56 protein-coding genes (2 of these 56 cut by a window edge) are annotated in these 57671 nt (G+C 45.6%); 24 read left to right on the top strand and 32 right to left on the bottom strand.

Annotated elements, in window-relative coordinates:
• The 6 genes in view from NKE59_RS00940 to zapD are tightly spaced (at most 34 nt apart) and all read left to right on the top strand, a layout consistent with a single transcriptional unit that may run on beyond the window.
• On the top strand, positions 1-852 hold the 3' portion of the coding sequence (locus NKE59_RS00940; protein ID WP_353439004.1) for an HlyC/CorC family transporter. Its footprint begins 438 nt before the window's first position; 852 of the gene's 1290 nt are visible here — the last part of the coding sequence; its start codon lies off the left edge, out of view; it ends in the stop codon at positions 850-852.
• A gap of 8 nt (positions 853-860) precedes the next feature.
• Positions 861-1967, top strand: coding sequence for a GspE/PulE family protein (locus NKE59_RS00935; RefSeq protein ID WP_353439002.1), 1107 nt, complete (start codon positions 861-863; stop codon positions 1965-1967).
• On the top strand, positions 1964-3019 hold the full coding sequence (locus NKE59_RS00930; protein ID WP_353439001.1) for a type II secretion system F family protein: 1056 nt from the start codon (positions 1964-1966) through the stop codon (positions 3017-3019). Before NKE59_RS00935 ends, NKE59_RS00930 begins: the two co-directional genes overlap by 4 nt.
• Complete coding sequence (locus tag NKE59_RS00925; protein ID WP_353439000.1) at positions 3019-3498, top strand: A24 family peptidase; 480 nt, start codon at positions 3019-3021, stop codon at positions 3496-3498. Before NKE59_RS00930 ends, NKE59_RS00925 begins: the two co-directional genes overlap by 1 nt.
• Positions 3465-4106, top strand: coding sequence for a dephospho-CoA kinase (gene coaE, locus NKE59_RS00920; RefSeq protein ID WP_353438999.1), 642 nt, complete (start codon positions 3465-3467; stop codon positions 4104-4106). The genes NKE59_RS00925 and coaE overlap by 34 nt, the downstream gene beginning before the upstream one ends.
• Positions 4107-4140: 34 nt before the next feature.
• Positions 4141-4893 carry a cell division protein ZapD gene (gene zapD, locus NKE59_RS00915; protein WP_353438998.1) on the top strand — a complete coding sequence of 251 codons (753 nt, stop codon included), beginning with the start codon at positions 4141-4143 and terminating at the stop codon, positions 4891-4893.
• A 10-nt stretch (positions 4894-4903) separates the two neighbouring features.
• Here the strand turns inward: zapD and mutT are convergent, their stop codons facing one another.
• The 4 genes from mutT to secA are packed head-to-tail and all read right to left on the bottom strand — an operon-like array spanning position 4904 to position 10259.
• Positions 4904-5329, bottom strand: coding sequence for an 8-oxo-dGTP diphosphatase MutT (gene mutT, locus NKE59_RS00910; protein WP_353438997.1), 426 nt, complete (start codon positions 5327-5329; stop codon positions 4904-4906).
• A 3-nt stretch (positions 5330-5332) separates the two neighbouring features.
• On the bottom strand, positions 5333-6205 hold the full coding sequence (locus NKE59_RS00905) for an ATP-binding protein (RefSeq protein WP_353438996.1): 873 nt from the start codon (positions 6203-6205) through the stop codon (positions 5333-5335).
• A gap of 40 nt (positions 6206-6245) precedes the next feature.
• The gene (argJ, locus tag NKE59_RS00900; RefSeq protein WP_353438995.1) at positions 6246-7472 is read right to left on the bottom strand and encodes a bifunctional glutamate N-acetyltransferase/amino-acid acetyltransferase ArgJ; all 1227 of its coding nucleotides are present in this window, start codon (positions 7470-7472) and stop codon (positions 6246-6248) included.
• Positions 7473-7499: 27 nt separating this feature from the next.
• The gene (gene secA, locus NKE59_RS00895) at positions 7500-10259 is read right to left on the bottom strand and encodes a preprotein translocase subunit SecA (RefSeq protein ID WP_353438994.1); all 2760 of its coding nucleotides are present in this window, start codon (positions 10257-10259) and stop codon (positions 7500-7502) included.
• Positions 10260-10314: 55 nt separating this feature from the next.
• Here secA and NKE59_RS00890 point away from each other — a divergent pair, with 55 nt between their 5' ends.
• Entirely contained in the window at positions 10315-10794 is a 480-nt protein-coding gene (locus NKE59_RS00890; RefSeq protein WP_353438993.1) for a hypothetical protein, read from the top strand.
• Here the strand turns inward: NKE59_RS00890 and lpxC are convergent.
• From lpxC to bioB, 19 genes are all read right to left on the bottom strand, one after another.
• Positions 10784-11698, bottom strand: a complete 915-nt coding sequence (lpxC, locus tag NKE59_RS00885; RefSeq protein WP_353438992.1) for a UDP-3-O-acyl-N-acetylglucosamine deacetylase — start codon at positions 11696-11698, stop codon at positions 10784-10786. The genes NKE59_RS00890 and lpxC overlap by 11 nt on opposite strands.
• A 23-nt stretch (positions 11699-11721) precedes the next feature.
• Entirely contained in the window at positions 11722-12222 is a 501-nt protein-coding gene (locus NKE59_RS00880; protein WP_353438991.1) for a peroxiredoxin, read from the bottom strand.
• 112 nt (positions 12223-12334) lie between these two features.
• A complete protein-coding gene (gene ftsZ / locus NKE59_RS00875) occupies positions 12335-13636 on the bottom strand; it encodes a cell division protein FtsZ (RefSeq protein ID WP_353438989.1) in 1302 nt (433 codons plus the stop codon).
• Positions 13637-13702: 66 nt separating this feature from the next.
• Complete coding sequence (gene ftsA / locus NKE59_RS00870) at positions 13703-14932, bottom strand: cell division protein FtsA (RefSeq protein WP_353438988.1); 1230 nt, start codon at positions 14930-14932, stop codon at positions 13703-13705.
• Positions 14929-15834 (bottom strand): cell division protein FtsQ/DivIB, encoded by a 906-nt coding sequence (locus tag NKE59_RS00865; RefSeq protein WP_353438987.1) that lies wholly within the window; start codon positions 15832-15834, stop codon positions 14929-14931. Before NKE59_RS00865 ends, ftsA begins: the two co-directional genes overlap by 4 nt.
• A complete protein-coding gene (locus NKE59_RS00860; protein ID WP_353439873.1) occupies positions 15831-16811 on the bottom strand; it encodes a D-alanine--D-alanine ligase in 981 nt (326 codons plus the stop codon). Before NKE59_RS00860 ends, NKE59_RS00865 begins: the two co-directional genes overlap by 4 nt.
• A gap of 31 nt (positions 16812-16842) precedes the next feature.
• Positions 16843-18249: a UDP-N-acetylmuramate--L-alanine ligase gene (gene murC / locus NKE59_RS00855; protein ID WP_353438985.1), complete on the bottom strand. Its 1407-nt coding sequence runs from the start codon at positions 18247-18249 to the stop codon at positions 16843-16845.
• The gene (gene murG, locus NKE59_RS00850) at positions 18246-19316 is read right to left on the bottom strand and encodes an undecaprenyldiphospho-muramoylpentapeptide beta-N-acetylglucosaminyltransferase (RefSeq protein ID WP_353438983.1); all 1071 of its coding nucleotides are present in this window, start codon (positions 19314-19316) and stop codon (positions 18246-18248) included. Before murG ends, murC begins: the two co-directional genes overlap by 4 nt.
• Positions 19313-20554: a putative lipid II flippase FtsW gene (gene ftsW, locus NKE59_RS00845; protein WP_353438982.1), complete on the bottom strand. Its 1242-nt coding sequence runs from the start codon at positions 20552-20554 to the stop codon at positions 19313-19315. The genes murG and ftsW overlap by 4 nt, the downstream gene beginning before the upstream one ends.
• On the bottom strand, positions 20551-22245 hold the full coding sequence (gene murD, locus NKE59_RS00840; RefSeq protein WP_353438981.1) for a UDP-N-acetylmuramoyl-L-alanine--D-glutamate ligase: 1695 nt from the start codon (positions 22243-22245) through the stop codon (positions 20551-20553). Before murD ends, ftsW begins: the two co-directional genes overlap by 4 nt.
• Before the next feature lie 17 nt (positions 22246-22262).
• On the bottom strand, positions 22263-23432 hold the full coding sequence (gene mraY / locus NKE59_RS00835) for a phospho-N-acetylmuramoyl-pentapeptide-transferase (RefSeq protein ID WP_353438980.1): 1170 nt from the start codon (positions 23430-23432) through the stop codon (positions 22263-22265).
• Entirely contained in the window at positions 23423-24871 is a 1449-nt protein-coding gene (gene murF / locus NKE59_RS00830; RefSeq protein ID WP_353438979.1) for a UDP-N-acetylmuramoyl-tripeptide--D-alanyl-D-alanine ligase, read from the bottom strand. The genes mraY and murF overlap by 10 nt, the downstream gene beginning before the upstream one ends.
• Positions 24871-26418, bottom strand: coding sequence for a UDP-N-acetylmuramoyl-L-alanyl-D-glutamate--2,6-diaminopimelate ligase (locus NKE59_RS00825; RefSeq protein ID WP_353438978.1), 1548 nt, complete (start codon positions 26416-26418; stop codon positions 24871-24873). The genes murF and NKE59_RS00825 overlap by 1 nt, the downstream gene beginning before the upstream one ends.
• Before the next feature lie 14 nt (positions 26419-26432).
• Positions 26433-28193: a penicillin-binding protein 2 gene (locus tag NKE59_RS00820; protein WP_353438977.1), complete on the bottom strand. Its 1761-nt coding sequence runs from the start codon at positions 28191-28193 to the stop codon at positions 26433-26435.
• On the bottom strand, positions 28190-28456 hold the full coding sequence (ftsL, locus tag NKE59_RS00815; protein WP_353438976.1) for a cell division protein FtsL: 267 nt from the start codon (positions 28454-28456) through the stop codon (positions 28190-28192). Before ftsL ends, NKE59_RS00820 begins: the two co-directional genes overlap by 4 nt.
• On the bottom strand, positions 28453-29388 hold the full coding sequence (gene rsmH / locus NKE59_RS00810) for a 16S rRNA (cytosine(1402)-N(4))-methyltransferase RsmH (RefSeq protein ID WP_353438975.1): 936 nt from the start codon (positions 29386-29388) through the stop codon (positions 28453-28455). The genes ftsL and rsmH overlap by 4 nt, the downstream gene beginning before the upstream one ends.
• A 12-nt stretch (positions 29389-29400) precedes the next feature.
• A complete protein-coding gene (gene mraZ / locus NKE59_RS00805; protein ID WP_353438974.1) occupies positions 29401-29829 on the bottom strand; it encodes a division/cell wall cluster transcriptional repressor MraZ in 429 nt (142 codons plus the stop codon).
• 238 nt (positions 29830-30067) lie between these two features.
• Positions 30068-30718, bottom strand: coding sequence for a 2-polyprenyl-3-methyl-6-methoxy-1,4-benzoquinone monooxygenase (coq7, locus tag NKE59_RS00800; RefSeq protein ID WP_353439872.1), 651 nt, complete (start codon positions 30716-30718; stop codon positions 30068-30070).
• A gap of 32 nt (positions 30719-30750) precedes the next feature.
• Positions 30751-31770, bottom strand: coding sequence for a biotin synthase BioB (bioB, locus tag NKE59_RS00795; RefSeq protein WP_353439871.1), 1020 nt, complete (start codon positions 31768-31770; stop codon positions 30751-30753).
• An 81-nt stretch (positions 31771-31851) separates the two neighbouring features.
• On the opposite strand from bioB, the gene bioA reads away from it, so the two are divergent.
• The 3 genes from bioA to bioD are packed head-to-tail and all read left to right on the top strand — an operon-like array spanning position 31852 to position 35159.
• On the top strand, positions 31852-33201 hold the full coding sequence (gene bioA / locus NKE59_RS00790) for an adenosylmethionine--8-amino-7-oxononanoate transaminase (protein WP_353438972.1): 1350 nt from the start codon (positions 31852-31854) through the stop codon (positions 33199-33201).
• A 21-nt stretch (positions 33202-33222) separates the two neighbouring features.
• Positions 33223-34437, top strand: a complete 1215-nt coding sequence (locus tag NKE59_RS00785) for an 8-amino-7-oxononanoate synthase (protein WP_353438970.1) — start codon at positions 33223-33225, stop codon at positions 34435-34437.
• Positions 34434-35159 (top strand): dethiobiotin synthase, encoded by a 726-nt coding sequence (bioD, locus tag NKE59_RS00780; RefSeq protein WP_353438969.1) that lies wholly within the window; start codon positions 34434-34436, stop codon positions 35157-35159. Before NKE59_RS00785 ends, bioD begins: the two co-directional genes overlap by 4 nt.
• Here bioD and NKE59_RS00775 read toward each other — a convergent pair.
• Positions 35156-36859 carry an AMP-binding protein gene (locus NKE59_RS00775; protein ID WP_353438967.1) on the bottom strand — a complete coding sequence of 568 codons (1704 nt, stop codon included), beginning with the start codon at positions 36857-36859 and terminating at the stop codon, positions 35156-35158. The genes bioD and NKE59_RS00775 overlap by 4 nt on opposite strands.
• A gap of 73 nt (positions 36860-36932) precedes the next feature.
• Between NKE59_RS00775 and NKE59_RS00770 the strand changes: the two genes are divergently transcribed.
• On the top strand, positions 36933-38123 hold the full coding sequence (locus tag NKE59_RS00770; RefSeq protein ID WP_353438966.1) for a M20 aminoacylase family protein: 1191 nt from the start codon (positions 36933-36935) through the stop codon (positions 38121-38123).
• Positions 38124-38137: 14 nt separating this feature from the next.
• On the opposite strand, the gene NKE59_RS00765 is transcribed toward NKE59_RS00770, so the two are convergent.
• On the bottom strand, positions 38138-38914 hold the full coding sequence (locus NKE59_RS00765; RefSeq protein WP_353438965.1) for an enoyl-CoA hydratase: 777 nt from the start codon (positions 38912-38914) through the stop codon (positions 38138-38140).
• 2 nt (positions 38915-38916) lie between these two features.
• Positions 38917-39894 carry an MltA domain-containing protein gene (locus NKE59_RS00760; RefSeq protein WP_353438964.1) on the bottom strand — a complete coding sequence of 326 codons (978 nt, stop codon included), beginning with the start codon at positions 39892-39894 and terminating at the stop codon, positions 38917-38919.
• Between NKE59_RS00760 and NKE59_RS00755 the strand changes: the two genes are divergently transcribed.
• A complete protein-coding gene (locus tag NKE59_RS00755) occupies positions 39869-40219 on the top strand; it encodes a hypothetical protein (protein ID WP_353439960.1) in 351 nt (116 codons plus the stop codon). The genes NKE59_RS00760 and NKE59_RS00755 overlap by 26 nt on opposite strands.
• A 3-nt stretch (positions 40220-40222) precedes the next feature.
• Here NKE59_RS00755 and NKE59_RS00750 read toward each other — a convergent pair whose 3' ends face one another.
• The 5 genes from NKE59_RS00750 to apaG form a co-directional block, all read right to left on the bottom strand.
• Complete coding sequence (locus tag NKE59_RS00750) at positions 40223-40957, bottom strand: amino acid ABC transporter ATP-binding protein (RefSeq protein WP_353438963.1); 735 nt, start codon at positions 40955-40957, stop codon at positions 40223-40225.
• Positions 40958-40976: 19 nt separating this feature from the next.
• Positions 40977-41642 carry an amino acid ABC transporter permease gene (locus NKE59_RS00745; RefSeq protein ID WP_353438961.1) on the bottom strand — a complete coding sequence of 222 codons (666 nt, stop codon included), beginning with the start codon at positions 41640-41642 and terminating at the stop codon, positions 40977-40979.
• A gap of 20 nt (positions 41643-41662) precedes the next feature.
• Positions 41663-42448 carry an amino acid ABC transporter permease gene (locus NKE59_RS00740; RefSeq protein ID WP_353438960.1) on the bottom strand — a complete coding sequence of 262 codons (786 nt, stop codon included), beginning with the start codon at positions 42446-42448 and terminating at the stop codon, positions 41663-41665.
• A 26-nt stretch (positions 42449-42474) separates the two neighbouring features.
• Complete coding sequence (locus tag NKE59_RS00735; RefSeq protein ID WP_353438958.1) at positions 42475-43386, bottom strand: amino acid ABC transporter substrate-binding protein; 912 nt, start codon at positions 43384-43386, stop codon at positions 42475-42477.
• A gap of 129 nt (positions 43387-43515) precedes the next feature.
• Positions 43516-43890 carry a Co2+/Mg2+ efflux protein ApaG gene (apaG, locus tag NKE59_RS00730; protein ID WP_353438957.1) on the bottom strand — a complete coding sequence of 125 codons (375 nt, stop codon included), beginning with the start codon at positions 43888-43890 and terminating at the stop codon, positions 43516-43518.
• A gap of 84 nt (positions 43891-43974) precedes the next feature.
• On the opposite strand from apaG, the gene rpe reads away from it, so the two are divergent.
• From rpe to trpC, 5 genes are read left to right on the top strand one after another with little or no spacing between them, the layout of a single operon-like run.
• Positions 43975-44670 (top strand): ribulose-phosphate 3-epimerase, encoded by a 696-nt coding sequence (gene rpe / locus NKE59_RS00725; protein WP_353438956.1) that lies wholly within the window; start codon positions 43975-43977, stop codon positions 44668-44670.
• Between the two features lie 26 nt (positions 44671-44696).
• Complete coding sequence (gene trpE / locus NKE59_RS00720; protein ID WP_353438955.1) at positions 44697-46208, top strand: anthranilate synthase component I; 1512 nt, start codon at positions 44697-44699, stop codon at positions 46206-46208.
• Positions 46209-46210: 2 nt separating this feature from the next.
• Positions 46211-46777, top strand: a complete 567-nt coding sequence (locus NKE59_RS00715; protein WP_353438954.1) for an aminodeoxychorismate/anthranilate synthase component II — start codon at positions 46211-46213, stop codon at positions 46775-46777.
• Between the two features lie 10 nt (positions 46778-46787).
• Complete coding sequence (gene trpD / locus NKE59_RS00710; RefSeq protein WP_353438953.1) at positions 46788-47819, top strand: anthranilate phosphoribosyltransferase; 1032 nt, start codon at positions 46788-46790, stop codon at positions 47817-47819.
• Between the two features lie 7 nt (positions 47820-47826).
• Positions 47827-48630 carry an indole-3-glycerol phosphate synthase TrpC gene (gene trpC / locus NKE59_RS00705; RefSeq protein WP_353438952.1) on the top strand — a complete coding sequence of 268 codons (804 nt, stop codon included), beginning with the start codon at positions 47827-47829 and terminating at the stop codon, positions 48628-48630.
• A 4-nt stretch (positions 48631-48634) separates the two neighbouring features.
• Here trpC and ychF read toward each other — a convergent pair whose 3' ends face one another.
• Complete coding sequence (gene ychF / locus NKE59_RS00700; protein ID WP_353438950.1) at positions 48635-49729, bottom strand: redox-regulated ATPase YchF; 1095 nt, start codon at positions 49727-49729, stop codon at positions 48635-48637.
• Positions 49730-49769: 40 nt separating this feature from the next.
• Between ychF and NKE59_RS00695 the strand changes: the two genes are divergently transcribed.
• The 7 genes from NKE59_RS00695 to prmC form a co-directional block, all read left to right on the top strand.
• A complete protein-coding gene (locus NKE59_RS00695; RefSeq protein WP_353438948.1) occupies positions 49770-51029 on the top strand; it encodes an FAD-dependent monooxygenase in 1260 nt (419 codons plus the stop codon).
• A gap of 3 nt (positions 51030-51032) precedes the next feature.
• A complete protein-coding gene (locus NKE59_RS00690) occupies positions 51033-51749 on the top strand; it encodes a DsbC family protein (protein WP_353438947.1) in 717 nt (238 codons plus the stop codon).
• 8 nt (positions 51750-51757) lie between these two features.
• Positions 51758-53572, top strand: a complete 1815-nt coding sequence (locus NKE59_RS00685; protein WP_353438946.1) for a PDZ domain-containing protein — start codon at positions 51758-51760, stop codon at positions 53570-53572.
• Positions 53573-53584: 12 nt separating this feature from the next.
• Positions 53585-54349 carry a uracil-DNA glycosylase gene (locus NKE59_RS00680; protein WP_353438944.1) on the top strand — a complete coding sequence of 255 codons (765 nt, stop codon included), beginning with the start codon at positions 53585-53587 and terminating at the stop codon, positions 54347-54349.
• A gap of 307 nt (positions 54350-54656) precedes the next feature.
• A complete protein-coding gene (gene hemA, locus NKE59_RS00675) occupies positions 54657-55991 on the top strand; it encodes a glutamyl-tRNA reductase (RefSeq protein ID WP_353438942.1) in 1335 nt (444 codons plus the stop codon).
• Positions 55992-57071, top strand: coding sequence for a peptide chain release factor 1 (gene prfA, locus NKE59_RS00670; RefSeq protein ID WP_353438941.1), 1080 nt, complete (start codon positions 55992-55994; stop codon positions 57069-57071).
• 14 nt (positions 57072-57085) lie between these two features.
• Positions 57086-57671 carry the 5' portion of a peptide chain release factor N(5)-glutamine methyltransferase gene (prmC, locus tag NKE59_RS00665; protein WP_353438940.1) on the top strand. It continues 323 nt past the right edge of the window, so only the first 586 of its 909 coding nucleotides appear in the window; it begins with the start codon at positions 57086-57088; its stop codon lies off the right edge, out of view.

Genomic DNA, 57671 nt, shown 5'->3' with positions numbered 1-57671 from the left:
CCCCTGTTGTGGCTGGTGAACTCCTTTGTTTCTGGATTAATGGGTCTTATGGGGCTGAATCAAAAGGAAGCAAACTTACAGACCATGAGCGCTGAGGAGCTAAGGAGCGTGGTCCTTGAGTCTAGTCACTTTATCTCCAAACAGCATCGCAATATTCTGCTTAATCTTTTTAATCTTGAGCATATTCTTGTAAGCGATGTTATGACCCCAAGAGCCAAGATGGAAATCTTGGATCTATCTCGTCCAATTGAGGAAGTGATTGGACAGCTGGAAACCTGCTATCACAATAAATTGCCTGTATGCGATGGTGATCCAGAGAAAATCATTGGCATTCTCTCGGTTAAAAAAGCTTTGTCACTTTTGGGTAACGAAGAACTTACCCATGCTGATTTTAGAGAGTTGCTGAATGATCCGTATTTTATTCCTGAGGGCACACCGGTCATGCAACAAATGCAATTTTTTCAGGAAAACCGTCAACGCTTGAGCTTAGTTGTAAATGAATATGGTAGCGTCCAAGGCTTACTTACGTTTGAAGATATTGTGGAAGAGCTGATTGGTGAGTTCACAACCTCTTTTCCAGGCCTCATCCATCGTGAGCAATGGGCTAAGGATGGTACTTATTTAGCAAATGGTAGCGCCAATCTTCGAGAGCTTAATCGCCTTCTTGGACTTAATCTTCCAGTAGATGGACCGCGAACATTAAATGGTCTCATCCTAGAGGAACTGCAAGAAATCCCGGATCATGATCTTAGCGTAAAGGTCGGCGGGGTTGTAATGGAAATTATTCATTTTGATGATCAGGGCATCAAGACAGTCAAACTCTTAAAGCCATTGCCTGAAGAAGCTGAGTAGTAATTCTCTTGCTTCCATTCAATTACGTATCTTCCCTCAAATCCCACAAGCCATATGAAGAAAACGATCAACATATCATTTATCTGTGGCAGGAGATCTGTACTGCTGCAATAAATGCTCGGGCCAGCGACATTCATATAGAGGCGCTTGAAGAGAGTTGTTGTATCAGATTACGCATCGATGGTGATCTCACACTTTTCCAGAGCTATCACAAAGAGGAGTATGTTCGACTGATTGCTCGGATCAAAATTTTAGCGAAGCTTGATATTGCAGAACATCGTCTGCCCCAAGATGGTCGGCTTCAGATCTACTCAGATCGAACATCGACCGAAATTGATTGTCGTGTTTCAACGCTTCCAACTCTCTATGGAGAAAAAGTTGTCATCCGACTCCTAAATACCTCGGCCCATGAATTAAAGCTTGATCATATTGGCTTTAGCGATCTTCAAAGTCAAATAGTACGTCGAGCCCTAGGTCAAAGCCATGGATTAATTTTAGTATGCGGCCCAACGGGAAGCGGTAAAACACGTACTCTGTACAGCTTTCTCAACCATCTTAACCACGAGTACCGCAATCTTTGTACTATTGAGGATCCAATTGAAATCCGCTTACGAGGCGTTAATCAAGTAGCCTATCACCCTAAAGCTGGACTTGATTTTGGTGTGATTATTCGGGCGCTATTACGTCAAGATCCTGATGTCATTATGATCGGGGAGATCCGCGATCGCGACACTGCTGCATTAGCAATGTCAGCGGCACAAACTGGTCATTTAGTACTTAGTACGATTCATACCCGTAGCGCACTTTCCTGCATCGACCGACTGGAAAATCTTGGGCTTGATCGACATGCCATTACTAATAGTCTTCTTTTCATCAGCTCACAGCGCTTAATTAAACGAATTGATAACAATGCGACCTGTGGTCGGATTGCAATTCATGAAGTATTAGAGTTTACAAATACCCTCTGTGCAGGCATTCAACAAAATATCCCCCTTTGCGAAATAAAAAAAATAGCTCAATTGGAGGGCTTCTCTACCATGTCTGAAAATGCTAAAGATCTTGCACAAAGGGGCATTATTGAGAATGCTTTATGCATTCAAGAAATGTTTATATGATGCTTGCAAGCTTCTCAATTCGGGATCAAATGTTTTTCATGCGACAGCTTGCGAGTCTCCTAACGGCTGGTCTATCCCTATTAGAAGCACTTCATTTGATTATGAAGTGCTGCCCGAAGAATTGGAGATCCGTTCTTAGATCTATCATTGTTGATCTAAATCATGGTGAGAGTCTTTCTGGTAGCTTATCTAAATACCGAGATCGCTTTAGCCCTATTTGTATTAGCTTGATTGCAATTAGTGAAAAAACTGGGCTATTAGCTCAATCGCTGATTCTGATTAGTAAACAATTAGAAGCTCAAGAGTCGCTTGGCCGCCAAATGAAACAGGCCCTTACCTACCCCTGCATTACCCTTGGCTCTGCCTTTCTGATAATTTTGGCCATGATGATTTGGGTGATTCCCAGTTTTGAAGATATTTTTTTAAACTTTAAAGCTGAGCTTCCTATGTCCACCCAACTATTAATTTCCATTGCGCGCTTCTTAGAAACGAATATTGAGTTTATTTTATTGTTCGGGGTCACTCTAGTAGTCGTATTTGCTTTTGTATGGACTAAATCTCTATATATTCAAAAATGGTGTGATTACCATCTCTTTGCCTTACCATTTTTTGGTAAGTTACTTCGCTTATCTGCTCAGATGACATGGTGTCGTAATCTAGCCTATCTTCTCGATTCAGGGCTAGGAGCCCTCGATGCCATTCGTATAACCGCCCAATCCTCTAATCACTGGCTTAGCCACGACCTAAGTGCTAATTTATTTAAACAATTATCTCAGGGGTGGGATTTAGGAGAAGCTCTTGATCGATGTGATCCGCGGGGTCAGTTCTTTGATCCAGAAACTAAGCACTTGCTTGGCATTGGGGCAAAAACAGGCACCCTCGCAGAAATGCTGCATAGCCGTCATCAGACTCTAGAATGTGATTTAAGTCATCGGCTAGGAATCCTCAATCAGAGTTTAGAGCCTATTCTGATTCTTGCCTTGGGTTTAATGATTGGAGGATTATTGATGACTCTATATTTGCCGATCTTCTCTCTCGGTAAAATTATTTAATGTTGATCGATACTCTATTGCGCTCTGGGTTAATACTGGTCTTAATTTACTTGGCTTGGGTTGATTTGCGTACCTTTTTATTACCCAATAAAGTGACCTATCCTCTAATCGCCCTAGGTCTCTTCTTTAACACCTTTACTCCTTATGCGTTTTGTGATCCCCAAGTGGCTTGGTTAGGCGCATTGATTGGTTACTTCACTTTATATCTCATCAATCGTATCTATCGCCATTTTCGCTGCCAAGATGGGCTTGGTATGGGTGATGCTAAATTACTGGCGGCCTTAGGTTCTTGGCTTGGCATTGGATCTTTACCATTAATGCTATTAGTAGCATCCTTACTTGGCATCATTGGAGGGCTGCTTTGGCTTCGTCACCATAAATTATCGAGTGGCCATGTCTTTCCTTTTGGCCCCTTCTTGGCAATTGCTGGCATCATTGAAATAGTATGGTCAAGTCGATTAATCAACTCTTCGATTTAAAAGGTAAGGTTCCGTTCTTGGGCCTCACTGGCGGAATTGGTTCCGGTAAGTCTAGTGTTGCTAATTTTCTTGCCAAGCAGGGTGCGGTGGTTATTGATACCGATCAAATCGCCCACCAAATAACTGCCCCTAATGGGCCTGCTATCGAAGCCATTTTGAAAGAATTTGGGCCTGATTACCTTAATGGGGATGGATCTTTAAACCGCCCCAAAATGCGTCAGCAGGTTTTTACAGATCCTAATTCCAAACAAATTCTAGAAGCCATTACCCATCCCTTAATTCGTCAAGAAACCATCGACCGGGCACAACAGGCCATTCACAAGCAAGCGCCCTATATTATCTTTGTGGTACCCCTTCTTTTGGAGTCTGGAGCGTGGATAGAGCACTTAGATCATATTGCGGTAATAGATTGTCCCGATGAGCTCCGCATCCAAAGGGTTATGGAGCGCAGCCAACTGGATCGGGCATCCATATTACAGATTATGGCAAGCCAGGCTAGTCGGGACGAGCGGCTTGCCATTGCCAATACTATCCTGACTAACGAGGGGGATCTCAGCGCCTTAGAGGCTCAAGCGTCCCTGCTCCACCAAAAAATGCTGGATTTGTAGTTTTTTGGCTCGGGTGGGCATAAAATAATAGCCTGTGATCATTTACGAATACCCCTTTAACGAACTGGTGCGAAGCATGCTTCGCCTTGAGTATTTATTCGATCGCTTTAATCACTTTGCCAGGTCTGATGATGCGGAGCTGCATCACAATGCGCTCATCACTTTGTTTGAGCTTGGGGATATTAGTGCGCGGGGCGATATTAAAGCTCTTTTATTAAAAGAATTCGAACGCCAAAAATTTAGCTTAAATGGTCTCAAATCATCTAAAGAGGTAGATCAAGATAAGCTATTAGCAACCCTTGGTGAGCTTGAGCATGCTGCTACACAAGTTAATAGCTCGGTTATCAAGCCTAATGCAATCATTGCCGACAATGAGTGGCTTAATGCAATTCGTACGCGCTTACACACTCCAGGGGGCACAAGCCCGATTGATCTACCCGGATTTTATGCATGGCGCCACAGTCCAGTGACATCCCGTCGCGAGCTGCTTCAGAAATTTATTTATCCAATGCTGCCTTGGCAAGAATCTTGTCACTTATTTTTACGTCTGCTGCGTGAGTCTGGAGAAAGTAGAGAGGTTCTTGCGCACAAAGGATCTTTTCAACAAGCGCCTTCTGGCAAGGTCTATCAGTTAATGCGTATTACCTTAGAGGATCCTTCGCTCTTTGCAGAAATCAGTGCCAACAAATACTTATTATCGATTCGTCTTCTCAAGTGCGACCGTGATCAAAAGCCCACGCTGATCAATGAAGATATTCCGTTTAAGTTAACACTCTGCCATTTCTAAATTATTTCGTTTATAAATAATTCTGCAAATACTCAATAATCGGCCATGCGGCTGGAAGGACTGGGTCAACAGTCAATTTTGAGTGGAATACGGACTGCCAAGATAGCGCCTGATTCTCTAAGCCAGCAGGCTCACCTTGCCATTGCTGCACTAAACATACGTGTAACCGTACGTATGCGTGTGGATAATCATGCTCTAGAGTGATCAACTCAGAAAAGTGGGAAGGATTGAGGGAGATTGCTATCCCCAGCTCCTCCTTAAGCTCACGATGCAGCGCCAATGCAACAGACTCGCCAGCCTCTAATTTGCCACCTGGAAACTCCCAATACCCAGCATAGGGTTTCCCTTCTGGGCGCTTTCCCATCAAGACCTCTTTGCCCTCTTTCAGCAGAATCCCGACGGCGACCTCAACAATAGGTCGTGACTGAACTGTCATTTGTTAGTCTTGTTTACCTGAGGAGTGTGACCCAGCCCAGTGTTTTGCAAATTGCCAAGCAACGCGTCCTGAGCGAGACCCGCGCTCAAGAGCCCACACCAAAGCTTCTGAACGAGCAGCCTCAATTTCTTTAGAGGTGAGTCCAAAATGAGACAGCCAATGGGAGACAATCGCTAAATACTCTTCTTGGCGGGGAGGGTAAAACGATAGCCATAAACCAAATCGTTCTGATAGAGATATTTTCTCCTCAACAACCTCGCCCGGATGGATCTCGCCATCATCGGTATGAACATAAGACTCGTTATCCCTCATATATTCTGGTAACAAATGGCGTCGATTCGAGGTAGCATAAATTAAGACGTTATCCACTTGAGCTGAGATTGAGCCATCCAAAGCGGACTTCATCGCTTTGTAGCCTGATTCACCATCCTCAAAAGAGAGATCATCACAAAATACGATAAATCGTTCGGGACGTACTGCCAGTAATTCAGTGATGTCTGGGAGGTCTGCCAAATAATCTTTATCAACCTCAAGAAGCCGCAAACCTTGATTGGCGAACTGATTTAAGCAGGCCTTAATCAAAGAGGATTTACCAGTACCTCGAGCACCGGTCAGAAGAATATTATTGGCAGGCTTTTTATCAACAAAATGCTGAGTATTTTCAATAATCGCATCTCGCTGGCGATCAATGTGCTTAAGATCATCAAACGATATATCCGATAGATGCTTAACGGGTTTTAAAAAACCAATACTGCCAAAAATACTATCTCGTCTATGCCATCGAAACGCCTTCGAATTTTTCCAATCCTGATCAGTCAGTGGTTTTGGTAAAAATGTTTCGAGGTGATCGAGGAGGCGATTTAATTTATCATTCACCGTAAATAGCCTTATTATTCAGTAATAAATATTTTGATGGTTATGATCGATAGTCTGCATTGATTGAAACGTACTCATGCGAAAGGTCGCAGGTCCAAACCGTCTCCTCGACATTTCCACGACCTAAATCAACTGTAACGCTAATCTCCGACTGTTTCATTACAGCCTGACCATCCGCCTCCTTGTAATCTGGATTGCGCCCCCCGTCTTTTGCAACCCAGACATCCCCTAGCCAAAGTTGAACCTTGGAACTATCTAAGTCGCCCACACCCGCATAACCAATGGCTGCTAAGATTCGGCCCAAGTTTGGATCGCTTGCAAAAAAAGCGGTTTTTACTAGTGGTGAGTGCGCAATTGATTTAGCAATGCGCTTGCACTCCACACTATCTTTGCCACCCTTAACTCGGATAGTTATAAATTTTGTAGCGCCCTCTCCATCGCGAACAATCATCTGAGCCAATTGACGAGAGAGGGTAATTAAACCCTCCCTAAATGCGGCATATGCTGGGTCTGATTTACTCTGAATACTCACTGTCGATTGTCCAGTTGCCATCACAATGAAGGAGTCATTGGTTGAGGTATCACCGTCGATCGTAATCGCATTAAACGATAAATCGGCTGCCTCGCGAGTAAGATCCTGAAGTAAATCTGAATTGATATTTACATCGGTACCAATGAAGCCGAGCATCGTTGCCATATTAGGCTGAATCATGCCGGCGCCTTTAGATATTCCGGTCATGACGATCGGTCCAGCGGAAGTTTGAATAGTGAGTGATGCGGCTTTGGGCTGAGTATCGGTGGTCATGATGGCTTCAGCCGCTGAATACCAATCATCCTCTTTGAGTGCAGAGATTGCCTTAGGTATTGCGATAATAATTTTCTCTACGGGTAAGGGCTCAAGAATGACCCCCGTTGAAAAGGGCAAGATTTGCTCAGGGCTAACGTCTAAGGCATTAGCTAACGCATCGCAAGTTTGTTGTGCTCGACGCAAGCCCTCTTCGCCCGTGCCTGCATTGGCATTGCCCGTATTAATAATCAAGGCCTCAATAGGGTTACGCTCTAATAAGTGAGCCCTACAAAGCTGAACTGGGGCAGCACAGAAACGGTTTTGAGTAAATACTCCAGAAACACTCGACCCAGGTACTAAACGGATTACTAATATATCTTTGCGGTTTGCTCGCTTAATACCCGCTTCGGCAATACCAAGCTTCAAACCAGCAATTGGCTTGAGCTCATCCTTGTTGGGGAGTGGAAGGTTAACTGCCATAGGTAAATTAGAATGGCAAACTAGAAATTAAGCAATTTTTCCGTGGCAATGCTTGTATTTCTTACCGCTTCCACAATGACATGGATCATTACGGCCTGTCTTGGGCCCTTCCCGAAGTGGGGCTACAGTAATTTCATGCTCTACTTGCTCGACTGGAATGGTCTCACCGCTCTCTATATGATGGTGCTTAAATTGCAGATCTTTTACTTGACCCAAGTCTTCGGTAATGGTTTCAGTGGCCTGATCTAGCTCAGTAGCATTTTTGATCTGAACTGTAAATACGGTTTTAATGACATCATTCTTAATGACATCCAATAACTCAGCATAGAGCTCAAAGGCCTCGCGGCGGTACTCTTGTTTAGGGTCTTTCTGAGCGTATCCACGCAAATGAATCCCTTGGCGTAGACGATCTAATGCTGCAAGATGCTCGCGCCAGTGACTATCAAGACTATAGAGCATTACGGAACGTTCAAAACTAGCGAAAGACTCACGGCCGGTTAGATCTTCTTTTGCCTGGTAATTTTTCTTGGCGGCCTCAATTACCTTAGCTAGGATCTCTTCATCCTCAACTGAATCAGCTTCGGTGATCCACTTTTGTAAATCAAGTTGAATACCCCATTCGTTTACAAGCAGATTTTCTAAACCGGGAATATCCCACTGCTCTTCCATTGACTCAACAGGGGCATAATTACGAACGATCGTTGTAAAGACATCTTCGCATAAATTAGCAATCAAATCGCCAATATCTTTGCTCTCCAGGACTTCATTACGGAGGCGATAGGTCTCCTTGCGCTGATCATTCGCAACGTCGTCATACTCTAACAACTGCTTACGAATATCAAAGTTACGACCTTCTACTTTGCGTTGTGCAGACTCAATTGAACGAGTTACCATGCCCGCCTCAATTGGCTCACCCTCTGGCATCTTGAGGCGATCCATCACAGCCCGCAACCGATCACCCGCAAATATGCGTAGCAGCGGATCATCTAAAGAAAGATAGAAGCGGGATGAGCCCGGATCGCCCTGGCGTCCAGCGCGTCCACGGAGCTGATTATCAATGCGCCGACTTTCATGACGCTCTGTACCAATAATATGTAAACCGCCTGCATTAACAACTGTTTCATGCAGACCCTGCCATTCATCTTTAAGTTTCTGAATCCGTTTGGCTTTGTCTGCAGCCTCAACAGAATCATCTGCTTCAATCAAGATCGATTGACGCTCTACATTTCCACCCAAAACAATATCGGTACCACGACCAGCCATATTGGTTGCAATCGTGATCATCTTGGGCCTGCCTGCTTGGGCAATAATTTCAGCTTCACGAGCATGTTGCTTAGCATTTAAGACCTGATGTGAAAGCTTTTCTTTATCCAATAACTTTGAAATAAGTTCAGAGTTTTCAATCGAGGTGGTGCCAACCAATACAGGCTGACCTCTTTCACTACATTCTTTAATGTCCTTAATCACTGCGCCATAGCGCTCGGGGGAGGTCTTGTATATTTGGTCTTGGCGATCCAGGCGCTGGCTGGGTCGGTTTGGCGGAATCACAACTGTCTCTAAGCCATAGATCTCTTTAAACTCATAGGCTTCTGTGTCTGCCGTACCAGTCATCCCTGCAAGCTTTTGATACATTCGGAAGTAGTTCTGAAATGTAATCGTCGCTAAGGTCTGATTTTCATTCTGGATGCCAACTTTTTCTTTGGCCTCTACCGCTTGATGCAAACCATCTGACCAACGACGTCCTTGCATTAGGCGACCCGTGAACTCGTCCACGATAATGACCTCTCCGCCCTGAACTACATAGTGCTGATCGCGGTGATACAAGCAATGTGCACGCAAAGCAGCATAGAGGTGATGCATCAAATTAATATTTTGAGGAGCGTATAAAGAATCACCCTCTTTGAGCAAACTCATCTGAGTAAGAACCTGCTCCGCTTTTTCATGGCCACGCTCGGTTAGATAAACCTGTTGTGACTTCTCATCCACCCAGTAATCGCCTGGTTTTATTACCCCAGAGCCATCTGATTTCTCTTCCCCAACCTGAGGATCAAGATAGCTCGGTAAAGCATTGATCTTTACATAAAGTTCAGTATGGTCTTCTGCTTGTCCAGAGATAATTAATGGGGTCCGCGCCTCATCAATTAAGATGGAATCGACTTCATCCACAATAGCGTAAGACAAGCTTCGCTGAACTCTTTGGTCAATATCCTGCACCATGTTATCGCGCAAGTAGTCAAAGCCAAACTCATTGTTAGTGCCGTAGGTAATATCAGATGCGTAAGCCTTTTGTTTCGCCTCATGATCCATCTGCGATAAATTAGTGCCAACGCTCAGTCCTAAAAAGTTATAAAGCTTAGCCATCCACTCTGCATCGCGCTCTGCTAAATAGTCGTTTACGGTCACCACATGAACGCCCTTACCGGATAGGGCATTTAGATACACTGCCAGGGTAGCAGTTAGTGTTTTACCCTCACCCGTTCCCATCTCGGCTATCTTGCCCTGATGGAGAGCTAATGCGCCCATGATCTGGACATCAAAGTGACGCATTTTCATAACGCGCACACTCGCTTCACGAACGGCCGCAAATGCCTCAGGAGCTAAATCATCAAGTGATTCTCCTACAGCAACCCGGTCCTTAAATTCCGTCGTTTTGGCTTGCAAGGCGAGGTCATCTAAGGCCTGAAAGCTAGCCTCTAAGGAATTCACCTTAGTAACTACCTTTCGGTATTGTTTTAAGAGGCGGTCATTGCTGCTGCCGACCAGTGTTTTAATAAGACCAAGTACCATAAGGAATATGAAAAAATTTTAGCCTCTGAGTTTATCACCCGCGAGCCCCCATTTGATGAATAAGCCCATACTTAAGTCTGCCCGCCCTTTGTTAGACTGCCTCCAGGAAGAGCAGGGCTTACAAAAGCTAATGGAACAGGCTAAAAGGCATGAAAACCGGACTTCTCAAGTTCAAAATGCCCTAAAAAAGCTTGGATTTGGGCAATTGGCTCCCCAAATCATGGTGGAATGTAAATTGGAGAACCCAGAGGAGCTTTTTTTACTTGTCTCAAGCCCAGCGATTAGTGCCCGCTTACAACAAATAATGCCCAGCCTGATTAAAGAGCTCAGCCAAGACAGGTGGGTCCTTAGGAGTATCAAAGTAAAAGTTCGGCCTAGACAATCCTTGCCGCAAACCGAGGAAGGGATCGATCCTCCACCCTTTAGTGGTGCCGCAACCCTTGCATGGCAATCCCTCTATGATCGTTTATCGCCCAACTCCAGTATTCGGGAAGCGGTCGCACAACTCCTAAACGGTCGCAAAACTAGACTATAGCCGGATCGGCAGTTTGTAAATAGGCGGCAGGCGCCTTACGATCGCTAAAGGTCTCAATGGAATAAGCACTGACATCTTCTAAGAGCTTTCGCAAGAGACTGTTGTTCAAAGCATGTCCTGACTTATCAGCCGTGTAGGCGCCAACAATGGGATACCCTGCTAAATAAAGATCGCCAATTGCATCTAATATTTTGTGGCGCACAAACTCATCGTCATAGCGCAACTCTTCATTATTTAAAATACGATGCTCATCAAGCACAATCGCATTATCGAGACTACCACCGCGAGCTAAACCAATTTCACGCAACGCCTCTACTTCATGTGCAAAACCAAAGGTGCGGGCTCGTCCAATTTCACTCCGATAAGCATGTTCAGCAAAGTCAACCATACAGTGCTGTCCTGTTTTATCGACCGCAGGGTGCTTAAAGTCAATCGTAAAGTCTAACTTAAAGCCAAAGAATGGTTCCAAGCGTGCTAATTTATTGCCTTCACGTACCTCAACCGTTTTCTGAATGACCATAAACTTACGAGGCGCATCTTGTTCCACAATTCCAGCAGACTCAATCAAAAACAAGAATGAAGCAGCGCTTCCATCCATGATCGGCACTTCCTCAGCATCGACCTCAATCAGTAAATTATCTAGACCAAGCCCAGAGCAGGCTGATAATAAATGTTCCACCGTTGAAACCTTAACCCCATCTTTTTGAATGACGGAAGCAAGTCGCGTATCGCAAACAGCCAAAGCATGAGCGGGGATATGAACCGTCTGAGGTAAATCAACCCGAACAAACTGAATTCCAAAGTTGACTGGTGCGGGATTGATCGTCAGGGTTGATTTACGTCCAGAGTGCAAGCCAATACCAACGGTCTTAATTGGTTTTGCTAAGGTTTTTTGCTTAAGCATATTGGCCTGACTCTCTTCAATACTTAGAGATGCTTTAGGGCGCTCGCTGCGTCACTGACTTCAAACTTACCAGGGCCCTCTACAGCAAGATGCTTGACGATGCCATCGTCAATGATCATTACATAACGCTGTGAGCGCACGCCAAAACCACGAGCGGTCAGATCAAATTCCATACCTAATTTTTTAGTGAACTCTGCACTACCATCACCAAACATACGTACTTTTTTACCAACCTTCAGATCGCGTCCCCAAGCACCCATCACAAATGGATCATTCACAGAGATACACCAAATCTCATCGACTCCCTTGGCCTTAATATCATCAAAATGCTCAACATAACCAGGAACATGCTTTGCTGAACAGGTCGGCGTAAATGCGCCTGGCAGTGCAAATACGACGATCTTCTTACCAGCTGTTAACTTTTCAACTTCAAACGAATTAGGTCCCAAGGAACAGCCATCGCGCTCTTCATCAAAAAACTCATTGAGGGTGGCGTTGGGTAATTTTTGTCCGACTGCAATCATGTGATCTCCATATCAATAGTGGTTTTGGGCTGCTAATACAGGCGCTGGATTCGTCGTCCGGAGGGGCGACTATATTAGCAATCCTCGAACTCACTATTGTATGGTCAATTCATTAGTCTGCTTGCTTCCTTAAAAAGGCAGGTATTTCATAGTAATCCGCCCCCTTTTCTAACATGGCTTTGGCCTGTGGGGAGCTATCCGCACCTAAGCTGGGGGGCACTGCATCCCGCGAGTTTCTGAAAACTTTTGGAATATCAAATTGTCCATAATCAACTGCTGGATTTACTGGTGCAGGCTGTCCTGTAACCATAGTCGTGGGCGCGCTAGTGACTGAGTGGCTCATCGCAGCAGCTGGGCTCATCGGTGCAAAATCACCCAATGTGGTCATAGTGGGGCTTGCATCATTAGTACCGGTTGCTTGACGCCAAATGAGCTGAGGCTGATCCTTTTGCGTTGTTTGAGAACCATTTAAACCGGTTGCAACTACAGTAACGCGGAGCGCATCACCTAAGCTATCGTCATAAACAGTTCCAAAAATAACTGTTGCATCCTCTGCAGCATATCCACGAATCGCAGCCATTACTTCACGGGTCTCTGACAACTTCAAGGAACGACTTGCTGTAATGTTTACCAATACTCCACGTGCACCCGAAAGATCGACCCCTTCTAATAGCGGCGATGCAACTGCAGCCTCGGCTGCTAAACGAGCACGATCCATTCCCGATACTGTTGCAGTTCCCATCATGGCCTTACCCTGCTCGCTCATTACAGTCTTCACATCTTCAAAGTCTACGTTGATTAAACCTTGCTCATTAATGATTTCTGCAATGCCTGATACTGCGTTATGCAATACATCGTCTGCGCAAGCAAACGCTTTATCAAATTCGGCATCTTCTCCCATTACCTCAAATAACTTTTCATTGAGAACCACAATGAGTGAGTCAACATGCTTTTCAAGCTCATGCGAGCCAAGCTCCGCTACTTTCAAACGCTTGGCACCTTCAAAGTCAAATGGCTTACTAATCACGCCAACGGTCAAGATACCCATCTCTTTAGCAACTTGGGCAACGATGGGCGCAGCGCCGGTTCCAGTACCGCCGCCCATCCCAGCCGTGATAAAGACCATATGAGCCCCTTGCAATACATCGGCAATGCGGGCACGCGCTTGTTCAGCCGCTGCCGCACCAACTTCTGGCTTGGCTCCCGCCCCTAAGCCAGTCTCCCCCAATTGCAGATTTACTTTAGCTTGTGAGCGTTGCAAAGCTCCAGCATCGGTGTTCATACAAATGAAGTCCACTCCATTAACGCTTCGACGGATCATATGCTGAACAGCATTGCCCCCAGCCCCTCCGACCCCAACCACTTTAATAATGGTCTTGCCGGCTATTTCTTGTTCTACCATTTCAAATTCCATAACACCCTCCTTGTATAAATCAGCTTTCCCCTATGGATTGCCGATTGACGACGACGAAAAAAACCTCTAAAAATTACCTGTAAACCACTCTTTCATGCGGGATACAACCCCCTGAAAATTTCCTCCTTGAAGCGAACGACGCCCACGCATCAGCTGCGCCTGGCCTTCCATTAACAAACCCAAACCGGTTGAGTAGCGCGGGCTACGCAATACCTCGTGAAGGTGTCCTCGATACTCTGGACTACCGATGCGTGCGTGCTTCAAAAAAACCTGTTCTGCTAGCTCTACCATTCCGGGCATCATGGATGTACCCCCCGTCAAGACAATTCCGGACGAAACCATATCTTCATAACCAGATTCGCGCACAATATTTCGGACCAATGTGAAGAGCTCTTCCACGCGCGGCTCAATCACGGCTGCTAGGGCTTGTTTTGACATTGGACGCGGCTCACGATCGCCTACTCCTGGAACATCAATCATGGCTGTAACGTCTGCTAACTCTTGCTTTGCAACCCCATGATGAATCTTCAAATCCTCTGCTTCAATGGTTGGAGTACGCAAAGCCATTGCAATGTCATTGGTAATTTGGTCGCCTGCAATTGGAATTACGGCAGTATGTCGAATCGATCCTTGGCTATAAATTGCAATATCGGTAGTTCCACCACCAATATCAATCAGAACAACCCCAAGCTCTTTCTCATCATCTGTTAATACTGCCAAACTAGAAGCAAGCGGTTGCAAAATGAGGTCATTTACTTCTAAGCCACAACGTCTTACGCATTTCACAATATTTTGCGCTGCACTAACTGCGCCGGTCACAATATGAACCTTAACCTCTAGACGGAGACCGCTCATACCAATAGGCTCACGTACATCCTCTTGACCATCAATAATGAACTCTTGAATAAGGATATGAAGGATCTGTTGATCGGTCGGTATATTGATCGCCTTAGCCGTTTCTAAAACACGCTCTACGTCTCCAGCTCCCACTTCCTTATCCCGGATTGCAACCATACCGCTTGAGTTAAAGCTCACGATATGATTACCTGCAATACCAGTAAAAACCTGAATGATGCGGCGATCCGACATCAACTCTGCTTCTTCCAATGCTTTCTGAATCGACTGAACCGTTGCCTCGATATTTACAACGACACCCTTCTTTAAGCCTTTCGAGGATGTTTGACCCAAACCCAATACATTGAATTGACCCTCTGGGCTCAACTCAGCAACCAAGGCCACCACCTTGGATGTACCAATATCTAAACCAACCAATAAGTCTCGGTTGTCTTTGCTCATTTCAATTCCTCACTGCGTTGATCATCGTGATTTACAAAAGCAATTAATTGCTCTGTACGGTTTTCTACCTTGATACTGGGCGGAATAGTCTTAACAGGTGCGCCAACAATGCGTACTGCAAATCCATTCGGATATCGCAAATCAACCGCATCGACCCGACTTGGCCACTTTTGCTGTACCTGCGGCCAATATTGAATTAACTGAGCAACCCGCTGCTCCAATACTCCTTTGGCCTGCTCTTCCTCGCGACCAAACTCAATTCGAACGCCGTTACTCAACTTGATATGCCAGGCATAACGATCCGAGAGAGCTAACGATTTCACTTCTGCATCCCAAGGCTTAAACCATGCGCTTGACTTTTGGTAAAGCCGTAAGACCTCTTTACTGGAGCCATCTGGTCCACTGAGCTCAACCAAAGAAGTGTTCTCATCAAGCTCGGTGATCGATCCAGCAAATACCTCACCGTACACATTCATTAATTTTTGTTGCTCTGCTTTACCCCAAACCGCTAATGGCTTTTGCTCCTCAATACTGACCACTAAACCATTGGGCCAAGCGCGACGTACACTGGCTTGTCTGACCCATGGCAAAGCTTCAAAGGCTTTCTTAACATCCTGCAAATGCACACTAAAAAAGTTTCCTTGTACCTTATCCAATACTTGGCTGCGAACCATTGCTAATTGGACATGCTGTAAATCTTTATCGCCTGCAGACTCAATCTGTACATGACGTAAGGTAAATACTGGCTGCTGACTAATCCACAGCAAGACCGATACCAGAACAACCAGAACAAAGAAGCGCATTAGCCAACGACTAATTTCAGCCATCCGCTCTGGGTAGTTCCAAACAGGCCCTGCTGCCATTACGCATAACTCAGAGAGCCGATTCATCAAGGTACTCATAAGCTCGCTCCTTTAATCTTTTCAGGAACACTCTTTAGAGTCTGGATCAAAATCCAAAGTACTAAATCGGCATAGGAAACTCCTGCCGCCATTGCGGACATCGGTACCAAGGAGTGCGATGTCATACCTGGAGAAGTATTCATTTCTATGAGATAGGGCTCCAGTTGATGTGCTTCATCCAGCATCACATCAGCCCTACCCCAAGTACGACAACCTAAAGCACGGTAGGATGCCACGGCTAATTCTTGAACCCGCGCCTCAATCCTGGGATCTAAGTCGGTTGGACATAAATATTTTGTTTCATCGGAGAAATATTTATGATGAAAGTCATATCCTGCTGGTGGCGGCATGATCCGAATAACCGGTAGGGCCTGAGCGGTATCGCCCTCGCCTACAATTGGACAAGTTAACTCAGGCCCAATAATGCATTGCTCTGCGAGTACGCATCTATCTAAACGAGCTGCTAATGCATAGGCCTTAGGCAAATCGTCAACATGCGCTACTTTACTGAGTCCCAATGAAGAACCCTCATGGGCCGGCTTGACGATGATTGGTAATCCAAGTTTATGAACAACTTGCGACCAATTACTTTGTTCTGTTAATACCTCAAAGCGAGGATTTTGTAATTGATTGCTAATCCAAATGCGTTTAGTAGCAACCTTATCGATAGCGAGCGCTGATGCCAATACACCGCTACCGGTATAAGGAATACCAAATAGCTCTAAAAGCCCCTGAATAGTGCCATCTTCACCATAACGACCATGCAAGGTAATGAACGCTCGATCAAAATTCTCTGCTGCAATTTCTGCAGGATGCCGCAAGCCTGGATCAAATGAGTGCGCATCGATACCCTTCTCTAGTAAAGCCTTTAAGACCCCATTGCCGGATAGAAGTGATATCTCGCGCTCTGCTGAGCGTCCTCCCATGAGAACCGCAACACGTCCTAATTGTTTGGGATCTATAGCAGCCAGATCCATGGCTACTTGTTGGCTCCAGCGTGATTGAGATCTAGACATACTTCATCTCCACAATCGCATGGGGTAACTGAGAAATCGAGCCGGCGCCCATCGTAATTAATACGTCGCCATCTTGTAAAAGAGCACTTAAGGCCGCGGGCATTTCTTTCACTTCCTCAACCAATTGGGTCGGCACTTTGTTTCCAAGGGCCTTAATGAGTGCCTTACTATCAGCCCCCGTGATACGGGCTTCACCGGCAGGATAGACATTGGTGAGAACCACTGCATCAAATTGACGTAATACCTGCACAAAATCTCCAAAACAATCTCGTGTACGAGTAAAACGATGTGGCTGAAATGCCAAGACCAAACGACGCTTAGGATATGCTCCGCGGGCTGCTGCAAGAGTTGCATTCATCTCTACCGGGTGATGGCCATAATCATCAATTAGAGTAAATTGGCGTCCACCCTCTAATTTGATATCGCCGTGATGCTGAAAACGTCTCCCCACGCCACTAAATTGTGCCAAGGCTTTCATAATCGCCTCGTCACTAACACCCAGTTCTGTTGCAATCCCTATTGCAGCAAGCGCATTTAGAACGTTGTGCTTACCGGGCAAGTTAAGCCGTATCTTAAGTGGGCCAGGCTGTGTACCATGACGCCGAACTGTCCTGCGATGAACAGTAAATTGCATTTGTGTACCAATTGCCTCAATGTCGCTCGCGCGGATATCGGCATCATCAGAAAAGCCATACCGCAAGATGGGCTGTGAGACAAAGGGGACAATATCTCTCACGTTAGCGTCATCAATACATAAAACAGCAATCCCATAAAAAGGCATACGCTGGGTAAATTGCACAAATGCCTGCTTAAGACGAGCCATATCGTGCTGATAGGTATCCATGTGATCCGCATCAATATTTGTGATCACCTCCATGGCTGGAAATAATTGCAAGAATGATGCATCGGACTCATCCGCTTCGACCACAATAAAGTCACCCTGTCCTAAGCGCGCATTGACCCCTGCTGAATTGAGCTTCCCGCCAATCACAAAAGTGGGATCTAGCCCGCCTTGCGCTAAAACAGATGCGACCAAGCTGGTTGTAGTTGTCTTGCCATGCGTACCTGCAATTGCAATCCCCTGCTTTAAACGCATTAACTCACCTAGCATGACCGCCCGCTGAATTACAGGAATATGAGCTGCTCTTGCTGCTAACACTTCAGGATTATTTCCAGCAACGGCGCTTGAGATCACCACAGCTTCAGCACTACCAATATGCTTTGCATCATGCCCAATCTGAATGCTTGCGCCGAGCTCAACCAAACGCTTTGTAGTTGCTGATGCAGATAGATCAGATCCAGAGACGCGATAACCTAAATTAAGGAGAACCTCAGCAATACCGCTCATGCCGGCACCACCAATGCCCACAAAATGAATGTGCTGAACAATGTGCTTCATTTGGCACACTCCGCACAAATTCTTGCAACCCGCTCCGTAGCATGGTGCTTAGCACGCTCTTGTGCTTTTTGTGCCATCGCAGATAACTCATCCCGATTGATGTTCTGCAATAACTTGGCTAAAGACTGCGCAGATAGCTGATCCTGTGGTAACAAAATGGCTGCTTCTGCATCTGATAAGAATCGTGCGTTTGCAGTTTGATGATCATCAATCGCATGCGGGAATGGTACAAAACAAGCGGCTACTCCTGCGCTTGAGATTTCGGATACAGTCATGGCACCGGCTCGACAAATTACTAGATCAGCATTTGCATAAGCAGATGCCATATCCTCAATAAATGGTTTTACTTCGGCGCTTACATGCAAATCACGATAGTGCTCCACCAGTTCATTCGCATGCTTCTCGCCCGCCTGATGGATCACCATAGGACGTTGCTCGATTGGTATATGAGCTAAAGCCTCCGGAATGATCGTATTTAAGACCGCTGCCCCAAGACTACCCCCAACAACCAATAAGCGAAGAGGTCCTTGCCGTGCTGCATAACGTTCATCGCAAGCGGTAAGGGTCTCAAAACTTTCTCGAATAGGATTACCAACCCATTCTGCATTAGGCATCGTTTTCGGAAATCCTGTCAAAACACGAGCGGCGACTTTTGCTAAAAACCGATTAGCGCTTCCTGCCACGGAGTTAGCCTCATGCAAAACAAGAGGGCGACCCAAAAGATAACTTACAAGACCACCTGGGAAGGTAATGTATCCGCCCATTCCCAACACAACACTGGGCTTTAGTCTCCGAATAATTTGCCAACTTTGTGCCATGGCGCGTAGCAAATTAAATGGCAACATCACTTTAGTCAGGAGGCCTTTTCCTCTTAGTCCACCAAACTGAACGCTTTCAAACTGAAAACCCCTGGCTGGCACTAAGCGATACTCCATTCCACTGGCATTGCCTAACCAAGAAACTTCCCAGCCCTGACCACGAAGATTTTCGGCAACGGCTAAGCCAGGGAAGATATGCCCTCCCGTTCCGCCAGCCATGACCAAGATCGAGCGCGGGTTTGAACTCATAACTTACCCCCCCGCATCAATATCCGATTTTCGAAATCAATCTTGAGTAACACTGCGAATGCAACTGCATTCATCAAAATGGCAGATCCGCCATAACTTACTAGCGGCAAGGTTAGGCCTTTTGTTGGCAACAAACCTAAATTAACGCCCATATTGATAAAGGCTTGCCAACCAATCCAGATTGCAATTCCTTTGGCACATAAACCAGCGAAGCTACGATCTAACTGCAAGGCTGTTCGACCAATCAAGAATGCTCGACGTACTATCCAATAAAAGAGCAAGATCACAACACAGACGCCCAAAAATCCAAGCTCTTCACCAATGACGGCCAAGATAAAATCAGTATGAGCCTCAGGCAAGTAATGCAGTTTTTCAACGCTGCCACCCAAACCAACTCCAAACCACTCACCCCGCCCAAAGGCCATTAAGGAATGAACTAGCTGATATCCCTTGCGTGCTGCATGCTCAGCCTGCCAGGGATCCAGGAAGGCAAAGATACGTTGCCGTCGAAACTCCGATAAAGTAATCACGGCTGCCACAATCAAAATTCCTACGAGCGTCAAGCCACCGAATAACTTAGCGTTAATGCCGCCTAAGAACAAAATACCCATGGCGATTATTCCAATAACCATAAGGGCGCCCATATCAGGCTCTAACATTAATAACAGGCCGACTAATGCAACTGCTAAGCCCATCGGCACAAAACCCTTAACAAAAGACTGCAAATGCTCTTGTCTTTGAACGGTATAACTTGCGGCAAAAATAATGACCGCGAATTTCATTAGCTCAGAAGGCTGAAAATTCATAAGCCCCAAGGGGATCCAACGACGGGCTCCATTCACACCTTTACCGATTCCAGGTATCAGAACAGCAATTAATAACAGAATGGTGAAAGCGAATAAGTAAGGAGCCAACTTATCCCACGCCTTGACTGGAATCTTAAAAACCCAAAATCCAACAAATGTTGCAATCCCTAAAGAAATTAAGTGCCGTACTAAAAAATGATTACTACTGTAATTGGCGTATTTAGGGCCATCGGCTAAAGTAATCGAGGCTGAATACACCATTACCAAGCCAATTAAGGCTAAGGACAAAATAGCCCAGACTAATAACTGGTCATACTCCATCATGCGGGAACGTGTTTGCTCAACGCCTGATACAGCATCTCGTAGACCACTACGAAAGCCATCGAAACCTTCTCGCGAGATATTCCAAAAACGGTTTGGGCGAGTGTTCATACTGACGCCCTCACTGGATCATTCAAGCTTGATGAAATTTGATGCGCTAACTCATGAACCGCCTGCTCAAAAACATCAGCCCGATGCTTATAGTCTTTAAACATATCAAAACTTGCACATGCTGGCGACAATAAAACAATATCCCCGGCTTTTGCTTGGAGAAAGGTTTGCTCGACGGCAGACTCTAAACTATTTGCGCGTATTAGTTGCAACGCATGATCTTCTATGGCCTGAGCACACACTGCTTCGATAGCAGGACCGTCGCGCCCAATTAATACAACACCTTTTGCGAATCGTGTAATTGGTTCAACTAAGGGTGAAAAGTCTTGTCCCTTGCCATCACCTCCAGCAATTAACCAAATATTTTTACTTCCTGTAGCTGATCCTAGCCCATGTAAAGCAGCAACTGTAGCTCCCACATTGGTACCCTTGCTATCGTCGATGTACTCAACATCTGCGATCACAGCTACTGTCTGAACGCGATGGGGTTCACCTTGATACTCGCGTAGGCCATGCAATAGAAGGCTAATTCCTAAGCCTGTAGCGCGCGCCAAGGACAGTGCGGCGAGCGCATTGAGTGCATTGTGACGCCCTCGAATACGCAATGCATCAGCTGGGATTAAACGTTTGATCCGAAGTTCATCGGACTTTTCATAGACGTCTGATTTCTTACGACGTTTGCGTTTAATAAAGCCTTCTTGTGCCTCTTCATGCTCGCTTGCTAAAGTGGCCTCATCTGGCTCTGCCCAAACAAGCCAATCGATCCCACCCGCTCTAGGATCTCTCTCAATACCAAAAGAATCTACATCTGCAGGACCATCGCTACCAAATTGGATAACCTTCCGACTTTCTTTCTCATCGGCAAATAATGCTGTCACAACTTCATCATCTCGGTTAAGTACCAATACAGAATTCTTTCCCAAAATTCGAGCCTTGGCTGCTGCATAGGCTTGCATATCTCCATGCCAATCGAGATGATCTTGCGATAAATTGAGAACCGTAGCTGCGGTTGGATCCAAGGTATGTGTAAATTGCAATTGGAAGCTAGATAACTCAAGCACCCAGATCTCTGGCAGCTCTGAATAGCTATTAGCCTCAGCAAGTACGCTGAGCAATTTCTCAAGTGCGGCGGGACTAATATTTCCTGCAAGAGCAACGCGCTTACCTGCACGCTGACAGATCTGGGCGGTCAGTGCGCAAGTCGTTGTCTTACCATTCGTGCCAGTAATCGCAAGAATACTTGGCTTGTATATATCTTCGGCAGGTATGGACATAGTTTGCAAAGCAAGGATTGCTCTTGCAAAGAACTCGATCTCACTCCACACTGAAATATTACGTTCTTGACATAGATGCAAAAGCTCTGCTGTTGGCTCTTGGATCGGGGACAAACCAGGGCTAATACCGACTGTATCCACCCCATCTAATAAAGTATTCCAATCACTTGATTCAAAGCATGCGTCTTGTAATCCTAATTTTTGTAAATCAGCCAACCACTCCAGTTGTTGCGAACGCAGGTCAGAATGAGCACGGGTATCTACTAAACGAACAAATGCCCCTTGAACCAAACACCACTTTGCCATGGCATAGCCCGATTCTCCCAAACCCACAATCAAGAAACGTTGGGGTGCAGATCGCTGGGATGCATCAGCACCGGCTTGTCCTAAAAAGGGATTCTGTAATACCTGTTTCATTATTTATTAATAAATACCTAACGTAATTTCAAACTTGATAAGCCAACTAATACCAACAGAATGGTGATAATCCAAAACCGCACAACCACTTGGGTCTCACGCCAACCGCCTAGTTCAAAATGATGATGAAGTGGTGCCATCCGAAATATCCGTCGCCCTTGTCCATAATATTTTTTTGTGAACTTGAACCAAAGAACCTGCATCATGACCGAGACGGTCTCGGCAACGAAGATGCCTCCCATCACAAAGAGCACAATTTCTTGTCGAACAATCACGGCAATCGTTCCCAGCGCGCCCCCTAGGGCCAATGCACCAACATCTCCCATAAATACTTGAGCGGGATGCGCGTTGTACCAAAGGAATGCAAGACCTGCGCCACCCATTGCGCCACAGAAAATTAATAACTCGCCAGCCCCCGGGATATATGGGAAAAGTAGGTATTTGGCATAAATGGAGTTACCCATGACATAAGCGAATGCGCCAAGCGCAGCACCTACCAAGATCACTGGCATGATGACAAGGCCATCAAGACCATCGGTTAAGTTGACCGCATTACTGCTACCTACTATTACGAGATAGCTCAGGATGATGAAACCCATCAATCCCAATGGATAGCTCACTTCTTTCATGAAGGGGACATACAAATTTGACTTTGCAGGCAAATCCAACGAGAAGCCACTCTCGACCCAACTCATAAACAGTTGTAAGACTTTATAGTTGTTGACCTCAGATACAGAAAAGGCTAAGTAAATCGCAGCAAATAAACCTATAAGGGTTTGCCAAAGGAACTTTTCTCGAGATGCCATACCCTTTGGGTTTTTGTGGACGACCTTTCGGTAATCATCAACCCAACCAATGGCACCAAACCCAAAGGTCACAATCATCACAATCCAAACAAAGCGATTACTGAGGTCGGCCCATAAAACACATGAGATGAATATTCCGATCAAAATCAAGACGCCGCCCATCGTTGGCGTCCCGACTTTTGCTAAATGTGTTTGAGGGCCATCCGTTCGTATTGCTTGGTCTGCTTTTAAGGCGGTAAGTTTTCGAATCACCCAAGGACCAAAAACAAGACCAATCAATAGGGCTGTTAAGGTTGCCATTACCGCTCGAAATGTAATGTAGGAGAAGACCCGAAAAAATCCGTAGTCGTCCTGTAACCATTGTGCCAAGATTAAGAGCATGCTTTGATCTCCTGCTGGAGTGCCTCTACAACTCGCTCCATGCGCATAAAGCGTGAACCTTTTACTAACACAGTAATTACTCTGGTATGTTCAAGGCTCTCTCGACTAATCTGACTTTGTAAATCTTGATTTAATTGGCCTAGCTCAGAGTAATGCTTGGCCTGGCCATTTGGCTTTGCTTTTAAATAAGCTGCGGTTGCAATTTGACTTAAGTCACCGAGCGTTAATAGATGCTCAATGCCACATTTTGCGGCATAGCGCCCGAGCTCCTCATGGAACTCTGGCCCTTGGATACCTACCTCACCCATATCCCCTAAAACTAAATAGCGCTCACCCGTATGCTGCGCCAAAGCATTAATGGCAGCCACTACCGAATCTGGATTTGCGTTATACGTGTCATTAATTAAACGTGTGTGAGCTGATAACCGCTGTACTTGCATTCTGCCTGAGACTGGCATAAATTTTTCTAAGCCAAGCCGAATCGTGTCTAACGAAATTCCGGCAGCAAGAGCTACCGCACAGGCTGCTAATGCGTTCGTACAATTATGTTCACCCAAAGTCTGAAGCTGGACTTGGATTGCCCCAGCAGGCGATTCAATCTGTATCGCGTCATTGGATAAAGCATAGCCACGGACTACCGCGTTGCTCTTTTTTGTCTTACTACTCTGCCAAGCAAAATCAATCTGTTTACGCGAACCAGCAGCCTCTCTCCAAAGCGCTGTGTAAGGGGTCTCCGCTGGAAACACTGCTATACCATCGTGCGGTAGGGCTAGGATTACCGCAGCATGTTCATTGGCGACTGCATCAATACTTTGCATAAACTCCTGATGCTCGCGTTGTGCATTGTTAATAAGAGCAATATTTCCTTTGGCAATTGCAGCTAATTCTGCAGTTTCTCCAGGATGATTCATACCTAACTCAATCACCGCCAAACGATGCTCTGATCTCAATTGCAAGAGGGTGAGAGGTAAGCCAATCTCATTGTTAAGATTCCCATGAGTCATTAAGGTTTGAGTTGAGCCAACTGCTTCCTTAAATATAGAAGCAATCATTTCTTTAACAGTGGTTTTACCGTTACTACCAGTAACCACTGCGAGGGGAATCTCATATTGTTTACGCCAAGCGTGAGCTAGCTCAGCTAAGCTTTTACGAGTATCGGTGACATAAACTGCTGGCATCGATTGTGGGCATGCGGCATCATCACTAATAATTACGGCGGCGGCGCCTTGCTTCTGAACGTCATCCAGAAAGTGATGAGCGTCAAATCGCTCACCCTGAAGCGCTATAAATAGCTCACCAGCTATTAACTTACGACTATCCGTACCAATTTTTGTAATACTAAGTCCCTTGGCCTGTTCTTTCGCAATATTGATGAAATGGCTGTTGGGCAGCATCGCCTGTATCTGCGCTAAATTGGTCATCGGATTCATTGCATGCATTACACCGCCCCTCCACTGGCTAAACGTAGATGGGCTTGATCAGAAAAATCAAATCGTTTTCCATTCACCTCTTGAGTGGTCTCATGTCCCTTACCAGCAACTAAAACAATGTCTTGTGGGCTGGCTTGTCGCACTGCACTCATAATGGCGGCGGCACGATCTGCAATCATCTCGACCGTTTTAGAATCTTCTTTTCTATTTGTTACTTGCCTGACACCAGCAAAGATCATCTGCATAATTTGCAAAGGATCCTCCGAGCGCGGATTGTCGCTGGTTATAACCAAGTGATCAGAGCCCTCTCGAGCAATTTGTCCCATCATCGGACGCTTTTCACGATCGCGATCTCCACCACAACCAAAGACACAATAAATCTGTCCCTGCCGAATTGCGGCAATTGGCCTAAGTGTTTCAAGAACTTTTTGGAGTGCATCGGGTGTATGCGCATAGTCCACAACCATCATTGGGGCGTCTGCCTTTGCCCCTTTTATGATTTCCATGCGCCCCCTTACGGGCCTCAAACACTCGACTTGCCGTAACGCTTCAGGAATGGCAATACCTTCTGCGATTAAGGTAGCAATAACCGCTAAAGCATTTTGTAGATTGAACTCACCCAATACAGGAATCGTGCATGGATACACTTTTCCGTCAATCACAATCTTGCATTGATAGGCATTTTCTATAAAATAAAACTCTTGCAAATAAACTGGCTTAAAACGATCTTGAAGTTTTTCTAAATTATGGAATGCTGCTGGATTCAATGCATAAAGCCAAATCATCTTGTCATCACGATTCATAAGATCCATGAACAAGCTTCGTCCAAATGAATCGTCGATATTGATCACGATTCTTTTAGCATCAAATTCTTTAAACAATTTTGCTTTTGTGGCTCCATACTCAGCCATCGTGCCGTGATAATCTAAATGATCCCGACTTAAATTAGTAAACACTGCGCAATCAAAATGGGTTCCATTCACGCGCCCTTGGTCTAAAGCGTGTGATGACACCTCTAGAGCCACATATTGAGCGCCTAGCTGCTTCAACTTAAATAACTCTGTTTGTAAGCGCGGCGCATCGGGTGTGGTATAGCCCACATCGTGTAATTGATCGCTAAAGCCAATTCCTAATGTGCCAATCACTGCTGCATGCTTGGATAAAGTCTGAGCAAGCCATTGTGTAACACTGGTTTTTCCATTCGTACCGGTTACCCCAATTAGCTTAAGTGTTTGGCTGGGACTGCCATACCATTCTGCAGCGATCCAGCCAGCATCATCTGCAAGATTTTCAACACAAATACAACGCTCATCATCTAGATCTGATTCCCAGCTTGGACTTTCTGAACGATCATGGTTTGCTTGATATAAAACACAGGCCACCCCAAGCTCAAGCGCTTTAGAAATATAGGGTCGCCCATCTCGCAAGGCTTTACTATGCCCAACTGCATAGGCCATAAAGATATCGCCTACTTTTATTTGTCGACTGTCAGCAGATATCCTTGCAGTCGGCTCCACTACTTGTTGTAAATGCAATAGAGCTTCATGGCGGTTCATTTTTATAGTAGCCATCATTGTTTGAGCACCACTTTTTGTGCCTGCACGCCGGTTGGAATTGGCTCAAAATTTTGAACTAAGGTACGATCGGTAAGATCTGGTGAAATATTTAGGCTACGTAGCGTTTCACTCACGATGGTTGAAAAAACTGGGGCGGCGACCTCGCCGCCATAATGCCCTCCAGCTGAAGGCTCGTCGACCATAACTGCAACAACAATACGTGGTGCGCTGATGGGTGCAAGGCCCACAAAAAATGCACGGTATTTATTTGCGACATATCCCTTGCTTTCAACTTTATGCGCTGTGCCTGTTTTTCCTCCAACCCTAAATCCATCTGCACGTGCGCGTATTGCTGTACCCCCCTGCTCGGTAACTCTTTCCAGCATATTGCGCATCTCGATTGCTGTCTTTGCGGACATAACTCGTGTCCCTGGTTTGTATTCTGGGTTACGAAGGATCGTGGTTGGTACCAACTCACCATCGCGTGCAAAGATGGTGTAAGCGCGTGCCAACTGGAATAAAGATGTCGAGATTCCATAACCAAAAGACATACGGGCCTGATCACTTTGACCCCATTTTTGATGTGGATGTAAGCGTCCCGCAACTGCGCCTGGAAAACCAATGTTGGGTGCCTGTCCAAAACCTACTGCTGCAAATAGATCCCACATCTCTCTCGGTTCGAGTTGTAAGGCTAATTTTGCTGTACCAATATTGCTAGATTTCTGAATAACCTGTGAGACCGTTAACATCCCATGAGGATGGGTATCCGTAATTGGCTTAGGTCCAATTAGTAACTTTTGACCAATTGTCATATTAGTATCTGGCTGAACTTTGCCCTGCTCCATTACCAAAGCCACTGGAAATGGTTTGATGGTTGAGCCAGGCTCAAACGTATCCGTAAGTACTCGATTACGTAATTGCTCACCCGTTAGTGATTTACGAGAGTTTGGGTTATAGCTTGGCCAATTTGCTAATGCCAGAATTTCACCAGAACGAACGTCTAAAACAACTGCGCCACCTGCTTTTGCTTTATGTTTTTCTACCGCACTCTTTAAAGCGTTATAGGCAATATATTGAACTTTGCTATCGATGGAGAGCTGAAGATCTTGGCCGTTTTGTGGAAACTGTAATATGGCAATATCATTCACAATACGGCCTAATCGATCTACCACTACACGACGTTTTCCAGCTTGGGCTGCAAGGTCCTTATCACGCGCAAGCTCAATTCCTTCTTGCCCACGATCCTCCACATTTGTAAATCCAATGACGTGCGCCATCGCCTCACCCTCTGGATAGTGACGACGGTATTCATTATTTAATCCAATGCCCGGTATTTCAAGGCGCCTAACCTGCTGAGCGATTTCTGGGTCAACTTGTCTTTTTAAAAAAACTTGATTGCGTTCATCCTTAAATTTTTTCTTGATTTCAGTCTCGCTCATCTCTAATAATTTGGCGAGTTGGGTAATCTTTTCTGGTGCAAGGTCCGCAGGGATGTTATCGGTATAGGCAATTACTGCTTTTGCCTCTAAGCTGGTAGCAATTAATTGCCCATTACGATCCAAGATCTTGCCACGAGTTGCGGGCATGTCAATCTCACGCTGCACCCCTTTAATAGCTTTAGCTTCATAAAATCCATTACCGGGTCCCTGTATCCAAAAAGCACGGATGCCCAATGCAGCAAATGCTACAAACAGTAAGAAGAGCATGAGTCTTGAGCGCCACATCGGTAAGCGTAAGACAACATTAGGTGAGGTCGAAAACCTGACTGGCTTCATAGACCTTCCTTAAAGTAGAGAGTTCGATCAGGAGTAATGGGGCTCATGCGCAATTGATTACGTGCCACATCCCGAATTCGTGATGACTTGGATAAATTTCTTTGCTCAAACTCAAGTCGTAACCACTCTTGATTTAATTTACGTTCTTGTGCTTGTGCGCGCTCTAAAGCGACAAATGTTTTTCTAGCCCGCTGTTGTGAAGCAACCAATGACAGGGCGCAGATTAAGAGAAGTGCAAGCAATGTAAGGGTTGCGCGATTCATGTCGCCATCCCTCTTTTTTCAGCAATTCGCATGACTGCTGAGCGTGCGCGTGGATTTTCCTCAATCTCTGACACACTAGGTTTGATTCTGGCAATAAGCTCAAGATCGCCCTGGGGCAAATCTTTGGCGCGAATAGGCAACTCGCGAGGTACTGTGATTTGCGAATGCGATTGCATAAACTGCTTCACAATGCGGTCTTCTAAAGAATGAAAGCTGATAACCACCAAGCGACCGCCTATTTTTAAAACATCGAGGGCAGCTTCCAGCCCTCTCTCTAGATCAGCTAATTCTTGATTAATATAAATACGAATTGCTTGAAAGGTACGTGTGGCTGGATCTTGACCTGGCTCTCGGGTACGTACCGTTTTGGCAATTAAATTTGATAACTCTAGTGTCGTTTCGACCGCTTTGCCTTCTTCGCGCTGCTTTACGATTGCGCGAGCAATCGCGAATGCAAAACGCTCCTCGCTAAATGTTTTAATCACTTGCGTAATCTCCTCGACCGGGGCGCTTGCAAGCCACTGTGCTGCAGATACCCCACAGCTGGTATCCATTCGCATGTCGAGCGGCCCATCGAAGCGAAATGAAAATCCTCGCTCCGGCGTGTCGATTTGTGGCGAACTGATTCCTAGATCGAGTAATACGGCATCCACAGTTTGTGATTTGACATACTGATCCATCATTGCAAAACTGCTGTGAATTATTTGTAAACGTGGATCTATTATTTTTTGGGCTGTGCTTATTGCCTCTAAATCCTTGTCGAAGGCAATGAGTTTGCAATTGGATCCCATTTGCTCTAACAAGGCTTTGCTGTGTCCCCCTCGACCAAAGGTTCCGTCGACGATAAGAGCGTTTTCCTTCTGAAATGATGAACTGCTGATCATGGCGGTGACTGCCTCGGCCAGTAATACTGGGCGATGGGTATTGTTCATGTCGCCCAATCATTAAAAGGTAAATTGCTTGAGTGCATCAGGCATGCCCTGGGCAATGGCTGCCTGCTCTTTGCTGGCGTATGTATTTGCATCCCAGATTTCTAGATGGGATCCCATGCCTAACAACATGATTTCGCGATCAAGGCCTGCCGCACTGCGCAACTCTGGGCTTACTAAAATTCTGCCGGCGCTATCCAGATCAATCTCTGCGGCATTACCTAAAAATATTCTGCGCCACCAATGTGCATCCATCGGCAATTGAGCAATACGGGTACGAAAAGCCTCCCACTCGGGTCGTGGAAATAACAATAAACATCCATCAGGATGTTTTGTTAAGGTGACGCGGCCCTCTCCTTGCACCATAAGGGCGTCACGATGCCTTGTCGGCACCGACATACGTCCTTTCGCATCGAGATTAAGAGCTGACGCACCTTGAAACAAAATTTACCCCACTTTTTCACACTTCCTCCCACTTTAGAGGAAGCTTCTGATAGGGTCAAGTATTATTGGGTAAATTTTTAGGAAATTCCTTAGTGATTACAATCACTTAGAGAATCTTTGCAAGAAAAGGTTTAAGTAAAATTATGCTGTAAAACAATGACTTGTAACTTATACCTAAGATACGTCTTTAGGTGTATAGCGATTACTCACTGAAAAGACTGTATAAACGAACAGTAGATTAGATTTTATAGGCAGTTGATGTCATTATTTTTGAAATACCTGCCATGGCTGTCTTAATTGGGACTGGTAATTCTTGTCCGCCAGCACTCAGTGCGGTAGCACCATGCTCTATTTCATCCTCACGCATCTGCCTGACGATCGCACGCGAACGATGGTCGGTGATGGGTAATTTTTCTAGATGATGATCTAAGTGGCGCTCTACTTGCTTTTCTGTTTCAGCCACAAATCCTAAACTCCAACGGTCTCCTGCAAGCCCTGCCAAAAACCCCATTCCAAAGGATCCAAGATACCAAATGGGGTTTAATAAACTGGGCCTCGAATCAAGCTCTTTCAAACGCTCTTCACACCAGGCCATATGGTCCATTTCTTCAAGCGCCGCTTGATCCAAAAGAGCTCGTGTTTTGGGGTCTTTTGCTAGCAACCTTTGCGACTGATATAGGGCTTGGGCGCAAACCTCGCCAACATGATTAACCCGCATTAAACCAGCAGAATGAGCACGCTCATCAGGGCCCATATCACTATCAGAAGTAAGTACTTGCTTATTATTTAGATTATTTTCTAATTGGGTTTTAGGAATGGGTCTTCGGTAATGGGCACCCCCTGCAATCGAACGTAAAGCAGTATCAAACTCCGAAATGAGTTGATCGATGGGACTTCTATTTTTACCTGGAAAACTGCTTGTCATACCCGCACTTCAGTCTTACAACTTTCTTTGGTTTTGAGACCCAGTTCGGTAAGTAATTGACGATCTGCTTCGGCCTCTGGATTACCAGTTGTTAGTAACTGATCGCCATAAAAAATAGAATTTGCGCCCGCCTGAAAACACATGGCTTGAATCGCCTTGCCGAGTTCCTGACGTCCTGCTGATAAACGAACCCTTGCTCTTGGCATCGTGATTCGGGCTACCGCGATAGTGCGAACAAATTCAAGGGGGTCTAACTTGGCTTGGGATTCAAGGGGAGTGCCAGCCACAGGCACTAAATGATTAATGGGAACCGATTCTGGGTAGGGCTCAAGATTAGCTAAGCGAGCTATAAATGAAACCCGTTGCTCCCGACTTTCGCCCATACCGACAATCCCCCCACAACAGACAGACATTCCTACATCGCGCACATGCTGAAGAGTATCTAGTCGATCTTGATAGTTTCTGGTTTGAATGACATTGGGGTAAAAATCTTCACTGGTATCTAAGTTATGGTTATAAAAATCAAGGCCTGCATCTTTCAGAGACTTAGCCTGAGAGGGCTCGAGCATTCCCAACGTGGCACAGGTTTCTAGGCCAAGAGCTTTTACGCCCTTAATCATCTCAACCACCTTTTCCACATCACGGTCCTTGGGTTCGCGCCAAGCAGCCCCCATACAAAAACGATTGGAGCCCGCTGCCTTAGCTGCCTTTGCAGCCTCCAACACTTCCTCTAAATCCAATAACTTAGTGGCTTTTACGTCTGTATGGTAGCGAGCCGCTTGAGGGCAATAGCCACAGTCCTCGGGACAGCCCCCGGTCTTGATTGATAAAAGCGTAGCCAGCTCGACATCACCCTCTGGAAAATACTGACGGTGGGTCTCTTGAGCCTGGAACATGAGTTCGTTAAATGGAAGATCGTATAAAGCCGCCACCTGCTCGAGGGTCCATGCCACTCTGACGGCGGGAGCTCTTGGTTTTACCTGAACGAGGGGGGCTGTGGTTTGGTGGGCTGACATCATTTTCTATGACTTAATCTCTAAAACCAATAACATAACAGATATAAGACTAAATCCCTCAATGAGTGTTCCAATAAGCCTATGAATAGCCCCTCCAATTCTGTGGATTGGGTTGCACGAAGCCTTGCTTCGGTATGGCACCCCTGTACCCAAATGAAACATCACGAAGCTTATCCCTTAGTGGCGATTCATCATGGGGAGGGTCCGTGGTTGATTGATGCCGCAGGCAATCGTTTTCTCGATTGCATTAGTTCTTGGTGGACCAATTTATTTGGTCATGCTAATCCAAAAATTAATCAAGCCATCATTGAACAACTTAATACCATTGAGCACGTTATGTTAGCGGGCTTCACACATCAACCCGTCATTGAACTATCTGAACGTTTGAGTCAATTAAGCCAGGGGCATTTAGGCCATGCCTTTTATGCCAGCGATGGTGCGTCTGCTGTTGAAATCGCTTTAAAAATGAGTCATCACTTCTGGAAAATTCAGGGCAAGTCTGCAAAAAAGAAATTTATTTGTTTACAAAATAGTTATCACGGTGAGACCTTGGGTGCATTAGCAGTAACGGATGTCGCCTTATTTAAACAAGCCTATGGCTCTCTCTTACAAGATGTTTATGTCGTCATGTCTCCCGATGCTCGGCAAGCGCAGTCCAAAGAAAGTGCTGAGGATATCGCTAAACGAGCTATTGCGGACCTTGAGCTGTGTTTACAAAAAAATCACACTGAGATTGCAGCTCTGATTATTGAGCCATTAGTCCAATGCGCTGGGCAAATGGCCATGCACTCGGCCAACTTCGTCCAGAAAGCGGCGGCACTTTGCCAACAATATGGCGTCCATCTCATTGCCGATGAGATCGCAGTGGGGTGCGGGCGTACGGGAACATTCTTTGCCTGTGAACAGGCTGGTATTTGGCCAGACTTCTTAACCTTATCAAAAGGCATTAGTGCTGGATATCTACCCTTATCCGTTTGTTTAACCCGCGACTCTATTTATGCAGCCTTTTATGCCGATGATTTAAATCAAGCATTTCTGCATTCGCATTCTTATACCGGCAACCCCCTTGCTTGTCGAGCAGCCTTAGCAGGATTAGATATCTTCAAAAATGAACAAATACTTTTGAAAAATAAAGAAAGTACAAAAAAGATTTGGGAAGCATTTGCGTGGACGCTCGCTGATGAACGAATTAAGCATGTTCGTCAGAAGGGTATGATCTTTGCATTTGATATTCATGAGCACTCAATTAAAAACCCAGAAACCCTCTCAAAAGAGTTATTTCAAAGGGGGATGCAAGAAGGTGTTTTGATAAGACCAATTGGGCAAACGGTCTATGTCATGCCACCTTATATTCTGAGTGACACAGAAATAGAATTAATGAGTAAGGGTATTTGCCAAGCCCTTAATAAAACCCTAAATACCTCTAAATAGTCCTAAAGATATCTAGCAGATATGTTCTTTGTAAAAAACCAAATTACTCAGGGACTAGCAGAACTAGATGCTCAGTTACTCAGGCGCAAGATCCGAACCGTTGAATCCCCATGTGGCACACGAATACACATTGCAGGACGAGAACTACAAGCCTTTTGCAGCAATGACTACCTCGGCTTTGCCAACCACCCTGAACTAATTAATGCACTTGCAGAGGGAGCGCGGCGATTTGGGGTTGGCAGCGGCGCCTCACATTTAATTAGCGGGCATCAAACGATTCATGATTTGCTAGAAACAAAACTGGCTCAGACCCAAGCTCAATCAATACCTAAGGCTAACGCCCTGTTTTTTTCTACCGGCTATCTAGCCAATATTAGTGCGATTACTGCACTCAGCAATCTCAAGAGTAGTGCTTCCAGAATCTATTCAGCTCGCCTAAATCATGCCTCTCTAATTGATGGCGTCCGGCTCGCCAAAGGGCAAAGTAATGCCGATGTGTTTATCTTTGATCATCGCGATCTGGGTCCGCTCGGGGATGAACTCAAACGAGATTCTTCTGAGCACATACTCATCGTCATTGATGGTGTCTTCAGTATGGATGGCGATTTAGCACCAATAGGCGAACTACTTCAACTAGCTGAGCAGCATGATGCCTTACTTTTAATCGATGATGCCCATGGCTTTGGTGTTTTAGGAAATCAGGGTCACGGCATTTTGGAAGATAGTGGTCTTTGCTCCGAACGTCTTATTTATATTGGCACTCTTGGCAAAGCAGCAGGCCTCAGTGGAGCGTTCGTTTGTGCTCATGAGCTCCTGATTGAGTGGTTAATTCAAAAGGCTCGCCCCTATATTTACAGTACCGCAAGTTCTCCTGCTGTAGCCTTTGCCTTAATACAAAGTCTTGATCTGATAAAAGGTCGAGTTGGTCAGGAAGCCCGTACCAAACTGCGAAGCAATATCACGCATTGGCAAAATCTCGCACAATTTAAGACCTGGCAAATATTAAAGTCAGATACTGCAATTCAGCCCATTGTCGTCGGAAGCAATGAAACTGCACTTCAACTAGCCAAAGATTTAGACCTTGCCGGATATTGGATTCCGGCGATTCGTCCGCCTACCGTGCCACAAGGAATGTCTCGTTTGCGAATGACTCTGTCTGCCACCCACACCCACGCTGAGATTTCTGTATTAGCAAAAACTCTTTTCGATCTTGAATCGAAGGGATGGTCATCATGACACATTCTTACTTTATTACTGGTACCGATACAGAGGTTGGCAAAACTTTAGTAACGGCTGCTATCGTCTATAAATTAAATCAATCTAAGCATGGCTCTGCTTCAGCCTTTAAACCTCTAGTTGCAGGCACTTACATTGACCAAGTCGGTCAATTACGTAACGAAGATATTGAGACCTATGTAATTGCTGGTGGTAATAAAATTCCAAGGGAGTTCCTCTGCCCATATGTCCTTGAATTTCCAGCCGCGCCCCATTTGGTAGCAAAAGAAAAAGGTGTCAAATTAGATCCGCAAGAAATGCTCAAGGGTTTTCAAGGAATTCAACATACTGTGGATCATGTGATTGTGGAGGGAGCTGGCGGCTTCTTGACCCCAATCAATGAGACGCAGGATCTCTCTGATTTTTGCAAACTAATCGATCTTCCCCTTATTTTGTCTGTAGGTATTCGTTTGGGTTGCTTAAATCACACTTTATTAACGGTGGAAGCCATTGAAAAAAGAGGTTTGAAGTTAGCCGGCTGGGTCGCTAACTGTATTAGCCATGAAATGCCATACCGCGATGAAAACATCAACGCACTTCGTGACCTTATTACTACACCCTTACTGGGCGTGATTGAGCACTTACCAAAATCCCTGCAAAAAGCAGTTAATGCGCCTTATTCTTTAGAGGCAATCAAGTTTGCTGCCGATTCTATAGTGCTACCAAACGAAGAATTTGACTAAGCATTACTCTCATCGCGCAGAACACGGCGCAAGATTTTGCCCACATTATTCTTGGGAAGGCTTTCTCTAAACTCAATTTGTGTTGGCCGTTTGTAGTGCGTAAGCTCTCGATTACAAACGTCCATGATGAGACTCTCGGTGACATTTAAATCTTCACGCACTACAAATAACTTAACTGCCTCTCCAGACGATGTCTGTCGCACACCAACAACAGCGCACTCAACCACGCCCGGAATCGAAGCGACGATATCTTCCACTTCATTCGGATAAACATTAAAACCAGCCACTAAGATCATGTCTTTTTTTCGATCAACAATTTTAAAATAACCGGCCTCATCCATTAAACCAATATCACCCGTTCTAAAGTAGCCATCCGATCCCAAGACATTGGAGGTTTCGCTCTCTTGTTGCCAATAGCCTGACATCACTTGTGGTCCGCGAATATAAATTTCACCAACCTGACCTGCTACTAAATCTCGCCCATCCTCATCACGGATACACATCTCGGTATCGGGTAGCGGTAAGCCAATCGAGCCCGTAAATTCTTGAGCAAGTGGCGTGTTACAAGATGCCACTGGTGAGGTTTCCGACAAACCATACCCCTCAGTAATAACCGTTCCTGTTAATGCCTGCCAACGCTCCGCCACAGATCGTTGTACCGCCATACCCCCGCCAATAGTTAGGGCCCAGCGCGAGAAATCTAAATCGGTAAACTTAGAGTTATTGAGCAGCGCCTGAAACAAGGTGTTAACGCCTGGGAATACATTTATTTCTGGAAATTCTTTCAAAATTCCAATCAAGTTCGGCAGGTCGCGGGCGTTAGGAACCAAAAGAATCCGTGCTCCAAGACGCATACCTAATAAACCACAGCCCGTTAATGCAAAGATGTGATACATCGGCAAAGCACATAAAAAATGCCAGGCTTCTATAGTCTTGCGTTGCTGAATGGGTTTTAGCCATGCCTCAATTTGCATGACATTTGCAATTAAATTTCGATGGGTCAGGATCGCACCCTTCGATATACCCGTCGTACCGCCTGTGTACTGCAGTAGAGCTATATCGCTCTGCGATATAGCTGGTTTTTGATAGCTTAGCTGCGCTCCACGCTCAAGCGCTTGACTAAATTGAATACTCTGTAAGTGATTGGGTAATACGTATGGAACTACCTTGCGCTTAAATGTACGAATAAAGCGATCTAACCAAGGGCCCTTCCAACCCAACATCTCGGCGATGCTAGTGATCACCACATGCTTAAGTGCAATCGCTTGCCCTTCTATTGCAAATGCATCCTCAAGAGTTTTACCAAAATGCTCCAGCAATAAGATAGTCTCTGCACCACAATCACTTAATTGTGCAGATAACTCTCGGGGCGTATACAAAGGATTAATACTGACAACAATATATCCAGCTCGCAATACCGCATATAAAGCAATTGGATATTGTGGAATATTGGGCAGCATGATAGCTACCCGCGCACCTTTCTTTAAACCTAAGCTTTGTAGATATGTAGCCAGCTTTTTAGAGGCATGATCAATGACTTGATATGAAAAATGCTTCCCCATACACCAATACGCTGGCTGATTAGCATACTTAGTAAATGACTCATCCAAAAGATCTAATAAAGAGCCATATGCTCCGTAATCGAGCTCATGCGGCACGCCAGCAGGGTAGGACGAACGCCATGGTTTATGGGTAATCATCAGTATTTATTGCACTTTTTTTCAGTTAAATCGCCTTAATGCTTAGTGTATCGCTTTGGGCTAATATTGTTCTATGAGAATCCTTCCTGAAATCCTTGAATCTGCCCAATCGATTGCACAAATCCGCCGCAATATTCATGCTCATCCGGAGTTGCGTTTTGAGGAAAAACGGACCGCTGAGTTAGTGGCAGAGGCACTTTCTAGCTGGGGAATCCCAGTATTTAAAGGTTTGGGTAAAACTGGGGTGGTCGGACGGATTGATGGCGAGCTTGGTCCCGGAAAAATGATTGGTCTGCGAGCCGATATGGATGCCCTGCCCTTACAAGAAAAAAATACCTTTCCCCACGCCTCTACCCATGCTGGAAAAATGCATGCCTGTGGTCATGATGGCCATACTGCGATGCTGCTAGGTGCGGCGCAATACTTATCCAATCATCGTGAGTTTAAGGGTAGCGTTGTCTTTATCTTTCAACCTGCTGAAGAAGGTGGTGCGGGTGCACAAGAAATGATTAATGATGGTCTCTTTGAGCAATTTCCTTGCGATGCTGTCTTTGGCATGCATAACTGGCCCGGATTGGGTGAGGGGCACTTTGGTGTAATAAGCGGCCCTATGATGGCCTCGAGCAATGAGTTCAGTATTGAAATTCAGGGGAAAGGTGGCCATGCAGCACTTCCTCACAATAGTGCCGATCCTGTAATGGCTGGTGTTCAGATTGCCCAAGCCCTACAAAGCATCATTACCCGTAATAAGCGCCCTGTTGATGCAGCAGTGATCTCCATTACGCAGTTTCATGCGGGCGAGACCAGTAACGTTATCCCGGATACCGCCATCTTAGGCGGAACGGTTCGGACCTTTACTCTTGAAGTATTAGACTTAATCGAGCGCCGCCTTAATGAGATTAGCAATCAAGTTGCGGGGGCATTTGACTGCAAAGCCAGTATTGCATTCAAGCGTAATTATCCGCCCCTCATTAATCATGAAAAAGAAACAGAGTTTGCAAGCAAGGTCATGAAAGAACTGGTTGGAGCAGAACGCGTTAATTTGCGCATTGATCCCACTATGGGAGCAGAAGACTTTGCCTTCATGCTTCTTAAAAAGCCAGGATGCTATGTATTTTTAGGGAACGGTGATGGCGATCACCGAATTGCTGGTCATGGAATGGGGCCATGCCATTTGCATAACCCCTCATACGATTTTAATGACGCACTAATTCCTGTGGGCGTTAATTACTGGGTTCGGCTAGCACAAACCTACTTAGCCTAAAAAGGCTAAGAAAACTAGCGATTCTTAAACTGGGCAGGTCGCTTTTCTAAAAACGCAGCCATACCCTCCTTTTGATCTTCAGTTCCAAAACAAGCATGAAAGAGTCTTCGCTCAAAACGAATTCCTTCGCTCAAGCTCATCTCAAAGGCCACATTTACACTTTCTTTCACCATCATTAGAGTAAGAAGTGGCATCGCTGCAATGGTTTGTGCGATTGCTTTAGTTTCGACCATCAATTGAGCGGCTGGATAAATGCGCGCCACCAAACCACTGCGCTCGGCTTCTGTAGCATCCATCATTCGTCCAGTTAGACATAGATCCATTGCTTTGGACTTCGAGACTGCGCGTGTCAATCGTTGCGTACCACCCGACCCCGGAACAATGCCGAGCTTTACTTCAGGTTGAGCAAATTTAGCGGTGTCAGCCGCAATAATCATGTCGCACATCATGGCAAGTTCACAGCCACCGCCTAGAGCGTAGCCAGACACTGCGGCAATCACTGGTTTACGAACCTTAGTGAGTGTTTCCCAATTACGGCTAATGAAGTTATTGCGATAGGTCTCCTGAAAATCAAGCTCTGCCATCTTGCCAATATCTGCACCAGCAGCAAATGCTTTCTCGCTTCCGGTAATAATCATGCAAGCAATCGAGTCATCCGCATCAAACTTTAATAAGGCAGTGCCGAGCTCGTTCATTAACTCATCATTTAGTGCATTGAGGACCTGAGGTCGATTTAAGGTAATGATGGCAACCTTGCCTTCGATCTCCGTTAAGATGGTGTTGTATGACATTTTTAATCCCTTCGCGGTAGCAATAACCAAACACGACCATTTTGCTTCATTCTGCCTGCTAATTCACCAGCCTCATCACCAGTTCCCCAGAAATAATCAACCCGCGCTGGCCCCACGATCGCCTTACCGGTATCTTGGGCCATGACTAAGCGTCGTATAGGCTGGTTACTTAAGGGTTGTGTAGTTTCTAGAAAAACCGGCGCTCCTAGCGGAATAGCACGGGGATCAATAGCAATGCTGCGTCCTGGACTTAATGGCACACCCAAGGCGCCGATCGGTCCTAAATCCTGATTCGCGGATGGCGGCAGTTCTTTGAAGAATACAAAGCGCGGATTAGCATTGAGCATCTCTTGAACCTTATTCGGATTACGCTTTCCCCACTCCGAAATTCCTTGCATCGTCGCTTCTGCACGTGTAATTTCTTTACGATCCAAGAGCCACTGTGCACTGGATTTAAAGGGTTGGTCATTAGTTCCAGCAAAGCCAAAGCGCACGATCTGTCCACCATCAAGGCGAATCTTTCCTGACCCCTGTATCTGCATAGACGCAGCTGCAATAGGGTCTTCTACCCAAGCAATTTCAGAACCCTTTAGCAAACCAGAACTTACCAACTCTGCACGTGTTGGTGCTGGATTAGGCTTTGCTCTCGCCCACGTTTTAGGATAAGCATATAAGGGAACGGAATAGCGCTCTGTTCGAACCCGGGAGCCGTTCATAATAGGCTCGTAATAGCCAGTGACCAGCCCCTCGGACTTTCCAGTTACCTGATTGCGAACCGAGTAGGCCCGAAAGTGATTCTCAAAAAACGCTTTGGCGTCTCTAGGCTTTTGAGCATTGGCGCGATCACAAACCGAAATCCAGTTGACCGGGCCGGTCTTACGCTTTCGTAAGGCATTGCAACTTTGTAGCCATGCCTGCCAAGCATCGGCAAGCGCATCTTCATTCCATCCTGGGATGTCACTGAAGTTTACTGGGGACAAACTAGCTGATGAGGCAGCATCTTCAGTTACGACCGTCTCAATGACTTTGGGAGTGCGCGGTAAAGATGAAGACGCCGATGGTCCGGAGCTGGATTTTGTAGGGGGTGTTGCGCAAGAAATCAAGAGCAAACTTGCCATTGCAGCGATTATGGGAACAACGAAGGCTGATTTGCGATTTACAATTACACGCAGGAAAGAGAATAAGTCCATGCTCGCTCAATTATTTGATGAATACCCAATGCTCTTGTTTGTTCTAGAGGGACTACTTGCCCTAGTGATTCTATTGACTATTGTATTTTGGACGGGCAAAGGCAGAAAAGACTAAGGCTTAGTCGGCCAAAATCTTAGAAAGGAAGTCTTTTGCCCGCGGGGAACGGGCATCTGGATTACCAAAAAACTCATCTCGTGAGCAATCCTCCACAATGATTCCTTTATCCATGAATATAACTCGGTGACTCACTTTTTTGGCAAATCCCATCTCGTGAGTAACCACACACATGGTCATGCCCTCTTGCGCAAGCTTCACCATGACATCCAAGACCTCCCCAACCATTTCAGGGTCAAGGGCTGAGGTCGGCTCATCAAATAACATCACCATTGGATCCATACATAGAGCGCGCGCAATCGCAACCCGTTGTTGCTGACCGCCAGACAGTTGGCCTGGGAACTTATCCTTTTGCTCTAGCAAGCCCACGCGCTCGAGGTATTTAAGGCCATGCTGTTTAGCATCTTCTAGAGAGCGATTGAGTACTTTAATTTGGGCGATGGTTAAGTTTTCCATGACCGAGAGATGCGGAAACAACTCAAAGTGCTGAAACACCATGCCAACCTTTGCCCGCAACTTCGGTAAATCTGTTTTAGGGTCATGTAAACGAATACCGTTCACAATAAGTTCACCCTCCTGAAATGGCTCAAGGGCATTAATCGTTTTAATCAGGGTTGATTTGCCAGATCCTGATGGTCCGCAGATCACCACAACCTCCCCCTTTTTAATAGTGGTCGAGCAATCGGTCAGAACCTGAAACTGACCATACCATTTTGAAATATGTTGTAACTCAATCATTTCTATTTACTTTCTAAACTCATCGAATGATGGCAACTTTTTGCTGAATCCTGCGAACGATTCTGGATAGGGTGAAACAAATCAAGAAATAGGTAACTGCGGCTAGTAAATAGGTTTCAATTGGACGCCCAAAGTTTTTACCAGCAATCTCAAAACCTTTTAATAAATCATAGGCACCAATTGCATAGACTAGCGAAGTATCTTGGAACAAAATAATGGTTTGGGTCATAAAGACAGGGATCATGTTGCGAAATGCTTGGGGTAGCACAACCAATCGCATATTTTGGGCATAACTCATTCCCAATGCCTGTCCAGCATAAACCTGACCACGCGGTATTGACTGAATACCGGCACGCACAATTTCTGAGAAAAATGCTGCCTCAAATGCAATGAATGTAATGATGGCTGATAAATTAACACCGATTGGTTTACCAATCATCAGCGGAATCAACAGGAAGAACCACAAAATCACCATTACCAATGGAATAGAGCGCATGGTATTAACGTATATCGTCGCAGGCATAACCAACCATGGCTTACCCGATAAACGCATTAGCGCTAATACGGTACCAACAATAATTCCCCCAAAAGTGGCAATCACCGTAAGCTGAATACTAAAGATCAAACCTTTTTGAAGGTAGCTGGTAAATAACGCCCAGTTGTAAAAACTTAGATCAATATCCATGTGTCGTCGTATCCCCTGATTTAATGAGAGCCTGAGGCACTGGGAGCAATAAAACCAGGCACACGGGATTTTTTCTCGATCCAGGCCATGATTCGGTTAACCGAGAATGCCGAGATGACATAGAGACCCGTAACCGCAAGATAAATTTCAATGCCACGTGACGTTTCTTCTTGTGCTTGCATTGCAAATAAGGTGAGCTCAGGTACAGAAACCGCAAAGGCAACCGAAGAGTTCTTTACTAAATTCATACACTCTGATGTAAGGGGGGGGATAATGATGCGCAGGCCCATGGGCAAAATCACATAGCGATAGCTTTGGGTGGTTGTCATCCCCAAAGCAATGGCAGCATTACGCTGACCTGATGGCAAGGATTGAATACCTGCACGCACCTGCTCCGCAATACGGGCCGATGTAAATAAACCTAAGGCGATACTCACCAATAAATAGGATGGGAACGATTTCATTACTGGGAAAAACGCAGGTACCACGTGGTACCAAAGAAATACCTGAACCAAGAGAGGAATGTTTCTAAATAGCTCTACCCAAACGGTCCCAAGAAAAGCCAAGACCTTGTTTAAAACAGTTGTTGGTGGCAGGGTTCTGAGGGTGCCAATCATCACACCCATCAATAACGCAAGGACCAGACTTAGGCCCGCTACGGATAGGGTCCAACCCCATGCCGTAAGTAACCAATCTAAATAAGTAGGATCGGCATTTGGATCCATGCCAAATAAAAAAGAGAAGCAGCGCGGGGCTGCTTCTCCAGTTAAAGTGTCTTTACAAAAGACACTCCAATCTAAGGTCATATAAAAACTCGCTAAAAACCTTCTACTTACTTCTTTTGATAATCTTCAGCAGGTCTGTCATTTGGACCAGACCAAGCTTGTTTGGTGCTGTCTGAGAGAGCTAAACCAACTCTGGCATTTTTAGGAGGAATAGGCTGCATAAACCACTTATCCCACAATTTTGTCAGAGTGCCGTCTTTCATCATTTTAATGATGCTGTCATCCACGGCTTTCTTGAAGGTTGGGTCATCTTTACGCATCATGATTGCAATCGGCTCTACTGCAATCACCTCACCAACAATCCTAAAATCAGCTGGATTCTTGGCATTGGCAATATTACCGGCCAAAATAGATCCGTCCATCACGAACGCATCGGCACGACCAGATTCAAGCAAGAGAAAACTATCAGCATGGTCTTTACCAAATACTTCTTCAAAATTTACGCCTGTTGCTCTCTCGTGTTTACGTAGTAGCTGTACCGAGGTTGTTCCAGTGGTAGTGGCGACTTTCTTACCATTTAATTGATTTAAGGAAGTAATGCCCGAATTTGCTTTTACTGCAATCCGAATTTCTTCAACGTAGGTTGTTACTGCGAATGCCACATCTTTTTGACGAGTTGCATTATTAGTGGTTGAGCCACACTCAATATCAACAGTCCCGTTTTGCAATAATGGGATACGATTTTGTGAAGTCACTGGACTATATTTAATATCCAATGTTTTCAGGTTCAATTGCTTTTGAATATCACGCAATACATTGTTGCAAATCTCAACATGAAAACCTGCGTACTTACCGTCACCTAATGTGTAAGAAAGTGCACCAGAGGATTCGCGCACACCCATAGTTACCGCTCCGCTAGACCTCATCTTGTCTAGAGTGCTCTGTTGCGCAAATGCCGCAGGGGTAGAAAACAAGCCGATGATTGATATAGCCAACGGCATTAATAAAGTTTTTTTCATAAAAATCCTTTAACAACAAATTAATAAAAACAGCGAGGTATATTTTTAGCAGAAAATGCTCCTGTAATAACCCTAAAATTCTAATAATTAGGGTTAATCCTTAGGGCAATTGCCCCTACTAAAAAGGCTTTAATGCAAGATTCTTGGCATTACCAAGGCAAATTCTGGAATATCTGCTTGGAAAAATTGAGCGTCCTCAGTTACACAGAAATACTCACCACGCATGGTACCGGCTGGGGTGGGCAGAGTTGCCCAACTAGTGTATTCAAAATGCTCCCCAGAACGCAATAAAGGCTGTTGCCCCACCACGCCCAAACCTTTCACCTCTTGGACCTCCCCATCGCCATCGGTGATGAACCAATGCCGTGCGATCAACTGCATCCCCGAAGCACCTGTGTTTCGAATGGTTACGGTGTATGCAAAGGCAAATTGCTGATTTTCAGGATCAGATTGCTCAGGTAGGTATTGTGGCCGAACTGTTACGGTAATTTCTGGTGGATTCATGAACAGCATTCTGCTCTATCCATTACCTGTTCGCAAGCTAGAATCTAGGTATGACAAGCCAAAAAGCCCTAAATTAGCCCCCATATGAGTCAAATAAGCCCAGTTATTGCACCCTCTATCCTGTCTGCAGACTTTGCCAAGCTAGGTGATGAAGTAAGAGCTGTCTTGGATGCAGGCGCAGACTGGATCCATTTTGATGTGATGGATAACCACTACGTCCCTAATTTAACTGTGGGGCCCTTGGTTTGCGAAGCGATTCGTCCTCATGCACTTAAAAATGGTAAGCCTGCAATGATCGACGTACATCTCATGGTTGAACCTGTAGATCGGATCGTGCCTGATTTTGCTAAAGCGGGCGCTAATTTAATCAGCTTTCATCCGGAGGCTAGTACTCATGTGCATCGTACATTGGGTTTAATTAAAGATAATGGCTGTCAAGCGGGCTTAGTTCTTAATCCTGCCACTCCAATTCAGCAGCTAGACCACACACTTGATCAAATTGATTTGGTTCTACTAATGTCTGTTAATCCAGGCTTTGGTGGTCAATCGTTTATACCCGCTACCTTGCAGAAAATTAGTCAGGTCCGCAAAGTACTTGATCAATATCGCGAGACGAGTGGCAGAAGCATTCGTCTTGAAGTGGATGGCGGTATCAAAGTTGATAACATTGCAGCGATTGCCAAAGCGGGGGCAGATACATTTGTTGCGGGCTCGGCCATCTTTGGCAAACTAAATTATCGCGATGTCATTGAGGCAATGCGCCAAGAAATCGCCAAATAGCAATTAGAAGAAATAGAAATTCTGCAATGAATGCTCCCGAATTAAACCAATTTGCCAAACAAGGCTTCAACCGAGTTGCCTTGTTGGCAGAGTCTTTGGTTGCGGATGAAACACCCTTATCGCTTTACCTAAAGCTCACACAAAAATCCGGGCAAAAAAATACCTATTTATTAGAATCCGTCTACGGTGGTGAACGCTTTGGTCGTTACTCGATCATTGGCTTACCAGCTCGCACTCTATTAAGGAGTGTGGGTACTCCCGAATTTCCAATCAATGAAGTGGTGCTCAATGAAAAAGTAGTAGAAACCAATCAAGATAATCCGCTTGATTTTATTGATAGCTATTTCAAGCGTTTTAAGGTTGCGCTCCAAGCAAACTTACCCCGTTTTTGTGGTGGGCTTGCGGGTTACTTTGGCTACGATACCGTTCGCTATATTGAGAAACGACTTGCCAAGCATTCTCTTCCCGATGAAATCGGTGTTCCTGATATTCAATTAATGCTGACTGAAGAATTGGCGGTACTCGATAATGTCGAAGGAAAGATTTATTTCATTATTTATGTTGACCCAAAAGATGAAAATGCCCATAAAGCTGGTACAGCTCGCTTGGCTGAATTGCAAGCGCAACTAAATAACATTGTCCCCACTGAAAAAGAATTACCTGCAAACCAAAACAAAGAGGTCGATATTGAATTAATTCGAAAGTTCAAGGCGGCTAACTTTGAGAATGCAGTACGCAAGACCAAAGAATATATTTTGGCTGGTGATTGTATGCAGGTAGTGATTGGTCAACGTATCAGCCGTCCCTACTCCCAATCGCCTCTGCAACTTTACCGTGCCCTACGCTCATTAAATCCATCGCCGTACATGTATTTCTATGACTTTGGGAATCTACAAATTGTGGGCTCGTCACCAGAAATCTTGGTGCGTCAAGAAAAGCGTGAAGATCGAAAGATTGTGACCATTCGGCCACTAGCTGGAACCCGTCGTCGGGGTGCCACACCAGAAGAAGATGCACAATTAGCGAAAGAGCTCTTAGCGGATCCGAAAGAAATTGCCGAGCATGTCATGCTAATTGACTTGGCCCGAAATGATGTAGGCCGTATTGCCAAAACCGGTACGGTCAAGGTGACTGACTCGATGGTGATTGAGAAATATTCCCATGTACAACACATTGTCAGCTCTGTTGAGGGTGAACTCAAGGACAATATGAGCAATATGGATGTCTTACGCGCCACCTTCCCGGCTGGAACCCTATCGGGCGCCCCGAAAATACGGGCAATGGAAATCATTGATGAAATGGAAATCACCAAACGTGGTATTTACGGTGGCGCTGCTGGATACCTCTCATTCTCAGGTGATATGGATGTCGCTATTGTGATTCGTACTGGGGTCATCAAAGACGGGATGTTGCACTCGCAAGCAGGTGCTGGTGTAGTGGCAGACTCCGACCCCACATCGGAGTGGAAAGAAACGGAAGCGAAGGCACGCGCAGTTTTAGCGGCAGCTGATTTGGCAGAAGCCTCAAGGGGCTCATAACCATGCTTTTAATGATTGATAACTACGATTCGTTTACCTTTAACCTAGTTCAGTACTTTGCTGAACTCGGCGAAGAGGTGAAAGTTGTTCGTAACGATGAGATTGGTGTGAGTGATATCGCTACCATTAAGCCAGACCGTATTTGTATTTCTCCGGGGCCATGTAGCCCTACCGAAGCAGGTATCTCTGTAGCCACGATCCAACAATATGCTGGGAAGATTCCGATCCTGGGTGTATGTCTAGGGCATCAAGCGATTGGAGAGGCATTTGGTGGGAAAGTTATTCGAGCGAAGAAAGTAATGCATGGCAAAACCGATGTGATTCATCATACGGGCGAAGGTGTTTTTAAGGACTTGCCTGAGCGCTTTAGGGTTACCCGTTATCACTCGCTCGCAATTCAAAAAGCATCTCTACCAACTTGCTTAGCGATTACGGCAGAAACGGATGATGGTGAAATCATGGGCGTAAGACATAAAGAATTCATTGTTGAAGGGGTGCAATTTCATCCTGAGTCTATTTTGTCTGAACAAGGGCACGCCTTGCTCAAAAACTTTTTACACATGAAGTAACTCTATCTCTATGGCAATGACCGCATCAGCAGCCTTACAACATTTAATTGAAGGCAAAGAACTACCCAGAGAAGACATGATTAATATCATGCGGGGAATCATGGGTGGTGAGCTTCCTGGGCCAATGGTTGCTGCTATCTTGGTTGCCCTGCGCAGTAAAAAAGAATCCCCTGCTGAAATTGCTGCCGCAGCACAAGTCATGCGTGACTTTGCTACACCAGTAAGTGTTGGCGATAAGACCCACTTAGTGGATGTAGTTGGCACGGGTGGCGATGGCGCACATACCTTCAATATCTCAACCGCATCGATGTTTGTTGCATGTGCCGCCGGAGCAAAAATTGCGAAGCATGGTAATCGTGGGGTAAGCAGTAAATCTGGTAGTGCTGATGTCTTAGAAGCTCTTGGTGTGAAACTAAATCTATCAGCCGAGGCTGTTGGTCGGTGTATTGAGCAAATTGGGCTAGGTTTTATGTTTGCCCCTAACCACCACCCGGCCATGAAAAACGTTGTCCCGATCCGCAAAGATCTGGGCGTACGAACCATCTTTAACATCCTAGGTCCACTTACTAATCCAGCCAAGGCACCTAATATTTTGATGGGCGTATTTAACTCAGAGCTTGTTGGTATTCAAGCAAAAGTATTACAACTCTTGGGGGCCGAGCATGCCTTAGTAGTGCATGGCAAAGATGGTCTTGATGAAATTACGCTGTCGGGGCCAACTGTCATTGCTGAGCTTCTAAATGGTCAGATTAAAGAATATGAGATCTCCCCTAGTGATTTTGGAATGGCAACCGCCTCTCTTGAATCCCTCAAGGTGAAGGATGCTAATGAGTCCAAAGTGATCATCTTGCAAGTTCTTAATAAACAATCAGGCCCTGCTTCTGATATTGTTTCTATAAATGCAGGCTCAACACTTTATGCTGCAAATGTTGCGCCCAGTATTCAAGTGGGTGTTGAGATGGCTAAAGATGCCATTGCTTCCGGTAAGGCGAAGCAAAAGTTAGACGAGCTCGTTACTCTCTCGCAATCCTTGGTAGGATAATCATTTCATGAGCGATATTCTTTCTCGGATCCTAGATATCAAGAAACAGGAAATTAGTGCTGCAATGCGCTTAATATCTAGTGACGCATTGCTCCAACAAGCGATTCAGAACAATCTGAATGAGAATCTAAAGCCACGGGGCTTTTCTAGGTCTCTCATTAATTCGGTAGCAAGCGGTAAGCCTGGCATCATTGCGGAAATTAAAAAGGCAAGCCCTAGTAAAGGAATCCTGCGCGAGCCATTTCATCCAAAAGAGATTGCACAAAGCTATGCAGAGCATGGCGCTACCTGCTTATCAGTCTTAACAGATAAAGATTATTTTATGGGCTCACCCGAGTTTCTCAAAGAAGCTAGAGCTGCTTGTTCTCTACCAGTGATTCGCAAGGATTTCATCATTGATCCCTATCAGGTCTATGAGGCCAGAGCAATGGGTGCCGATGCCATTTTGCTGATTGTTGCCGCGCTTGAGCCCAGCCAAATGAAAGAGCTTGAACTCTGTGCAATTGAGAACCAACTCGATGTCTTGGTTGAGGTACACGATGGTCTTGAACTTGAAGCGGCCCTAGATTTAAAAACCGCTCTTTTAGGTATCAATAATCGGAATCTCAAAACCTTTGAAGTTAGCTTGCAAACCACCCTTGATTTACTATCTTCAATCCCCAAAGAAAAGCTGGTGATCACTGAGTCCGGAATTCTTCATTCTGCCGACGTAAAAACGATGCGTGATGCTGGTGTTAATGCCTTCTTAATTGGTGAAGCTTTTATGCGTGCTGCCAATCCAGGTAAAGCACTTGCTGATTTATTTCAGTAATAACTCAGACGTTAAATAAGAAGTTCAGTACGTCGCCATCTTTGACGATGTACTCTTTGCCCTCGGCACGCATCTTGCCAGCTTCTTTAGCGCCGTGCTCACCTTTGAGCTGAACGAAATCTTCGTAAGCAATGGTCTGTGCACGTATGAAGCCGCGCTCAAAGTCCGTATGGATCACACCGGCTGCTTGGGGCGCCGTATCGCCAATATGAATAGTCCAAGCCCTAACCTCTTTAACGCCCGCAGTAAAGTAAGTTTGCAGACCCAATAAACTGTAACCCGCTCTAATGACGCGATTTAATCCGGGCTCGCTCATTCCCAAGTCTGCTAAGAAGGCATTTTTATCAGCATCATCCAAATCTGCAATCTCAGCTTCAATTGCTGCGCAAACCGCTACAACCGGAGAGTTCTCTTTCGCTGCATGCTGCCTGACGGCTTCGAGATGGGGATTATTTTCAAAGCCATCTTCTTTAACATTGGCCACATACATCGCTGGCTTTGCGGTAATTAAACAAAATGGTTTGAGAATGGCCTGCTCTTCTTTGCTTAAACTAAGACTGCGAACTGGTAAAGCCTGATCGAGTTGCGTCTGAACTTTGGTGAGTACTGCAACAAGGGCGGCGGCTTCTTTATCATTTCCAGATTTAGCCGCCTTGGTATAGCGCTGAAGGACTTTCTCAACCGTTCCCAAATCAGCTAAGGCCAGCTCGGTATCGATCACTCCAATATCCGCCAGAGGGTCAATCCTCCCAGCCACATGGATGACATTAGCATCTTCAAAACAACGTACCACATGCGCGATGGCATCGGTCTCCCGAATATTAGCCAAGAATTGATTACCTAAGCCTTCACCCTTAGAGGCACCAGCAACTAGGCCCGCAATATCCACAAACTCGACCGTAGCGGGGACAATTTTCTCGGGGTGCACAATCTCAGCCAAAGCTTCAAGCCGAGGATCCGGCACCTCCACCATGCCCACATTGGGCTCAATGGTGCAAAAGGGGTAATTTTCAGCTGCAATCCCCGCTTTAGTCAGGGCATTAAACAGGGTAGATTTACCTACATTGGGTAGGCCGACGATTCCGCATTTGAGTGACATGTCGCCATTGTAAATGGGCTCGATTCGATATCATCATGGTATGTCTGTTCAAACCCAAAATAGCCCCAAATTAGTCAATCCAAGAAAAGCCCAAAACGGTGCCGATTTTTGCGTTGTTGGTGGCGGCATTGTGGGTAAATCTAGTGCATTAGGGTTGGCGCAGTTAGGCTACTCCGTAATTCAAATTGCTCCTGATCTAGATAAAAATATGACGCCCCCAACAAAGAACTTCGGGCAACGTATCTATGCAATCGCGCCGAGCGCCAAACGTCTACTGACAGAACTCAATATTTGGCATGCCCTGGATCATAATCGGATTCAGGCTGTAAGAGATATGCGCATCTTTGGCGATCGCGGACAGCCCAAGGATCAATTGCACTTTTCTGCTTTTGAGGTAGGGCGTCCAGAGTTGGCGTGGATCATTGAAGCTGACTTAATTGAAGCCACCCTTGATCAGGCAATTCGTTTTCACAAAAAAATTATCAATATCAATGCCAGCGTCACCGATATTCGACTTGAGAAAGATAAAAATCCTATCCTCGTTCTTAATCAGGGCGAAGAGATTGTGTCGCAATTAATCCTTGCGGCTGATGGTGTGCGCTCACCATTACGCTCGGCCATTGGCATTAACGCCTTGGAGGATGACTATCAGCAAATGGCTGTGGTTGCTAACTTTAGCTGCTCACAGCCTCATCTTGAGACTGCCTATCAGTGGTTTTTGCCCGAAGGTAATGTCTTGGCCTTACTTCCACTGCCCTCTCAACAAGTTTCAATGGTTTGGTCATGCTCGCCGGAATATGCTAGCCATCTCCTTCGGCTCACTCCTGAAGCATGGTTAACACTTTTACAAGAGCAATCTGCTGGGGCGATTGAAAAGGCATTAGGTACTCTGCAATTGCAATCTACACCAGCGAGCTTCCCCCTCAAGCGCCTTAAGTCTCAAGGTCTGATTGGGCCACAATATGATCCAAAGGTCATTTTGCTGGGAGATGCCGCACACGTCATGCACCCTCTGGCTGGGCAAGGTCTAAACCTAGGGCTACGGGATGTAGCAAATATGTTGGAGGTGTTCAAAAACAAAGAAGGGTTTAGGGTGCTTGCTGATCGTGTCTTACTACGTCGCTACGAGCGTCAACGCGAGGGGGATACCAGCTCTCTTCTTTGGCTTACAGATCGCCTAAAGAAGTTATTTAGTGCGAACAATCCCTTTGAGAAACAAATCCGCAACTGGGGCCTTGGTTTAGTAAACCATAGCCACCTTGCAAAACGACAACTTATTGAACGCGCCCTTGGAGAATAAAAGATGACAAAGAATTTAAAACATGTGAGTATTAGTCTCTTACTTCTTGGTATGGCAAGTTCAGTATTTGCTTTGAATGAGAAACAAATCCGCACAGAGATACAAAAGCGACTGGGCACATCCGCCAACGTCCGTAATGTCACGCCATCACCCATTCCTGGACTATTCGAAGTACAAGTGAATAATGAAATCTTTTATACCGATAGCAATGCCAAATATTTAATCCAAGGTGAAATGGTTGAGTTGGCATCGGGTAATAATTTAACGACTAAACGTCAAGAAGACATTAATCGCATCAAGTGGTCTGAACTTCCGCAAGCACAGGCATTTAAGGTGGTCCGCGGCAATGGTAGTCGTCAAATTGCCGTGTTCTCAGACCCCAATTGTGGTTATTGCAAGCGGCTGGAGAAAACACTCCAACAACTTGATAACGTCACTATTTATAATTATTTGATTCCTATTTTGTCAGCAGACTCTGCCCTCAAATCGAAGCAAATTTGGTGTGCTGCTGATCAGCAAAAGGTATGGAATGACTGGATGCTCAATAATCTGGGGCCCAGTGGTAAATCAGATTGCGCCAATCCTATTGATAAAAATCTTACTCTAGCAAAAAACTATGGCATTAATGGCACGCCCACTATTTTCTTTACTGACGGCAGTCGGTTCCCAGGCGCAGTTCAACTTGCCGATATTGAGAAGAAATTAGCATCACTCAAATAGTTACGACCATGCAAGCCAATGCCATGCCCGCAGTGCAATACACCGTCTGGCCCGATGATTTACACGGGCATCGTTTCATCGTAAAACTAGTGATCGAGCGCCCAGATCCAGCAGGGCAAATAATTGCGATGCCGGCATGGATACCGGGTAGCTATTTAATACGAGACTTTAGTAAACATACTGAAACAATTTCTGCATTTACCTCGATTAAGAAAACTGGGTTGCGCAAATCAATTCCACTTGAGCGGCTCGATAACGATCGCTGGCGCTTACCCAAAAATAGCGCTAGCTGTGAAATCATCACCAAGGTCTATGCTTTTGATCAATCCGTACGTACCGCTTACTTAGATCAAGAGCGCGGTTTTTTTAATCCCACCAGTCTATGTCTAGCCGTTCAAGGTCAAGCTCATCTACCTTGCTCTCTAGCGATTGCCCCACCAACCGACCAGTCCCTGCTAGGGTGGAATGCCCACTGCACACTTGCGCAAGTAAAGACAGATTTGCAAGGCTTTGGTTTTTATCTTGCCAAAAATTATGATGACCTGATTGATCATCCCGTTGCCATGGGTCACTTTGATCTGATTGAGTGGCAATTGTATGGCACCCCCCATGCCATGGCGATCCAAGGTCTTACAGCTGAGCAATCTGAGCTTTTAGATAAAGAGCAGCTTGCCCGAGATCTCTCCAAAATCTGTGCGGAGACCATTCGTCTATTTGAGCCCCGCAAACCAAAGGCACCGTTCTCACGCTACTTATTTATTGTCAATGCTGCATTAGATGGCTATGGAGGCCTCGAGCATCACAATAGCACTGCGCTTTTATGCAAACGCGATCAACTTCCTTACCAAGATCATGACGCCAAGACCCCCAAGAAAACCTATGAGGAGTTCTTGGGCTTATGCAGTCATGAATATTTTCATGCCTGGTTAGTCAAGCGGATTCAACCCAAGGCTTTCCAACCCTATGATCTGGGTGGGCGCAACCATACTCGTCTACTGTGGCTCTTTGAAGGCTTTACCAGCTACTATGATGACCTTCAACTTCTCAGAAGCAAAACGATTAGCCTGCCGCGTTATCTTGAGCTGCTTACGAATAACTGGAATGGCGTCTTACGCAATCCAGGACGTCACAAACAAACTGTAGCTGATAGCTCTTTTGATGCTTGGACCAAGTATTACCAAATGGATGAGAATACTCCTAATGCGGTAGTTAGTTATTACGCAAAGGGCGCTCTCATTGCTCTAGGTCTTGATCTCGTGATGCGCCATCATAGTAGTGGCAAGATATCGTTGGATGATCTCATGCGCTATCTTTGGAAAGAGCATGGCAAACCTTTTTTAGGAATCAATCAATACTCACTAGATTTAGCAATTAGTCAGATCATGGGCATTACCTTTAATAAGGTCTGGCAAGACTTTAAAAAGAATTACATCAATGGCACCCAAGATCTGCCTTTACAACTGTGGTTAACCCAGATCGCCGGAATTTCAGTCTCCCTTAAATCAGCTCGCTTCCTAGATGATCTCAAGCTATCGCTGGGGATCCGTCACGCCGACAGTCATGGCTGGCTTAAGCTAACCCACGTTCTCGATGGTGGTCTTGCCCAACAAGCTGGGCTGGCACCGCACGACCTCATTAGTAGCATTAATGGTCAACGCGTCAACTCCAGTCGACTCGACCCAGTTCTAGCAAGCCTTAAACGCAGCAAACGATTAAGCTTTCATTACTTTCGGCAAGATAAAGAATGTAATGCCAGCATTGCTCTCAAACTCAATAGCCCCGTTCAGTATGAGATCAAAACGAACAAATCCAATTCTTTCTGATTTGATGTAACAGTGAGCAACTTGCTTTCATTGATTCCGAACGATTGGCAAGTATTTCTATCGGATTACTTTGTTTCAAGAGATTGGCAACAGCTCTGTGATGCTTTTGATCAAGAATATCAAATGCGGGGGCAATTCATTCGACCCGATAAAGAGCTCCTGTTTAATGCTCTGAAATTGACTCCTGTTTCTGAGGTCAAAGTAATTCTGCTTGGTCAAGACCCATATCATTCGCCAGGATTAGCACAAGGTCTTGCATTTTCTATTCCGCGTGATATTGCCCTTCGCTCCAAACAATTTCCAAGCTCTCTTCGTAACATTAATAAAGCTCTGCAAATCGAGGGATTTGGCTCCTTAGAAAATGGTGACTTAAGCCATTGGGCCAAACAAGGTGTCCTGCTACTTAATACCGCACTATCTGTTCGACTAGGTGAGACCTGCTCGCACAGTCAATTAGGCTGGGCTAGTTTTGTTAGGGCGATCATCAAAAAACTATCAAGCTCTCAAAAGCATCTGGTCTGGCTTCTCTGGGGCTCGCATGCACAGTCGTTTGAGGAATACATATGCAATGCAAATAATCATTGCATACTGCGTGCCTCCCATCCCTCAGGCCTGGGAGTTTATAAAACAATGCAGCCATTTATTTTCCCAGGGGATCAAGGAAGTTGTGGGCACTTTAGTAAAACAAATAAACACTTGACTGCTCATCAACAAAATACGATCAAATGGGTCGTTGGTGGAGTTGAATCAGAATTTGTTTTAAGGTCTCCTAAGTAAAAGATAAATTTGGGACAAACTAAAAGCTCCCAGAATCGCACACCCCCACTCCAGCATTTGCCCTGAGGTAAATAGGCCAATCATTTGGCCACCATAACTAGTCGCCAGGGCGCCCAGTGCCCCAAGACTAATGGTCCAAAGAAAGACCGATTTAGGACATTTCGCTCTTGCTGAGCCCTTATTACTAGGGGAAAACCCAGGAAAATAGTGGCTTGCAGCCCAGCCCACTGTGCCTCCAACCAACAAATAAGCTAAAAACCCCATTGAAAACACCCCTATTGAGCCCAAGAAATCTATAATTCACGATATGAAGCTGTTGACTTTGGGCATTAACCATCACACAGCGCCAGTTGCCGTTCGGGAGAAAGTAGCCTTTGACCCCGAAGGTCTGCAGGACGCCTTATTCGATCTTCGCTCCCATCTTGGTAGCGTGAATCGGAGCGGTCTGCCTGAAGCCACCATCTTGTCCACCTGTAATCGTACAGAACTCTACTGCGCTGCTAACGATCCTGCCTCTGAAGGTGAATTTCATGAGGCAACTTTTGATTGGTTGGCGAAAAGTCAAAAGCTCGCGCCCAGCATTTTGCAACCCCACATCTACACCTTACCGCAATCCGATGCAGTGCGTCATGCATTTCGTGTAGCGTGTGGTTTAGATTCGATGGTGATTGGTGAGACCCAAATCTTAGGTCAAATGAAAGATGCGGTGCGTACTGCCAATGATGCAGGTGCTTTGGGCACCTATCTTAATCAACTATTCCAAAAAACGTTTTCCGTTGCTAAAGAGGTGCGAGGCTCAACCGAAATTGGGGCACATTCGATTTCGATGGCTGCAGCCTCAGTGCGACTAGCTGAACGTATTTTTGAATCCATTGGCGAACAAAAGATTTTGTTCATCGGCGCCGGTGAGATGATTACTTTATGCGCAACCCATTTTGTAGCCCGTAAACCAAAAGCTACTGCGATTGCTAATCGTACTATTGAACGCGGCCAAGAACTCGCTGAATCTATATCGGCCCAAAATATTGAGGCTGAGTCATTCCGCCTCAATGATCTACCCACACGCTTGCACGAGTTTGACATCATTGTGTCATCGACTGCTAGCCCCTTACCGATCATTGGTCTTGGAATGGTGGAGAGCGCTTTAAAGCTACGTCGTCGCAAACCCATGGTGATGATTGATTTAGCCGTGCCTCGTGATTTTGAACCAGAAATTTCAAGGCTCAATGACGTTTACCTCTATACCGTGGATGACCTCGGAACGATGGCACAGACCGGTGCTAATCTGCGCCAAGCTGCTGTTAGTCAGGCAGAGATCATTATTGAAGAGCGCGTTGGTAACTTTATGCATTGGCTCCAAGGACGCAATGCAGTCCCACTAATACAAGATATTCAGCAGCAAGGTGAGCGCTTACGCCAAATTGAGCTAGAGCGCGCTCTCAAGCGTTTGATACGCGGTGATGATCCCCAAGAAGTCCTTAATGCAATGGCTCAAGGATTAACTAATAAGTTTTTACATGGCTCCTTACATGCTCTACAACATGCCAGCGGTTCTGAGCGCGATGCTCTGATTAAGCTGCTTCCTAAATTATTTACCACTCATTCCAGCCTAGATAAAAATAGCTCCTCAGATAGTCATTAGATGAAATCCAGCATGCGTGCCAAGCTGGAGCATCTCGATGCCCGTTTGGCTGAACTCAATACTATTTTGATGCAAGAAGACTCCACCAAGGATATGGACGTCTATCGCAAGCTCACGCGCGAACATGCTGATATTTCTGCCATCGTCGAGCAATTTGGTCTTTATAAAAAGGCTGAGGAAGATGCCAAAGCTGCCTCTGACATGCGCCTAGATCCCGAAATGAAAGAGTTTGCCGACGAGGAGCAAAAACAAGCTGAAGGTCGTATGACAGATCTCGAGAAAAGCTTACAAACTCTTCTATTACCTAAAGATGAAGACGATGGTCGTAATATCTTCTTGGAGATACGTGCTGGCACTGGCGGCGATGAAAGCGCCCTCTTTGCTGCGGATCTATTGCGAATGTATACCCGCTATGCAGAGCGTCAGGGCTGGAAAGCTGAAATTGTGAGTCAGGCCGAATCTGATCTGGGTGGCTATAAAGAAGTGATTGTGCGACTAAGTGGCACTGATGTATATGCCAAAATGAAGTTTGAGTCGGGCGGTCATCGGGTGCAACGGGTTCCGCAAACCGAGACTCAAGGCAGAATCCACACATCAGCCTGTACCGTTGCTGTGATGCCAGAAGTTGATGAAATTGAGGCTATCAAGATTAATCCGGCAGATCTTCGCATTGATACCTTTCGTGCATCCGGAGCTGGCGGTCAGCACATCAACAAAACAGACTCTGCAGTGCGTATTACCCACCTACCAACCGGAATCGTAGTGGAATGTCAGGATGATCGCAGTCAGCATCGCAATAAAGATCAGGCCATGAAGGTCTTGGTCTCGCGCATCATGGATGCACAACGCAATGCCCAACAAAAAGAGCAGGCCCAAACCCGCAAGTCTTTAGTAGGCACCGGTGATCGCAGTGATCGCATTCGGACCTATAACTTTCCACAGGGCCGCATCACAGATCACCGCATTAATCTAACCTTATACAAAATTGATGCCATGATGGATGGTGATATCAGCGATCTTCTCAATGGCCTTGCCGCAGAGCATCAAGCCGATCTCTTGGCTGCAATGGGTGATTCTTAATCACAGCACTCTTTGTGAGAACTATCAAGGACCTGCTAAGTATTACCCCCATTGATAAGACTGATGCACGAGTTTTATTGGGGCATCTTCTAGAACAATCCCTTGGCTGGTCACGCTCTGCCCTAGTGTCAAAAGACCAAGAAAAACTTCCAGAGTCCCTCATCAGTCAGTGGCAAGAACTCGAAAAAGATCGACTGCAGGGTCTGCCCGTTGCTTATTTAATTGGTAAGAAGGGGTTTCATGGGATTGAATTAAACGTGAACCCCTCGGTTCTCATTCCTAGACCAGAGACCGAGCTCTTGGTAGATCTCGCCATCGAGGAGATCAAATGTCAGATTGCCCATTCTGATCAAGTTTTAAAGCTAAGAGTTCTAGATCTGGGAACGGGCTCTGGGGCAATTGCTTTGGCACTCGCCAATGCGATAAGAGAAAGTGATCAAGACAATCTAAAAATAGAAGTGATTGGGATTGATGCGTCAAGTGACGCCATTACACTTGCTCATCAGAACGCTATAGCCCTTGATTTAAGTGATGTAGTGCAGTTTATTCAGAGTAATTGGTATACAAATATCCCCAAGGAGTGGCTGGGTAGTTTTGATC

This window comes from Polynucleobacter sp. UK-FUSCHL-C3, assembly GCF_040409815.1.
GTDB lineage: Bacteria > Pseudomonadota > Gammaproteobacteria > Burkholderiales > Burkholderiaceae > Polynucleobacter.
The sequence above is the reverse complement of the archived record's forward strand: the minus strand, read 5'-3'. Positions and strand labels throughout refer to the sequence as shown.

Bases quoted from the DNA above. Each gene is read 5' to 3' on its own strand.
- NKE59_RS00930 (WP_353439001.1), top strand. From the start codon at position 1,964: ATGATGCTTGCAAGCTTCTCAATTCGGGATCAAATGTTTTTCATGCGA.
- NKE59_RS00925 (WP_353439000.1), top strand. From the start codon at position 3,019: ATGTTGATCGATACTCTATTGCGCTCTGGGTTAATACTGGTCTTAATT.
- coaE (WP_353438999.1), top strand. From the start codon at position 3,465: ATGGTCAAGTCGATTAATCAACTCTTCGATTTAAAAGGTAAGGTTCCG.
- mutT (WP_353438997.1), bottom strand. From the start codon at position 5,329: ATGACAGTTCAGTCACGACCTATTGTTGAGGTCGCCGTCGGGATTCTG.
- argJ (WP_353438995.1), bottom strand. From the start codon at position 7,472: ATGGCAGTTAACCTTCCACTCCCCAACAAGGATGAGCTCAAGCCAATT.
- secA (WP_353438994.1), bottom strand. From the start codon at position 10,259: ATGGTACTTGGTCTTATTAAAACACTGGTCGGCAGCAGCAATGACCGC.
- NKE59_RS00890 (WP_353438993.1), top strand. From the start codon at position 10,315: ATGAATAAGCCCATACTTAAGTCTGCCCGCCCTTTGTTAGACTGCCTC.
- lpxC (WP_353438992.1), bottom strand. From the start codon at position 11,698: ATGCTTAAGCAAAAAACCTTAGCAAAACCAATTAAGACCGTTGGTATT.
- NKE59_RS00880 (WP_353438991.1), bottom strand. From the start codon at position 12,222: ATGATTGCAGTCGGACAAAAATTACCCAACGCCACCCTCAATGAGTTT.
- ftsZ (WP_353438989.1), bottom strand. From the start codon at position 13,636: ATGGAATTTGAAATGGTAGAACAAGAAATAGCCGGCAAGACCATTATT.
- ftsA (WP_353438988.1), bottom strand. From the start codon at position 14,932: ATGAGCAAAGACAACCGAGACTTATTGGTTGGTTTAGATATTGGTACA.
- NKE59_RS00865 (WP_353438987.1), bottom strand. From the start codon at position 15,834: ATGAGTACCTTGATGAATCGGCTCTCTGAGTTATGCGTAATGGCAGCA.
- NKE59_RS00860 (WP_353439873.1), bottom strand. From the start codon at position 16,811: ATGGATCTGGCTGCTATAGATCCCAAACAATTAGGACGTGTTGCGGTT.
- murC (WP_353438985.1), bottom strand. From the start codon at position 18,249: ATGAAGCACATTGTTCAGCACATTCATTTTGTGGGCATTGGTGGTGCC.
- murG (WP_353438983.1), bottom strand. From the start codon at position 19,316: ATGAGTTCAAACCCGCGCTCGATCTTGGTCATGGCTGGCGGAACGGGA.
- ftsW (WP_353438982.1), bottom strand. From the start codon at position 20,554: ATGAACACTCGCCCAAACCGTTTTTGGAATATCTCGCGAGAAGGTTTC.
- murD (WP_353438981.1), bottom strand. From the start codon at position 22,245: ATGAAACAGGTATTACAGAATCCCTTTTTAGGACAAGCCGGTGCTGAT.
- mraY (WP_353438980.1), bottom strand. From the start codon at position 23,432: ATGCTCTTAATCTTGGCACAATGGTTACAGGACGACTACGGATTTTTT.
- murF (WP_353438979.1), bottom strand. From the start codon at position 24,871: ATGCATGCAATGAATCCGATGACCAATTTAGCGCAGATACAGGCGATG.
- NKE59_RS00825 (WP_353438978.1), bottom strand. From the start codon at position 26,418: ATGAACCGCCATGAAGCTCTATTGCATTTACAACAAGTAGTGGAGCCG.
- NKE59_RS00820 (WP_353438977.1), bottom strand. From the start codon at position 28,193: ATGAAGCCAGTCAGGTTTTCGACCTCACCTAATGTTGTCTTACGCTTA.
- ftsL (WP_353438976.1), bottom strand. From the start codon at position 28,456: ATGAATCGCGCAACCCTTACATTGCTTGCACTTCTCTTAATCTGCGCC.
- rsmH (WP_353438975.1), bottom strand. From the start codon at position 29,388: ATGAACAATACCCATCGCCCAGTATTACTGGCCGAGGCAGTCACCGCC.
- bioB (WP_353439871.1), bottom strand. From the start codon at position 31,770: ATGTCAGCCCACCAAACCACAGCCCCCCTCGTTCAGGTAAAACCAAGA.
- bioA (WP_353438972.1), top strand. From the start codon at position 31,852: ATGAATAGCCCCTCCAATTCTGTGGATTGGGTTGCACGAAGCCTTGCT.
- NKE59_RS00785 (WP_353438970.1), top strand. From the start codon at position 33,223: ATGTTCTTTGTAAAAAACCAAATTACTCAGGGACTAGCAGAACTAGAT.
- bioD (WP_353438969.1), top strand. From the start codon at position 34,434: ATGACACATTCTTACTTTATTACTGGTACCGATACAGAGGTTGGCAAA.
- NKE59_RS00775 (WP_353438967.1), bottom strand. From the start codon at position 36,859: ATGATTACCCATAAACCATGGCGTTCGTCCTACCCTGCTGGCGTGCCG.
- NKE59_RS00770 (WP_353438966.1), top strand. From the start codon at position 36,933: ATGAGAATCCTTCCTGAAATCCTTGAATCTGCCCAATCGATTGCACAA.
- NKE59_RS00765 (WP_353438965.1), bottom strand. From the start codon at position 38,914: ATGTCATACAACACCATCTTAACGGAGATCGAAGGCAAGGTTGCCATC.
- NKE59_RS00755 (WP_353439960.1), top strand. From the start codon at position 39,869: ATGTCACTGAAGTTTACTGGGGACAAACTAGCTGATGAGGCAGCATCT.
- NKE59_RS00750 (WP_353438963.1), bottom strand. From the start codon at position 40,957: ATGATTGAGTTACAACATATTTCAAAATGGTATGGTCAGTTTCAGGTT.
- NKE59_RS00745 (WP_353438961.1), bottom strand. From the start codon at position 41,642: ATGGATATTGATCTAAGTTTTTACAACTGGGCGTTATTTACCAGCTAC.
- NKE59_RS00740 (WP_353438960.1), bottom strand. From the start codon at position 42,448: ATGACCTTAGATTGGAGTGTCTTTTGTAAAGACACTTTAACTGGAGAA.
- NKE59_RS00735 (WP_353438958.1), bottom strand. From the start codon at position 43,386: ATGAAAAAAACTTTATTAATGCCGTTGGCTATATCAATCATCGGCTTG.
- apaG (WP_353438957.1), bottom strand. From the start codon at position 43,890: ATGAATCCACCAGAAATTACCGTAACAGTTCGGCCACAATACCTACCT.
- rpe (WP_353438956.1), top strand. From the start codon at position 43,975: ATGAGTCAAATAAGCCCAGTTATTGCACCCTCTATCCTGTCTGCAGAC.
- trpE (WP_353438955.1), top strand. From the start codon at position 44,697: ATGAATGCTCCCGAATTAAACCAATTTGCCAAACAAGGCTTCAACCGA.
- NKE59_RS00715 (WP_353438954.1), top strand. From the start codon at position 46,211: ATGCTTTTAATGATTGATAACTACGATTCGTTTACCTTTAACCTAGTT.
- trpD (WP_353438953.1), top strand. From the start codon at position 46,788: ATGGCAATGACCGCATCAGCAGCCTTACAACATTTAATTGAAGGCAAA.
- trpC (WP_353438952.1), top strand. From the start codon at position 47,827: ATGAGCGATATTCTTTCTCGGATCCTAGATATCAAGAAACAGGAAATT.
- ychF (WP_353438950.1), bottom strand. From the start codon at position 49,729: ATGTCACTCAAATGCGGAATCGTCGGCCTACCCAATGTAGGTAAATCT.
- NKE59_RS00695 (WP_353438948.1), top strand. From the start codon at position 49,770: ATGTCTGTTCAAACCCAAAATAGCCCCAAATTAGTCAATCCAAGAAAA.
- NKE59_RS00690 (WP_353438947.1), top strand. From the start codon at position 51,033: ATGACAAAGAATTTAAAACATGTGAGTATTAGTCTCTTACTTCTTGGT.
- NKE59_RS00685 (WP_353438946.1), top strand. From the start codon at position 51,758: ATGCAAGCCAATGCCATGCCCGCAGTGCAATACACCGTCTGGCCCGAT.
- hemA (WP_353438942.1), top strand. From the start codon at position 54,657: ATGAAGCTGTTGACTTTGGGCATTAACCATCACACAGCGCCAGTTGCC.
- prfA (WP_353438941.1), top strand. From the start codon at position 55,992: ATGAAATCCAGCATGCGTGCCAAGCTGGAGCATCTCGATGCCCGTTTG.